The sequence below is a fragment of the Glycomyces sp. YM15 genome, assembly GCF_016918015.1.
In the GTDB taxonomy this organism is placed as follows: Bacteria; Actinomycetota; Actinomycetes; order Mycobacteriales; family Micromonosporaceae; genus Glycomyces.
The window spans coordinates 1-56,942 of sequence record NZ_JAERMK010000003.1; the positions used below are offsets into that span (position 1 = coordinate 1).

50 protein-coding genes, 2 pseudogenes and 1 riboswitch (1 of these 53 running past the window's edge) are annotated in these 56,942 nt (G+C 70.9%); of the genes and pseudogenes, 24 read left to right on the forward strand and 28 right to left on the reverse strand.

Translation table 11 applies throughout. The features are described 5' to 3' along the window. Positions 1 to 56: 56 nt before the first annotated feature. The 4 genes from JHY01_RS04325 to pdhA form a co-directional block, all read right to left on the reverse strand. Positions 57 to 1,523: a hypothetical protein gene (locus JHY01_RS04325; protein WP_205324380.1), complete on the reverse strand. Its 1,467-nt coding sequence runs from the start codon at positions 1,521 to 1,523 to the stop codon at positions 57 to 59. 433 nt (positions 1,524 to 1,956) lie between these two features. Further along, positions 1,957 to 3,315 (reverse strand): dihydrolipoamide acetyltransferase family protein, encoded by a 1,359-nt coding sequence (locus JHY01_RS27205; protein ID WP_205324381.1) that lies wholly within the window; start codon positions 3,313 to 3,315, stop codon positions 1,957 to 1,959. Between the two features lie 10 nt (positions 3,316 to 3,325). Beyond that, positions 3,326 to 4,291 carry an alpha-ketoacid dehydrogenase subunit beta gene (locus JHY01_RS04335; RefSeq protein ID WP_374199498.1) on the reverse strand — a complete coding sequence of 322 codons (966 nt, stop codon included), beginning with the start codon at positions 4,289 to 4,291 and terminating at the stop codon, positions 3,326 to 3,328. Positions 4,292 to 4,296: 5 nt separating this feature from the next. Then, complete coding sequence (gene pdhA / locus JHY01_RS04340; protein ID WP_205324383.1) at positions 4,297 to 5,451, reverse strand: pyruvate dehydrogenase (acetyl-transferring) E1 component subunit alpha; 1,155 nt, start codon at positions 5,449 to 5,451, stop codon at positions 4,297 to 4,299. A 193-nt stretch (positions 5,452 to 5,644) separates the two neighbouring features. Here pdhA and JHY01_RS04345 point away from each other — a divergent pair, with 193 nt between their 5' ends. Both JHY01_RS04345 and JHY01_RS04350 read left to right on the forward strand, forming a co-directional pair. Further along, complete coding sequence (locus tag JHY01_RS04345) at positions 5,645 to 6,250, forward strand: hypothetical protein (RefSeq protein WP_205324384.1); 606 nt, start codon at positions 5,645 to 5,647, stop codon at positions 6,248 to 6,250. A 150-nt stretch (positions 6,251 to 6,400) separates the two neighbouring features. Next, a complete protein-coding gene (locus JHY01_RS04350) occupies positions 6,401 to 7,246 on the forward strand; it encodes a hypothetical protein (RefSeq protein WP_205324385.1) in 846 nt (281 codons plus the stop codon). 175 nt (positions 7,247 to 7,421) lie between these two features. Here the strand turns inward: JHY01_RS04350 and ddaH are convergent. The 9 genes and pseudogenes from ddaH to JHY01_RS04395 form a co-directional block, all read right to left on the reverse strand. After that, positions 7,422 to 8,264 (reverse strand): annotated as a pseudogene (ddaH, locus tag JHY01_RS04355) (dimethylargininase); the annotation flags it as partial. A 322-nt stretch (positions 8,265 to 8,586) separates the two neighbouring features. Beyond that, positions 8,587 to 8,895, reverse strand: a complete 309-nt coding sequence (locus JHY01_RS28000; RefSeq protein ID WP_205324387.1) for an Rv3654c family TadE-like protein — start codon at positions 8,893 to 8,895, stop codon at positions 8,587 to 8,589. A 230-nt stretch (positions 8,896 to 9,125) separates the two neighbouring features. Then, positions 9,126 to 9,446: a TadE family type IV pilus minor pilin gene (locus JHY01_RS27605; protein WP_205324388.1), complete on the reverse strand. Its 321-nt coding sequence runs from the start codon at positions 9,444 to 9,446 to the stop codon at positions 9,126 to 9,128. Between the two features lie 185 nt (positions 9,447 to 9,631). Next, entirely contained in the window at positions 9,632 to 9,826 is a 195-nt protein-coding gene (locus tag JHY01_RS04370) for a DUF4244 domain-containing protein (protein WP_240192403.1), read from the reverse strand. Positions 9,827 to 10,359: 533 nt separating this feature from the next. Next, entirely contained in the window at positions 10,360 to 10,959 is a 600-nt protein-coding gene (locus JHY01_RS04375) for a type II secretion system F family protein (RefSeq protein ID WP_205324389.1), read from the reverse strand. Next, positions 10,959 to 11,639, reverse strand: a complete 681-nt coding sequence (locus JHY01_RS04380) for a type II secretion system F family protein (RefSeq protein ID WP_205324390.1) — start codon at positions 11,637 to 11,639, stop codon at positions 10,959 to 10,961. The genes JHY01_RS04375 and JHY01_RS04380 overlap by 1 nt, the downstream gene beginning before the upstream one ends. A gap of 199 nt (positions 11,640 to 11,838) precedes the next feature. Beyond that, positions 11,839 to 13,011: a TadA family conjugal transfer-associated ATPase gene (locus JHY01_RS04385; RefSeq protein WP_205324391.1), complete on the reverse strand. Its 1,173-nt coding sequence runs from the start codon at positions 13,009 to 13,011 to the stop codon at positions 11,839 to 11,841. Beyond that, positions 13,008 to 14,144: a septum site-determining protein Ssd gene (gene ssd / locus JHY01_RS04390; protein ID WP_205324392.1), complete on the reverse strand. Its 1,137-nt coding sequence runs from the start codon at positions 14,142 to 14,144 to the stop codon at positions 13,008 to 13,010. Before ssd ends, JHY01_RS04385 begins: the two co-directional genes overlap by 4 nt. A gap of 254 nt (positions 14,145 to 14,398) precedes the next feature. After that, a complete protein-coding gene (locus tag JHY01_RS04395; protein WP_205324393.1) occupies positions 14,399 to 15,295 on the reverse strand; it encodes an aldose 1-epimerase family protein in 897 nt (298 codons plus the stop codon). Between the two features lie 356 nt (positions 15,296 to 15,651). Here JHY01_RS04395 and JHY01_RS04400 point away from each other — a divergent pair, with 356 nt between their 5' ends. The 3 genes from JHY01_RS04400 to serC all read left to right on the forward strand — a co-directional run bounded on the left by JHY01_RS04400 (position 15,652) and on the right by serC (position 20,322). Further along, complete coding sequence (locus JHY01_RS04400; RefSeq protein WP_205324394.1) at positions 15,652 to 16,740, forward strand: citrate synthase 2; 1,089 nt, start codon at positions 15,652 to 15,654, stop codon at positions 16,738 to 16,740. Between the two features lie 141 nt (positions 16,741 to 16,881). Beyond that, positions 16,882 to 18,912, forward strand: coding sequence for a PIG-L family deacetylase (locus JHY01_RS04405; protein ID WP_205324395.1), 2,031 nt, complete (start codon positions 16,882 to 16,884; stop codon positions 18,910 to 18,912). 294 nt (positions 18,913 to 19,206) lie between these two features. Continuing rightward, complete coding sequence (gene serC / locus JHY01_RS04410; protein ID WP_205324396.1) at positions 19,207 to 20,322, forward strand: phosphoserine transaminase; 1,116 nt, start codon at positions 19,207 to 19,209, stop codon at positions 20,320 to 20,322. Positions 20,323 to 20,481: 159 nt separating this feature from the next. On the opposite strand, the gene JHY01_RS04415 is transcribed toward serC, so the two are convergent. Beyond that, positions 20,482 to 21,675 (reverse strand): sulfotransferase, encoded by a 1,194-nt coding sequence (locus tag JHY01_RS04415; RefSeq protein ID WP_205324397.1) that lies wholly within the window; start codon positions 21,673 to 21,675, stop codon positions 20,482 to 20,484. A gap of 81 nt (positions 21,676 to 21,756) precedes the next feature. Here JHY01_RS04415 and JHY01_RS04420 point away from each other — a divergent pair, with 81 nt between their 5' ends. The 5 genes and pseudogenes from JHY01_RS04420 to JHY01_RS26365 all read left to right on the forward strand — a co-directional run. Beyond that, positions 21,757 to 22,668 carry a fructosamine kinase family protein gene (locus JHY01_RS04420; protein WP_205324398.1) on the forward strand — a complete coding sequence of 304 codons (912 nt, stop codon included), beginning with the start codon at positions 21,757 to 21,759 and terminating at the stop codon, positions 22,666 to 22,668. A gap of 17 nt (positions 22,669 to 22,685) precedes the next feature. Beyond that, positions 22,686 to 23,726 carry a GTP 3',8-cyclase MoaA gene (moaA, locus tag JHY01_RS04425; RefSeq protein WP_205324399.1) on the forward strand — a complete coding sequence of 347 codons (1,041 nt, stop codon included), beginning with the start codon at positions 22,686 to 22,688 and terminating at the stop codon, positions 23,724 to 23,726. Next, positions 23,723 to 23,968, forward strand: coding sequence for a MoaD/ThiS family protein (locus JHY01_RS04430; RefSeq protein WP_240192404.1), 246 nt, complete (start codon positions 23,723 to 23,725; stop codon positions 23,966 to 23,968). The genes moaA and JHY01_RS04430 overlap by 4 nt, the downstream gene beginning before the upstream one ends. A gap of 304 nt (positions 23,969 to 24,272) precedes the next feature. Next, entirely contained in the window at positions 24,273 to 25,472 is a 1,200-nt protein-coding gene (locus tag JHY01_RS04435) for a UvrD-helicase domain-containing protein (protein WP_205324400.1), read from the forward strand. A gap of 360 nt (positions 25,473 to 25,832) precedes the next feature. Further along, a pseudogene (locus tag JHY01_RS26365) lies at positions 25,833 to 27,062 on the forward strand (MinD/ParA family protein); the annotation flags it as partial. Here JHY01_RS26365 and JHY01_RS04445 read toward each other — a convergent pair. Beyond that, a complete protein-coding gene (locus tag JHY01_RS04445) occupies positions 26,990 to 27,649 on the reverse strand; it encodes a TetR/AcrR family transcriptional regulator (protein ID WP_205324402.1) in 660 nt (219 codons plus the stop codon). The pseudogene JHY01_RS26365 and the gene JHY01_RS04445 sit on opposite strands and share 73 nt — an antisense overlap. 129 nt (positions 27,650 to 27,778) lie before the next feature. Beyond that, positions 27,779 to 27,942, forward strand: a riboswitch (cobalamin riboswitch). Between the two features lie 80 nt (positions 27,943 to 28,022). Here JHY01_RS04445 and JHY01_RS04450 point away from each other — a divergent pair. The 5 genes from JHY01_RS04450 (at position 28,023) to JHY01_RS04465 (ending at position 33,629) form a co-directional block, all read left to right on the forward strand. Continuing rightward, complete coding sequence (locus JHY01_RS04450) at positions 28,023 to 29,246, forward strand: hypothetical protein (RefSeq protein WP_205324403.1); 1,224 nt, start codon at positions 28,023 to 28,025, stop codon at positions 29,244 to 29,246. 202 nt (positions 29,247 to 29,448) lie between these two features. Then, positions 29,449 to 30,006, forward strand: coding sequence for a hypothetical protein (locus tag JHY01_RS26370; RefSeq protein ID WP_240192405.1), 558 nt, complete (start codon positions 29,449 to 29,451; stop codon positions 30,004 to 30,006). A gap of 20 nt (positions 30,007 to 30,026) precedes the next feature. After that, a complete protein-coding gene (locus JHY01_RS04455) occupies positions 30,027 to 31,115 on the forward strand; it encodes a CbiQ family ECF transporter T component (protein ID WP_307814229.1) in 1,089 nt (362 codons plus the stop codon). Continuing rightward, on the forward strand, positions 31,112 to 32,803 hold the full coding sequence (locus JHY01_RS04460; RefSeq protein WP_205324405.1) for an ABC transporter ATP-binding protein: 1,692 nt from the start codon (positions 31,112 to 31,114) through the stop codon (positions 32,801 to 32,803). The genes JHY01_RS04455 and JHY01_RS04460 overlap by 4 nt, the downstream gene beginning before the upstream one ends. Then, positions 32,787 to 33,629, forward strand: a complete 843-nt coding sequence (locus JHY01_RS04465) for an ECF transporter S component (RefSeq protein ID WP_205324406.1) — start codon at positions 32,787 to 32,789, stop codon at positions 33,627 to 33,629. Before JHY01_RS04460 ends, JHY01_RS04465 begins: the two co-directional genes overlap by 17 nt. 69 nt (positions 33,630 to 33,698) lie before the next feature. On the opposite strand, the gene JHY01_RS04470 is transcribed toward JHY01_RS04465, so the two are convergent. The 3 genes from JHY01_RS04470 to JHY01_RS04480 form a co-directional block, all read right to left on the reverse strand. Then, positions 33,699 to 34,487 (reverse strand): SAVMC3_10250 family protein, encoded by a 789-nt coding sequence (locus JHY01_RS04470; protein WP_205324407.1) that lies wholly within the window; start codon positions 34,485 to 34,487, stop codon positions 33,699 to 33,701. Between the two features lie 139 nt (positions 34,488 to 34,626). Then, entirely contained in the window at positions 34,627 to 34,962 is a 336-nt protein-coding gene (locus JHY01_RS04475; RefSeq protein WP_205324408.1) for a type II toxin-antitoxin system PemK/MazF family toxin, read from the reverse strand. Positions 34,963 to 34,969: 7 nt separating this feature from the next. Further along, on the reverse strand, positions 34,970 to 35,203 hold the full coding sequence (locus JHY01_RS04480; protein WP_205324409.1) for a hypothetical protein: 234 nt from the start codon (positions 35,201 to 35,203) through the stop codon (positions 34,970 to 34,972). Between the two features lie 603 nt (positions 35,204 to 35,806). Here JHY01_RS04480 and JHY01_RS04485 point away from each other — a divergent pair. Beyond that, entirely contained in the window at positions 35,807 to 37,060 is a 1,254-nt protein-coding gene (locus JHY01_RS04485; RefSeq protein ID WP_205324410.1) for a hypothetical protein, read from the forward strand. A gap of 39 nt (positions 37,061 to 37,099) precedes the next feature. On the opposite strand, the gene JHY01_RS04490 is transcribed toward JHY01_RS04485, so the two are convergent. Next, entirely contained in the window at positions 37,100 to 38,353 is a 1,254-nt protein-coding gene (locus tag JHY01_RS04490) for a hypothetical protein (protein WP_205324411.1), read from the reverse strand. A gap of 353 nt (positions 38,354 to 38,706) precedes the next feature. On the opposite strand from JHY01_RS04490, the gene JHY01_RS04495 reads away from it, so the two are divergent. Both JHY01_RS04495 and JHY01_RS04500 read left to right on the forward strand, forming a co-directional pair. Continuing rightward, a complete protein-coding gene (locus JHY01_RS04495) occupies positions 38,707 to 40,092 on the forward strand; it encodes a hypothetical protein (RefSeq protein WP_205324412.1) in 1,386 nt (461 codons plus the stop codon). Then, positions 40,089 to 40,472, forward strand: coding sequence for a hypothetical protein (locus JHY01_RS04500; RefSeq protein ID WP_205324413.1), 384 nt, complete (start codon positions 40,089 to 40,091; stop codon positions 40,470 to 40,472). The genes JHY01_RS04495 and JHY01_RS04500 overlap by 4 nt, the downstream gene beginning before the upstream one ends. A gap of 109 nt (positions 40,473 to 40,581) precedes the next feature. On the opposite strand, the gene JHY01_RS04505 is transcribed toward JHY01_RS04500, so the two are convergent. Then, positions 40,582 to 41,343 carry a hypothetical protein gene (locus JHY01_RS04505; RefSeq protein ID WP_205324414.1) on the reverse strand — a complete coding sequence of 254 codons (762 nt, stop codon included), beginning with the start codon at positions 41,341 to 41,343 and terminating at the stop codon, positions 40,582 to 40,584. 159 nt (positions 41,344 to 41,502) lie between these two features. Between JHY01_RS04505 and JHY01_RS04510 the strand changes: the two genes are divergently transcribed. Then, entirely contained in the window at positions 41,503 to 44,037 is a 2,535-nt protein-coding gene (locus tag JHY01_RS04510; RefSeq protein ID WP_205324415.1) for a tetratricopeptide repeat protein, read from the forward strand. Positions 44,038 to 44,255: 218 nt separating this feature from the next. Next, complete coding sequence (locus JHY01_RS04515; RefSeq protein ID WP_205324416.1) at positions 44,256 to 44,921, forward strand: DUF998 domain-containing protein; 666 nt, start codon at positions 44,256 to 44,258, stop codon at positions 44,919 to 44,921. Positions 44,922 to 44,993: 72 nt separating this feature from the next. On the opposite strand, the gene JHY01_RS04520 is transcribed toward JHY01_RS04515, so the two are convergent. Continuing rightward, positions 44,994 to 45,248, reverse strand: coding sequence for a hypothetical protein (locus JHY01_RS04520; RefSeq protein WP_205324417.1), 255 nt, complete (start codon positions 45,246 to 45,248; stop codon positions 44,994 to 44,996). Between the two features lie 220 nt (positions 45,249 to 45,468). Further along, the gene (locus JHY01_RS04525) at positions 45,469 to 46,113 is read right to left on the reverse strand and encodes a formylglycine-generating enzyme family protein (protein WP_205324418.1); all 645 of its coding nucleotides are present in this window, start codon (positions 46,111 to 46,113) and stop codon (positions 45,469 to 45,471) included. Between the two features lie 171 nt (positions 46,114 to 46,284). On the opposite strand from JHY01_RS04525, the gene JHY01_RS04530 reads away from it, so the two are divergent. Further along, entirely contained in the window at positions 46,285 to 46,632 is a 348-nt protein-coding gene (locus tag JHY01_RS04530; RefSeq protein ID WP_205324419.1) for a DoxX family protein, read from the forward strand. A 54-nt stretch (positions 46,633 to 46,686) separates the two neighbouring features. Here the strand turns inward: JHY01_RS04530 and JHY01_RS04535 are convergent, their stop codons facing one another. From JHY01_RS04535 to dnaE, 3 genes are all read right to left on the reverse strand, one after another. Then, positions 46,687 to 47,157, reverse strand: a complete 471-nt coding sequence (locus JHY01_RS04535; RefSeq protein WP_205324420.1) for a carboxymuconolactone decarboxylase family protein — start codon at positions 47,155 to 47,157, stop codon at positions 46,687 to 46,689. Positions 47,158 to 47,291: 134 nt separating this feature from the next. Next, entirely contained in the window at positions 47,292 to 47,672 is a 381-nt protein-coding gene (locus tag JHY01_RS04540) for a hypothetical protein (RefSeq protein ID WP_205324421.1), read from the reverse strand. Between the two features lie 138 nt (positions 47,673 to 47,810). Continuing rightward, entirely contained in the window at positions 47,811 to 51,353 is a 3,543-nt protein-coding gene (gene dnaE / locus JHY01_RS04545) for a DNA polymerase III subunit alpha (protein WP_205324422.1), read from the reverse strand. A 301-nt stretch (positions 51,354 to 51,654) separates the two neighbouring features. Here dnaE and JHY01_RS04550 point away from each other — a divergent pair, with 301 nt between their 5' ends. Together JHY01_RS04550 and JHY01_RS04555 are read left to right on the forward strand one after the other, a co-directional pair. Further along, positions 51,655 to 52,635 carry a DUF4192 domain-containing protein gene (locus JHY01_RS04550; RefSeq protein ID WP_205324423.1) on the forward strand — a complete coding sequence of 327 codons (981 nt, stop codon included), beginning with the start codon at positions 51,655 to 51,657 and terminating at the stop codon, positions 52,633 to 52,635. A 351-nt stretch (positions 52,636 to 52,986) separates the two neighbouring features. Beyond that, entirely contained in the window at positions 52,987 to 53,616 is a 630-nt protein-coding gene (locus JHY01_RS04555; protein ID WP_205324424.1) for a molybdenum cofactor guanylyltransferase, read from the forward strand. Between the two features lie 260 nt (positions 53,617 to 53,876). Here the strand turns inward: JHY01_RS04555 and JHY01_RS04560 are convergent, their stop codons facing one another. Both JHY01_RS04560 and JHY01_RS04565 read right to left on the reverse strand, forming a co-directional pair. After that, the gene (locus JHY01_RS04560; protein WP_205324425.1) at positions 53,877 to 54,803 is read right to left on the reverse strand and encodes a rhomboid family intramembrane serine protease; all 927 of its coding nucleotides are present in this window, start codon (positions 54,801 to 54,803) and stop codon (positions 53,877 to 53,879) included. Positions 54,804 to 54,813: 10 nt separating this feature from the next. Beyond that, the gene (locus JHY01_RS04565; RefSeq protein ID WP_205324426.1) at positions 54,814 to 55,326 is read right to left on the reverse strand and encodes a peptidylprolyl isomerase; all 513 of its coding nucleotides are present in this window, start codon (positions 55,324 to 55,326) and stop codon (positions 54,814 to 54,816) included. A gap of 116 nt (positions 55,327 to 55,442) precedes the next feature. On the opposite strand from JHY01_RS04565, the gene JHY01_RS04570 reads away from it, so the two are divergent. Continuing rightward, complete coding sequence (locus tag JHY01_RS04570) at positions 55,443 to 55,811, forward strand: hypothetical protein (protein ID WP_205324427.1); 369 nt, start codon at positions 55,443 to 55,445, stop codon at positions 55,809 to 55,811. A gap of 424 nt (positions 55,812 to 56,235) precedes the next feature. On the opposite strand, the gene JHY01_RS04575 is transcribed toward JHY01_RS04570, so the two are convergent. Next, on the reverse strand, positions 56,236 to 56,942 hold the 3' portion of the coding sequence (locus JHY01_RS04575; protein WP_205324428.1) for a PLP-dependent aminotransferase family protein. The gene runs 469 nt beyond the window's last position; 707 of the gene's 1,176 nt are visible here — the last part of the coding sequence; its start codon lies off the right edge, out of view; the stop codon is at positions 56,236 to 56,238.

The window sequence follows — 56,942 nt, forward strand, 5'->3', positions numbered from 1 at the left end:
CGGGGGGGGGGGGGGGGGGGGGCCCCCCCCCCCCCCCACCGCCACAGCACTTTCGTCTAGGAGGCTTCCTCGGTCGGCTCGCCGCCGCCTTCGCCGTCCTCAGTGGCGCCGAGGAGGGCCAGGCAGTAGACGTCCTCGCCGACGGTGAGGGTCTCGCGGCCCGCTTCGGCGCACTCCTGGCCGTCGCCGACCTTCTGCACGATCTCGTAGTCCTCGCCGGCCGCGGCGTCGGCGCAGTCGATCGCCTCGGCCTGGTCGCCGCTCGTGTGGCGGACGCAGCCGCCCTCCTCGAACTTCGGGGCGGCGAACAGCAGGAAGTACACGCCCACACCGGCCGCGGCGACGACCAGCACGCCGACGATCAGCAGGATCGGCAGCAGCAACTTCCGCGAGCCGCCGCCCTTGGCGGGCTGCGGCGCGGCCTGGTAGCCGGGCGGGACCGAGCCCGGCGGCATGCCGGGCTGGGAGTACTGGGGGCCCATCTGCGGCTGCGACTGCTGGTTCGGGTCGTAGCCCGGTGCCATCGCGGGCGGCTCGCTGTGCGGGTTGTGCGCCCCGATGATGAGCTTCTGGGTGTCGTCCGACTGGGTCGGCGGCTGCGGCGCGACCGGCGGCGGGGCCTGGTAGGCCGACTGCGGCTGCGCGTACGGGTTGGCCGGAGGCGGCGGAGGCGGCGGGACCGCGCCGGGCGCCTGGACCGGGCTCGGCATCGGTGCGGGCGCAGGGGCCTGGGCGTCCGGGTTGGCCAGCGGGTTCGGCGGCGGCGACGGCCACGCCGAGGCGGGCGACTGGGCCTGCTCGCCGTACGGCGCGGGGGCGTTGAAGCCCGAGACGCCTTGGGGCGGCAGCACCTGGGTGTGCTCTTCGTACGGGTCCGCCGGAGCGGGCGGCGCCGAGGGCGGCTGCGAGGGGCCGAGGCGCAGGATCTGCGTGCCGTCGTCGTCGAACTGCGGGGCCGACGGAGGCGCCTGCGCGGCAGGCGGTTCCGGGGCGGAGGGGGCGACCTGCTCGGGGCGGTCCGCGGCGGGGGCGGCCGGGATGTCGACGTTGATCGACGTGGCGGTCGGGATGGCCTGGGTGGCGCCCTCGTCCACCGACGGCGCCGGAGGTTCGGCCTGCGGCGCTTCAGGTTCCGGGGCGGCGTCCGCCATGGGGGCCGAGGGGACGTCGGCGGCGGGAGCGGCGGGGATCTCGGCGTCCGCGAGCGCAGACGTCGGCATGGCCTCGGTGACGCCTTCGTCGATCGAGGGCGCCGCCGGTTCGGCGGGGGCTTCGGGAGCAGCGGGTTCGGCCTGCGGTGCTTCGGGTTCCGGAGCGGCAGCGGCTGCTTCGGCCGGAGGAGCGGGCTCGGCCGCGCTCTCGTCGGCAGCGGGACTCGCGGTTGCGGCGCCCGCGCTCTCGGCGGAGGTCACCGGCTCGGGCCTCGGGGCCGCCTCGGCGGCGTCGGTCTCGACCCGCTGGGCTGCGTTCTGGTCTTCGCTGCCCTCGCCCTTTTCAGGCGGGTTGCCTTGCTCGGAGGTCACGGCTGCTCCTCAATGCTGCTTCCGGCCTGACGTCTTGGGGGCACGCCAGACGCGTCACACGGTACCGCAGCGGCGCTCGTGATCACTCGACAGGGTTACTGAGCGGGAGTGAGAGCGCGGAGTGGACGGTGCCTCGCGAAAGGACGGCCGCGACGGGCCGCTGCGATGGAGGGTACGAAAAAGGCCGGGTGCCGGCGGTTGCCCACCCCTCATGGCAATCGCGGCACCCGGCCGGTGTGAGAACCCCCTGGAGAGGGTCTCAATGGTGCGGGGAACTCGGCGCTGTCCGCCGCACCAATGGGAGGAGATAAAGTTCGCGGCCCCAGTTGCCTGAGACGGTCGGAAACTTCGAAGATATGTTTCCCCGTTGTTTCCGTGCCCCAATTACAACACCGAATACTGGGATCGGCCAACGATTCGTCGGTGCCCTTGATCACGTCCAGGCGAGCAGTGTTTCCCCAGGGTGCTGCAGGAACGAACCGACGTCGGCGAGGAACTGCGAGCCGAGTTCCCCGTCGATCAACCGGTGGTCGAAGGCCAGCCCGAGCGTGGTCACCTGACGGACGGCGATCTCGCCCTCGTGCACCCACGGCTGCGGCCGTACGGCGCCGAACACGAGGATCGCCGATTCCCCCGGAGGGAGGATCGGGGTGCCCGTGTCGATGCCGAAGACGCCGACGTTGGTGATCGAGATGGTCCCGCCGGACATGTCGGCGGGCGAGGTCTTCCCCTCGCGGGCGGTGCTCGCCAGCGAGGTGAGGGCGTCGGCGAGTTCGACCAGGCTCAGGTCCTGGGCGGCCTTGACGTTCGGGACGACCAGGCCGCGCGGGGTGGCGGCGGCGATGCCGAGGTTCACGTCGTGCTTGACGACGATCTCCTGGGCCGCTTCGTCCCACTGGGCGTTGATCATCGGGTGGCGGCGGGCGGCCAGCAGGACCGCCTTGGCCACGAACAGCAGCGGAGTGACCTTGACGTCGGCGAACTCCTTGCGGCCCTTGAACGCCTTGACCGTCTCCATCATGCCGGTGACGTCGCAGGTGAGGAACACCGTGGCGTGCGGCGCGGTGAACGCGGAGGCGACCATGTTCTGCGCGGTGAGCTTGCGGACGCCCTTGATCGGGAGGCGCTGGTCCTCCGCCGAAGCGGTGACCTTCGCCGGGGCCGCCGCGGCCGGGGCGGCCACGGCGGCTTCGACGTCGGCTCGGGAGACCGTGCCGTTCGGTCCGGTCGGGACGACCGAGGCGAGGTCGATGCCGAGATCCTTGGCGAGCTTGCGCACCGGGGGCTTGGCGAGCACCGGTCCCGACGGAGCGGGGGGAGCCGCGGGTGCCGGGGCGGGAGCCGCCGGGGTCGGCGGTGCGACCGGGGCGGGAGCGGCGACCGGGGCGGGAGCGGCGACCGGGGCGGGCGCCGGGGCGGGCGCCGGGGCGGGCGGAGCCTCGCCGGAGCGGCGTTTGCGGCGCTTCGAGCCGGCTTCGCGCGCGCCGTACCCCACGAGGTTCGGCGTGCGTTCGTCCTTCTTCTTCTCGGCCGGGGGCGCCTCGACGCCTTCGACCTCGAAGCTCGCCAGCGGCCGCCCGACGTCGATCGTCTCGCCCGCCTCGGCGTGGTGCTCGGCGAGCACCCCGTCGTAGGGGCTGGGCACCTCGACGAGCGCCTTGGCGGTCTCGACCTCCACGAACGGCTGGTTGAGCTTGACTTCGCCGCCCGGCTCCACGAGCCATGCGGCGACCTCGCCCTCGGTGAGTCCCTCACCGAGGTCGGGCAGGTTGAACGTGATCCTCTGACCCATGTCCCGCTCCTCAGTACTCGAGCGACCGGTCGACGGCGTCGAGCACCCGGTCCAGGTTCGGAAGGTACTCGTCTTCGAGGCGGCTCGCCGGATAAGGCACGTCGTAGCCGGTCACCCGCAGGACGGGCGACTCCAGGGAGTAGAAGCACTCCTCGGAGATCCGCGCGGCGACCTCGGCGCCGATGCCGACGCTGCCGGGCGCCTCGTGGACGACCACGGCGCGGCCGGTCTTGCGGACCGACGCGAACAGCGGCTCCCAGTCGATCGGCGAGAGCGAGCGCAGGTCGACGACCTCGAGGTCCAGACCCTCCTCGGCTGCCGCGGAGGCGGCGTTCGCGGCCACGTCCACGGTGGGGCCGTACGCGATCAGGGTCGCGGTGCGGCCCTCGCGGAGGGTGCGGGCGCGGTACAGGTCCAGCCCGGCCCGCTCGGTGTCGACCTCGCCCTTCGAGTGGTAGCGGCGCTTGGGCTCGAAGAAGATCACGGGATCGTCCCCGGCGGCGGCCTGCTGGATCATCCAGTAGGCGTCGGCGGGGTTCGAGCAGGTGACGACCTTGAGTCCGGCGGTGTGCGCGAAGTACGCCTCGGGGGACTCCGAGTGGTGCTCGATCGCGCCGATGCCGCCGCCGTAGGGGATGCGCACGACCACGGGCAGGCGCACGCGCCCGCCCGAGCGGTTCGGGATCTTCGCGAGCTGGGAGACCAGCTGGTCGAACGCGGGGTAGACGAAGCCGTCGAACTGGATCTCGCAGATCGGCCGGTAGCCGCGCAGGGCGAGGCCGATCGCGGTGCCGATGATGCCCGACTCGGCGAGCGGGGTGTCGATGATGCGGTCGGAACCGAAGTCCTTCTGCAGGCCGTCGGTGACGCGGAAGACGCCGCCGAGGCGGCCCACGTCCTCACCCATGACGAGCGACTTCGGCTGGTCCTCCAGGACGCGGCGCAGGCCTTCGTTCAAGGCCTTGATCATGGACATGGCGGTCATCGGGCGTCGCTCCCTTCCTCGAGGGAGGCCTGGAACTCGACGGCCTCCGCCCGCTGGGCCGCGATGCCGGGGGGCATCTCGGCGTACACGTTGTCGAACATCTCGGTGATCTCCGGGTCGGTGAGCGCCATGACGCGGGCGCGCAGCGCCCGGACCTGCTCGCCGGCCTCGGTGTCGACCTCGGCGAAATAGGACTCGTCGGCCAGGCCCTCGGCCGCCAGCCACTTGCGGTAGCGGACGATCGGGTCCTTCGCGCGCCAGAAGTCCAGCTCGGCCTCGTCGCGGTAGCGGGTGGCGTCGTCGGAGGTCGTGTGCGGCTGCATCCGGTACGTGTAGGCCTCGACGAGGCTGGGGCCCTCGCCGCGGCGGGCGCGGTCGAGCGCGGACTGCGTGACCGCGTAGGTCGCCAGGACGTCGTTGCCGTCGACGAGGACGCCGGGGACGCCGAAGCCCTCGGCGCGGCGGTACGGCGGCAGCCGGAACTGGCGGGCGTTCGTCTCCGAGATCGCGTACTGGTTGTTCTGGCAGAACAGCACCAGCGGGGAGTTGAACACCCCGGCCCAGATCAGCGCCTCGTTGAAGTCGCCCTCGCTGGTCGCGCCGTCGCCGTGGTAGACCACGACGGCCTCGCCGTCCTCGTTGCCCACCGCGCCGTCCATGGCCACGCCCATGGCGTAGCCCGCGGCGTGCAGGGTCTGGGAGGCGATCACGATCGCGTACATGTTGAAGCGGTCGGCGGCGACGTCGCGCCCGCCGAGGTCGGTCCCGCGGAAGAGCGCGAACGACGAGATGAGGTCGATGCCCCGGCACCACTGGACGCCGAGCTCCCGGTAGGCCGGGAAGACCGTGTCCTGGGGTTTGAGGGCCCGGCCGGAGCCGACCTGCGCGGCCTCCTGGCCGAGGAGGCTCGGCCACAGGCCGAGCTGGCCCTGGCGCTGCAGGGCCGTGCCCTGGGCGTCCAGTTCGCGGGTGATGACGAGGTCGCGGTAGAGGCCGCGGTACTCATCTTCGGTGAGGGAGATGTCGTAGTCGGGATGCTTGACGCGCTGACCCTCCGGAGTCAGCAGTTGCACGAACTCTGGTTCGTTCGCTGAGGCGGGTTTCGGACGGCTCTTGGCCGTCTTCTTGGCAGGACGCTGTGTGTCGCCCATGTATGCCTCCTCATATTCGTATTCCGGTGTATCCAAGCATCCCAAAGTCTTGGGTGGTGCGCGCCATAGCCGTCGCCCCATTACTATTCGGGATTAAAGACTGACACTCAGTAGTCGACTTCGGCTGGGCCATCGACATCATCGGTCCTGAACGGCCGTTTCGTCGCACGGGGGTGGCAGGAAGGGGGACGCGGTGAGCGGCAGAGGCAGCGACCAGGGGGGACGCTGGCCGGTGGGCATCTGGTTCGCCATGGTCGGCGTGAGCGCCGGAACCGTGGCGTCCTTCTCGCTGATCGGGTGGACCTTCGCGAGGAACCTCTACGGCGGCGACGACGGCACCGAACCCCTCCACTACGAGCCGCAGACCGTGGTCATCGAGGCCGAGAAGACCCCCGATCCCGCGGGCGTCGCGGGCGGCGACGAGGAGCCCGCGGACCCCGCCGGACCAGGCCCCGAACCGCAGATCGCCGTCAGCCCGGCCGAACCCCAGGCCGAACGCATCGTCGAAGCCGATGCGGCCGACGAGCCCCGACTCGAACCGGAGGACGAGCCCGTCCCCGAGCAGAGCGCGCCGCCGCGCCTGGTCCCGGTCGACGAGGACGACTGCGGCCGCGAAGAAGGCGCCGAGGCACCCGAGTGGTACGACGACTGGGACGTCGACTGGGACCACGTCCGCGGCGACGGCGACGACCGCGGCGGGCACGGCCGAGACGACCTCGAGCTGTACGAACTCGACCTGGACCTGGAGTTCGACCAGGACGGCATCGAACTCGACCTCGAACTCGAGCCCGAGGACTGAGCCCTCCGCGTGCCGAGCCCGACTCGCCCGAAGGAGTGACATGTGGGGAAGGCCACTCCGTAGCCGTAACTTGCATATGCGGATTGCCGTTACTCCTTCTGAGAGCGCGTCGCTGACGAACGCACACGGATTTCTGTGGGGTACAAGCACATGGACCTTTTCTCCCGCACGATGCTCGCCTGCTCGGCCGAGGCGGGCCTGACCACGACGGCCCTGACCCGGCACGTTCCCCTCCTGCGCCGCAACATCGGGCCCGGCGACCAGGTGTCCCTCCTGAGCCGCTGCGTCGGCTCCGACGGGCTCGGCAGCGGCGACCACGTCCTCATGCTCACCGGCGAGCGCCTGGTCGTCACCCGCCAGTCGCGGCTCCTCGGACGGGTCCGCCTCTGCCTCGACGCGCCCGTCGCCGCCATCGAGAACCTGCGCTGGTCCGCCGACCCGTCCGGGCCCGGCGTCGAACTCAACTTCACCGTCCTCGAAGGACCCGGCTCGACCGAGCCGCACCGCTGGCACTTCTGGCTGCCCGCGACCCACGCCAAGCGGGTCTGGCGGATCGACGCGCTATTGGCGCGCGCGTTCCGCCGCCCCAAGGCCGACTCCCGGCCCGCGAACGCCCGCACCGTGCAACCGTCGATATTCGCCGATCTCGACCTCGTCGACGACGCGGCGGCGCAAGAGCGAACCGAGGACACCGTCTCCCTCGTGCGGCCGGCGCTCGTACGGGCCGCACTGGCCGAGGTGATGCCGGTCGGTTCCGGCCACCCGGCGAGCCCGTTCCCGGCACCGAATCCGCGCCTCACCGCCACGACCCCCGGAACGGAGCTCGCGCTCCGGCAGTCGCAGCGCTCGTTCCTGCCGCCCGTGGTCGACTCCGACGACCGCCCCGCGCTTCCCGTGCGCGACACCGCGACCAACACGAACCGGCCGCGCCTCGCGCCGCCCCGGCCGGCAGGCTTCCAGCCGTCCGGCTTCAAGACCACCATGGCCGCCGTGTAGGGCGGAGCCCCTGCTGAGACCAGGGTGCGGGCAGTGCGGGCGATTCGCGAACGCCCCGGCAGGCGCGGTCCGCATCCTCGACCCGATCCCCCCGAAGTCCGAAGGGCCGGTGAACCAGCGCTGCTGGTTCACCGGCCCTTCGGTTGATCCGGGGGGCAGGCTCCCGGGGTGCCCCGCGCCGGTCGGGGGTGCAGCACTTGACGGATCCGCCGCCCTTCTTGAGCTCGGAGAGGTCGACCGGGACGGGCTCGTACCCGGCGTCGCGCAGCTTCTTGGCGAAACCGGCGGCTTCGGCGTTGATGACGACGTTGCGGCCGTCCGAGACGAAGTTCAATCCGAAGCCGGCGGCGTCCTCGGCGTCGGCGAGCACCGCGTCGGGGAAGAGCCGTTCGAGCAGCAGGCGGCTGCCCGGGGCGAAGGCCTCGGGGTAGTACGCGATGCGCTCGTCGTCGAGGGGCGCGAGCGCGGTGTCGAGGTGGTAGTAGCGGGGGTCGACCAGGCGCAGCGAGACGACGGGGCGGCCGAACACGTCGGCGGCCTCGGCGTGGGCGCGAGCGTCGGTGCGGAAGCCCCAGCCGGCGAGGATGAGCTCGCGGCCGGGCAGGTAGGTGAAGTCGCCTTCGCCTTCGTTGATGAACTCGGGTTCGGCGTATGCCCAGCCGGAAGTGCGGTACCACTTCTCGTGGGCGTCGGCCTCGGGGCGGCGTTCGGGGTAGCGGAAGCTCGCGCCGTAGGCGATGCCGTCGACGACGAAGGCGCCGTTGGCGGAGTAGACCATGTCGGGGAGGCCGGGTTCGGGCTCGAGGCGGACGACCTCGTGGCCGAGGGCGGTGTAGGCGTCGGCCAGGGCTTCCCACTGGGTGCAGGCGAGCGCGGCGTCGACGGGGGCGGTCGTGTCCATCCAAGGGTTGATGGCGTACTCGACGGCGTAGTAGGCGGGGCGGCACATGAGGTACGTGCGGCGGCCGGGCGACCGGGTCGCGGGCGCCGCGGCAGGTGAAGAACGGTGTTTCTCCATGGCGCGAGTTTAAACACCCCGAGCCCTCGGCGCACTGCCCGAGGGCGCAGGACACACCGGAGTGTGATCAACACGCCTCACCAGGCATGTCGCAGGCGGTGCGATGAATCTTCGGACCGCCGCCTTCGGGGCCCCTCCCCCCTCCCCGCCCACCCCGCCCCTCACCCGCCCGCCGCCTTCGCACATGCCGGTTTTCGGTCGATGCCGTTCGTTGTCCCCGGTGCCCGGCGGCCTGGCCTTGGCCGCCGGGACCGGTGGTACGTCATTGCGATCGAGCCGGACAAGCCGCGTCAGCGACGCGTCGCCCTCGTTCGCAGCGCTGCTATTCGACGGCTACCGGGCCCGCTCGGGACACCGCGCGTGCCGGGCCGAAGGCCGCTGAGAGGCCGTTCGGGGTCTCGTTCACGTGGACCGTCACTTCCAGTTCGCTCACCTCGCATTCTTGGAACTCCGCTTCGGACCGCTCGACCATCGCCTGGGCCGCCGCGCACGCCTCGCCCTCGCCGAACAGGACCCTCGCGGCGCCCGCCAGCGCGGCGGCGTCCGCGGCGCCCTGGGCTCGGTGGCGGGCGGCGCCGGCCTGGCCGACGGCGGTGAAGGCCACCGCCGCGGCCAGGAGCGCTGCCGCCACGCCGGTCGCCAGGATCGTCGCCGATCCCCGTTCGCCTTCGTTCGTCGCGATCGCCGCCGGTCTCGGGTCGCCGTCGGCTGTCCGGGCCGTCCCGGCTTGGCGTTCTATGCGGCTCGCGGCCCTCGGCCCGGCCGGCCCGGGTATCGGCCGGACCGTCCTCGCTCGGTGCTCCTCGCGACCCACGAATCTCGGCGCGACCGGCGCGGGTCTGGGGTTGCTTCGCTCCTTTCTCATTGGGGCAGGCCCGGTTCCATCGGTGCGGCGGCTTCGGCGGTGACGTCAATCGGCGGTGTCAGCGGTCCGAGCGGCCGGACGGGCGCCGTCACTACGGCCCGTGCCACGGTGTCGTCGGTGGCGACTGCGACCGAGGCGCCTTCCGGCAGGTATGCCGCCGCGACCGCTTGCGGGTCCTCGCCTCTGGCCGCCGCGATCGCCGCGCTGTTGGCCGCGTCGATCGCGCGGACCTTCATGCCCGCGGTCGACACCGCCCACAGGCCGAGTGCCAGCACCGCGATGACCGCGGGCATGACCGCCGCCAGTTCCGCGGTCACGAACCCGCTTTCGGCTCGACTGCGTTTGCGGCGTTCGCGGTTCGTCGGTGGTCTGGTGCGCGGTCCTTTCCTTCTCGGGCGGCGTTGCGGTGCTTGCTCCGAGTCGGGTCTCCGGCGTGCGATGCGGGCCGAGGGCGGCGGGTCTGGTCGGATCTGGTTCCTCGGCGCGGTGGGGAGGGCTGCGGTCATGAGAGGGCCCGTTCGATCAGGTCGGACAGGGCGCTTTGCACCGGGCCGGAGGTGAGCACCTTCAGCAGCACTCCGGCGAACGCGACGGCGGCGAGTGTGCCGACCGCGTATTCGGCGGTGCTCATGCCGCTCTCGCCGCGCATCCGGGAGGCGAACTGCTCGCCCCAGCTCGGTTTCACGGTGCCCCGCATGCGGCCTGGGCTCCATTCGTCTTCGGGCCTCGGATGCGGGCTCGGGCGGCGCTTCTCGGTCGGTGTTCGGTCTCCGGTGGGGGTCGAAGGGCCCGCGGTGATCGGTGTCCTGCTCCGGTTCGGGCCCGGTGACCAGTGCTTGGCGGTGCCCTTCGGTGCGGTGTCGGGCGGCGCGGAGGCGCTCGACGGTTCGGCGGTGCTCGTCGGCTCGAGCTCGCTCGCTGGCGCGTCGGGGCCGGTCCGGGTTGCGGAGGTCGGCTGGTCGGACCCGGGCTTCTCTCGCGTGCCCGGCTGGTCCTTGGTGCTTCCGGGTCGGTTCACGTCGCAGCTTCGGCCGCAGGCGAGTCGCGGGTGGGCGCTGCCGGGTCCGCAGACCGGTGCGGTGCGGCTTTCGGGTCGGCATGAGGCCTGGCAGGTGTCGGGTCGGGAAGGTGCTCGGCGTTGGCGTCGGTCGCGGCGGGTCGGTAGGGCCATGGTGGTGTGGGTGTTCGCGTGCATTGTGGTTTCCTCTCTTCGGTGGTGCGGCGGTGAGGTCAGCGTCCGGAGGCCAGGGTGTCGGTGACGATGCCGAGGACTACCGGGCCGATTCCGGCGATCACGAACGCGGGGAGGAAGCACAGGCACAGGGGCCCGACGAGGGCCACTGCGGCGCGTCCGGCGCGTGCTTCGGTTCGGGTGCGGAGTTCTGATCGGAGGGACGCCGCCAGTTGTTCGAGTCCGGCCGCGATCGCGGCGCCGGAGTCGCCGGACCGGTCGAGTTGGCGGGCGAGGCGGGCGGCTCCGGGCAGCCTGCCGAGTGCCGGTAGTGCCTCGGTGGCGGTGGCGCCCAGGTGGATCGCTCCGGCGAAGCGGTTGAGGCGGTCGCCGATCTCGGGGTCGTCGGCTTCGGCGACGGCGAACGCCGCCTGCGGGAACGGTGCTCCGGCGCGCATGCAGGCGGCGAGGAGGTCGAGCGTCCAGGGCCAGGAGGGCGCGAGCCGGTCCGCGGCGGTCCGCTCCGCCCGGTCCGGGTCGGTGCGGAGGAGGCGGGCGGTGAGCCACCAGGCGCCGAAGCCCGCGACGATGCCGGTGACGCCTCCGATGGCGACGGCGACGGCGACGCCCGCGGCGGGGCCGATGAGTTTGCGCAGCATCAGGAGCTCCTCGGGTTGACGGAGGCGATGAGCGCGCCGGTCCAGGCGAGGCCTGCGGCTTGGAGGCCCATGGCGGTCGCTGCCGCGCCGAGGCCGGCGGGGCTGGCGAAGAGGAAGGCGACGGCTTCGACGCCGAGCGCTGCTTCGCCGAGGGCGACTCCTGCGGCGGGCAGGGCGATGAGGAGGGCGGCGGTGGCTCGGATGGACGCGGTCTGGGCTGCTGCGCGGGCGGCGGCCTGGTCGTCGTCGTTGAGGTGGTCGGCGAGTCTGCGGCAGAGTTCCGCGGCGGGTGCGCCGAGTTCGGCGGCGATGCGGAGGGCGGCGCGGAGGCGGCGCGCGGTGACGGTGGATTCGGCCGGCCATTCCGGTTCGGCTGCGGCGATCGCGCGGGCCGGGTCGGTTCCGGCGGCGAGGTCGGCGGCCAGATAGGGGACGGTGTCGGCGGCGGCGCGGCGGGCTTCGCGTTCGCGCTTGCGGCGCAGGGCGAGATGCCAGGCGGTGGCTGCGGCGGCGGTGTAGATCGCCGCGACGGCTCCCGCGGCCGCCGCTGCGAGTGGACCGAGGCCGCCGTCGTGGCGGTATCCGGCGGACCAGGCGGCGAGGACCGCTGCGAGGAGCGCGGTGATCGACGCCGCGGTTTTCGGCCGGTGGGTGATGAGTGCGGTGGCGACGGCGGTCATGCGGTGTCTCCTTCCGGAGGTCGTGGTGTGGTGGTGGCGCTTCGGACGGTGCGGCGCTGGTGCGGTGGGCGAGCGGTGGCGGTCGGGCGGGCGGTCCTGGTCGATCTCGGGTCGGGGCCCGCTCCCGTGCGGCGCAGGCGAGGGGACCGGCTGCAGCGGTGACGCGCGGGCGGTTCGGCGGGTGCGGCGGCGACGGCGGTCATGCGTTCCGCTCCTTCAGGAGGCGTTCGAGGATGCCGGCCGCCGGTCCCGGTCCGTGGCGGGTCCAGGCCGTGGAGACCGTCAGCGGCTGCGTCCTCGCGTGGCCGGTCTCGATCAGGGCTATCTCGGCCACTTGGCGCCCGGTGCCGTTGCGTCGCAAGTGGATGATGACGCGGAGTGCGGCCACCAGTTGCGCGTGGAGTCCTTCTCGCGGCAGGCCGTGCGGGAGCGCGAGGGCTTCGAGCCTCGCGGGGGCGTCGGCTGCTGCGTTGCAGTGGAGGGTGCCCGCGCCGCCCTCGTGGCCGGTGTTGAGGGCGCCGAGGAGTTCGATCACCTCGGCGCCGCGGCATTCGCCCACGACGATCCGGTCCGGGCGCATCCGCAGGGACTGCCGGACGAGTGCGGCCAGGTCGACCTCGCCTGCGCCTTCGATGTTCGCCGGGCGCGATTCGAGGGTGAGCGTGTGCGGGTGGTCCGGGGCGAGTTCGGCGGCGTCTTCGACGATGACGATGCGTTCCTCCTCGGGTGCGTTCGACAGGAGGCTCGCGAGGAGCGTCGTCTTGCCGGTGCCAGTGCCGCCGGTGACGACGAAGGCCAGGCGGGCTTTCACGATGCGCAGCAGCAGGTCCGCCATGTCGGCGGTGAGCGTGTCCGCTTCCACGAGCTGGGTGAGCGTGAACGCTTTGGACCGGTGGGTGCGGAGGGACAGGTACGGGCCCGAGGTGGCGATCGGTGCGAGCACGGCGTGGAACCGGGTGCCGTCGGGCAGTCGCACGTCCGCATAGGGGCTGCCCGCGTCGAGGCGCCTTCCCGCCGCGGCGGCGAGGCGGCAGGCGAGGGCGCGGATCGCGTCGGGTCCGCCGAAGCGGACCGCGGCGGGTCGCAGCCCTTCGCCGCGGTCGGCCCAGACACCGCCGGTGCCGTTGACGACGACGTCGGTGACCTCCGGGTCGTCCAGCAGCGGTTGGAGCGGGCCGGCGCCGATGAGGTCGTCGCTCAGGGCGGCTGAAAGTTGCAGGAGCGAGGCCTGGTCGGGTGGTGCGGCGCCTGCCGCGCACAGGGCCCGGACGATGTCCGCCCTGGCTGACGCGTGTGCCCGGCCGCGGTTCGCGCCGGGCCTGGTCTGGGCGGCGAGCTGGCGTCGGACGCGGGTGAGGAGGTCGAGGTTCATCGCGTCGCTCCGGCCTGCCCGAGGAGGGCGAGTTCGCCTCGCGAGCGCGGTGTGCTGAGCGCCGTGGTGAGGTCGCGGATGCCGCGCCCGACTCTGCCGCGCGGGACGCGGCCTTGGCGCAGCAGCGCCGGGAGTCGCCGGTCGGTGGGGACGGCGCCCCACACGGGTGGTTCGCGCCGGTCGGCTTCGTGCGGGCCGTCCCAGGTGACGCCCGTCGGGTTCGGTTCGGCGTCGCCGCGGAGCACGACGCCGAGGTGGGCACTGTGGAGCCCGTATGCGGCGGTGACGCTGCGGGCGGCCTCCCAGGAGCGTGGGCCGGGCCCGAGGGCGACCGCGATCGAGCGGGCGGCGACGGCGGCCGCTGCGGCGGCGCGGGTGCGGGTGCGCGGCAGGTCGACGACGACGAGGTCGGCGGCGAGGCGCGCGGCCCGCAGGACCCGGTCGAAGGCGTCGGCGCTCACTTCGGCGGGGTTGCGGGGGTCGGGGCCGATGATGTGGAGGCCGCCGCGTTTGGGGAGTCCGCCGAGGAGCCGCTCGGGGTCGAGCGGGCCGGTGCCGATGGCGAGCGAGGGCCAGCGCCAGCCCGGTTGGGCGGCGAGTCCGGCGGCGGTGTCGATGCCGCCGCCGGTGTGGTCGAGGTCGATGAGGACGCTCTTGCGGCCGTCGCGGGCGGCGTCGGTGGCGGCGGCGCCGCCGTGTCCGGCGACGGTGGTGATGACGGGCGCGGGCTCGACGTCGAGGGCGGTGCGGATGAGCAGGTCGGTGAGGAAGTCGTCGGCGTCGGGGAGGGCGACGACACCGGTGGCCTGCATCTGGATGGCCATGGGCCACAGGAGGGAGGTGTCGTCGGTGTCGCCGCCGAGCCAGGACATGGTGGTGCAGAGGAGGAGTGGTTCGCGGGGCGGGAAGTCGCAGGCGATGCATTCGGGGGCGAGGTCGGGGCCGACGAGGACGAGTGGGGCGCGCTGCCAGTGGCTTTCGGCGTCGTGGGGGTGGTGGATGCGGCGGAGGGGGTGGCCGGCGGTGGCGGCGAGCGGGGCGATGGCTTCGACGAGGCGGTCGTCGGTGGTGACGAGGAGGGATTCGGCGGCGGGTGCGGCGGTGATCGTGGTGCGGTCGAGTGTCGCGGCCATGGCTACTCCTACGTTCAGTGATGTTCACGTGCCTTGGAGTAACCATGACCGGTGGCGGGGAAGGTCGGCAAGGACCAATGCTTCGACTGTGGATAACTTCCGGCTTTTCGGATGATTCGGACAGTCTTGGGGGGCAAGGCGATCGTCGTTCGCGTATCACCTGTGGACAACTCGGCGTGTCGTAGGCGACCGCGCCTCGTATACGACGAGGGACCGCCCCAATGGGACGGTCCCTCGTTCGGAGGTCGCTGCGCCTATTCGGGGCGGATGCCCCAGACGCCGAACCAGGCCTCGCTCGGGGAGAGCTCGACCAGGTCCTCGCCGGTGGCGAGGGCGTTCGGCGGGCAGGTGGTCGGCTCGATCGCGACGGAGCCGCGCTTGCGGCTCCCGTCGAGGCCGTCCGCGGTGTAGATGTGGACCCAGGGGAAGGACTCGTCCATCCACACCGTGACCGCCTGGCCCGAGACCGGGTCGGCCAGCCGCACTTCGGCCTTCCCGTCGGAACCGCGCTTGAGGTCGCCGTAGCAGTCGTCGATCACCAGGTCCTTGAGGACCGTCGGGTCGCCGAAGTCCGGCTCGCCCGCGCCGACCGGGATGCTCTGCTTGTCGAGCTTGAGCTTCTTGGAGGCCGGGACGTGCAGGGTGGCCTCGTCGATGCGCTCGAGCGAGCCGGGGATGAGATAGGAGTGCGTGCCGAAGCCGAACGGGGCGGTCTTGTGGCCGGGGTTGGAGACGGTGTGCGCGGCGCGCAGGCCACCGGGGCCGATCGACCAGCGGGTGCGCAGGTGCAGCGTCCAGGGGTATCCCAGGCGCGCGGGCAGGCGGCATTCGAGGGTGACCGAGGTCTCGGTGACGTCGACGGCAGTCCACTCGGCCCACGCCACGAACCCGTGCAGCGCGGTGTTCGTCTCGATCTCGTTGACCGGGAGCTGGTAGTCGGCGCCGTCGTAGCTGTACTTGCCGTCGCGCACGCGGTTGGGCCAAGGGGCCAGCATGTGGCCGGACCAACCGGGCGCGAGCTCCTCGTCTCCGTAGGACATGACGATCGGTCGGCCGCGGTAGGAGTACGAGCGCACTCCACCGCCGACAGCGACGATGGTGGCCTCGTGGTCGTTGTAGGCGATCACCCATTGCTCGCCGGACAGCGCCATAGGGGGTACCTCCGTGTCGTTATCGGTGGGCGGGATGTGCTTTGACGTTAGCTCATGCCCAATGACCTGCGGCACCCGTATCAATGTGGGCGAGATCGCAGGAAACCGTTGAAACCAACAAGACCCGTTATCGAAACCCTCCCATGGAAAACGTCAAACTCGGACAAACCACTAGCCTCACGATGGTTGTCTCATATTTTGCGCACGTTCTGTACCGCCGTTCAGGATCACCCTCGACCCGTGGCCACTTCCGTCGGCCACCGCATTGAGGCACCATTTCCAGATAACTACGAACCGTCGCCTCCCGGAAGCCCCCGGTCGGCAACCACAGGGACAACACACTCAGGAGTACAACGATGTCTGAGTTCAAGCCCGGCCTCGAGGGCGTCATCGCCTTCGAAACCGAGATCGCCGAGCCTGACAAAGAGGGTGGATCGCTCCGTTACCGCGGCGTCGATATCCAGGACCTGGTCGGCCAGAGCACCTACGGCGACGTATGGGGCCTCCTCGTCGACGGCAAGTTCGGCAACGGCCTGCCCGCCGCCGAACCCGTGCCCGTGCCCGTCTCCTCCGGCGACACCCGCGTCGACGCCCAAGCCGCGGTCGCCATGCTCGCCCCCTACTGGGGCCTTCAGCCGCTGCTCGACATCGACGACGAGACCGCCCGGGACGATCTCGCCCGCGTGTCGGTCACCACGCTGTCGTTCATCGCCCAGTCGGCCCGCGGCTCCGGCCGCCCCGCCGTGCCCCAGTCGGAGATCGACAAGGCCGGCACCATCACCGAGCGCTTCATGCGCCGCTGGCGCGGCGAGCCCGACCCCGCCCACGTCAAGGCCGTCGACACCTACCTGATGTCGGCCGCCGAGCACGGCATGAACGCCTCCACCTTCACCTCCCGCGTCGTCGCCTCCACCGGCGCCGACGCCGCCGCCGCCATCTCCTCCGGCATCGGCGCGCTCTCCGGCCCGCTCCACGGCGGCGCCCCCTCGCGCGTGCTCCACATGATCGAAGGGGTCGAGAAGTCCGGCGACGCCGACGGGTACGTCAAGAACCTCCTCGACTCCGGCGAGCGCCTCATGGGCTTCGGCCACCGCGTCTACCGCGCCGAGGACCCCCGCTCCCGCGTGCTCCGCGCCGCCGCCAAGGAACTCGGCGCCCCGCGCTACGAGGTCGCCGAGGCGCTCGAGTCGGCCGCGCTGGCCGAGCTCCGGGCCCGCAAGCCCGACCGCGTGCTCGCCACGAACGTCGAATTCTGGTCCGCCGTGCTCCTCGACTTCGCCGAGGTGCCCGCCGAGCTGTTCACCCCGATCTTCACCTGCGCCCGCGTGGCCGGCTGGAGCGCCCACATCCTCGAGCAGAAGAAGCTCGGCCGGATCGTGCGCCCGTCCGCGACCTACGTCGGGCCCGGCCCCCGCAAGCCCGAAGAGGTCGAGGGCTGGCAGTAGCCGAAGCGCCGCAGCGGCCCACGCCGCCCCGCAAGGGGTGACGCGGGCCGCTTTTCCATGCACGGAACGAGGATTCACCTTGCATGGGCGCGTGCGGGATACGATCGTTCGAACACCCGCACCATCCGAACGGGACGCGCCATGCCCTCCCCCCGGCCCCAGCCGCTGCGCCGCCGCGACCTCTTGGTCGGCGGCGTCGCCGGGCTGGCCGTCGCGGCCGCGGCCGCCGAGAGCGTCTGGTCGCTCCGTGAGGCCGCGCGCGAGGACGCGATCCCCGAGCCGGTGCGCGCCGGGCCGATCCACATGCAGATCGTGGCCCACCCCGACGACTGCCTCTACTTCATCAACCCGCGCATCGCCCGCGTCCTCGACGACGGCGCCGGGCTCTGCACCGTCGTCCTCACCGCCGGTGAAGCCTCCGGCGCCAACGCCTGGAGCCCCGCCGCTCCCGCCGACTTCGCCGGGTACGCCGCCGCGCGCGACAACGGGCTGCGTCGCGCCTACGCGCTCCTGGCCCTCGGCGACGCCAACGCGCCGTGGGACCGCTACCTCGCCCCGCTCGACTCCGGGCAGGACGTCGAACTCTGCGTCCTCCGGGACCAACCCCGAGTGCACGTCGTCTTCTGCTCACTGTGGACGAACCTCGGCCGCATCACCGGCGAGTTCACACGCCTCCTCGCCCTCTGGGAAGGCCGCCTCGACGATTCCCTGGTCCTCCCCCCGACCGACTCGCCGCTCACGGCCGAATCCACCGTCGACCGGGCGACCGTGCAGGCCACGCTCCTCGAACTGCTCGACCGCTACCGGCCCGCCGTCGTCAACACCCTCGACCCCGACCCCGACCCGGTGCACGGCGAACGACTCGGCGCCGAGCAGCCCGGCTTCTCCGACCACATCGACCACACCGCCGCCGCCCTCTTCGCCTGGGAGGCCGTGCGCACCTGGGGCGCGGCCCGCACCGTCGAGGCCTGGCGCGGCTACTACAACCGCCGCTGGCCCGGCAACCTCGGCGCGGCCGACCTCGAACCCAAGGGCCGGGCACTCGACGCCTACGCCTGGAACGACGGCGCCGACTGCGAACTCCCCAGCGGCTGCGGCGACCGCCTCATCGCAGGCCCCGGCGCGGGCATCACCTACGGCCACGCCACCCACCCGCGCTACACCGCGGCCGTGGCCGCCGCCGAAATCGACGGCCGCATCCGGCCGATCACCGTGCGCGACCACACGGTCCAAGTCCTCGGCGCCGACGGCTGGAAAGACCTCGGCGGACCCGAGACCCTCCCCTCGCTCGACCTGGCCGGGACCAAGCTGTACGCGATCAGCGCCGAGCACACCCACGATCCGGCCACCCACGTGCGCGACGTCCACTGCTACGACCTCGTCTCCGGCCAATGGCAGCTCCTCGGCAACCCCGCCGGAACCGGCGCGGACGCCCGCATCGTCGGACAGGTCGCCGCCGCGGATGACGGCCGCACGGCGCTCGCCTGCGTGCGCGACCCGGACGGCGGCCTCGCGGTGCGCGTGCGGCGCGAAGGCGGGGAATGGGCCGCATGGGCCCGGCTCGCAGGACCGGCCGTGCACGACGCCCCCGCCGCGCTCGCCATGGACGGCGCGTTCACCGTCATCGCCGCCACCCCCGACAACGTGGCCGTCTGGGAGGGCGACGGTAGCGACTGGACCTCCCGCATGCTCGACCTGCCAGGGCCGGACGAACTGCCGTTCCTGCCCGCCAGCGCCGTCACCGCCGCTCAAGCGCCCGACGGGCGGGCCGTGCTCGCCTCGCGCGTGGCCGGGAGCAGCGACGTGGCGCTCCACATCGGTCGGGGCGCGGACTGGACGGGGATGCGCGTGCCGCTCGAGGGCGGCGTGCTGGCGCCGGCGCTGGCGATCGGGCCGGAGGGCGCGCTGGCGGTGGTGTGCGACGACGGGACCGGGGCTCCGGCGGTGCTCGTGCTCGAACTGGCCGATCTGGAGGCGGCCGGTGCGGGGCGGTTCGGGCTGCTGTCGCGGCCTTGGACGCGGGGCGACATCACGGTGGTGAAGCGGCCGGCGGCGGCGTTCGGCTCCGATGGGGCCCTGCGGTTGTGGGCCGTGGCGGCGGACGGGGAGCTGTGGACGGCCGGGGCCGAGCCGGGCGGCGAGCCTCCCGTGGGCTGGTCGCACGCCGCCTGATCCGGGCCGATGTTCTTCGGGCCGGCGCTCGGCGGGTGTCTTGAAGGTGCGCGGCTGCCGCATGATGGCGAAGTCGCTCCAGGCGGGGACGCCGTGTCGGGCGCGGGTCCTTCGTCGCGAAGGCGATTTCGGGGAGGTTCACGGCGATGATGTCCGACCGGTGCCGGTCGGCGGGCGCCCGGGCCGCTCGTCCGGACTCGCGATCCCAGTTGGCGGCAGGGCCCGGCCCGGGCGGTCACGGGGCGGGAACGCGGGTTTACAGTGTGCCCAGGACCGACCAGAACGGAGCCGACAGTGACCGACCCGATCACCATCCCCGCAGAGCTGCTGCCCGCCGACGGGCGATTCGGCTCCGGCCCCTCCAAGGTGCCGTCCGAGGCGATGAGCGCGCTGTCCGGACTGGGCAGGTCCGTCATGGGCACCTCCCACCGCCAGAAGGCGGTCAAGGCCGAGGTCGGGCGCCTGCGGGCCGGTCTGGCCGAGTTCTTCTCGCTGCCCGACGGCTACGAGGTCGTCCTCGGCGTGGGCGGCGCGACCGCGTTCTGGGAGGTCGCCGTGTTCGGCCTCATCGAGGACCGTGCGCAGGCCGCCAGCTTCGGCGAGTTCGGTTCGAAGTTCGCCAAGGCCATCAAGATCGCCCCGCACCTGGGCGAGCCGACGATCGTGACCGCCGAGCCGGGCACGGCCGCGTATCCCTCCTTCGAGGACGGCGTCGACGCGTACGCCACCCCGCACAACGAGACCTCGACCGGTGTGGCCGTCGACGTCAAGCGCATCGCCCACGAGGGCGCGCTCATGCTCCACGACGCGACCTCGGCGGCGGCGGGCCTGCCGGTGGACCTCACCGAGACCGACTGCTACTACTTCGCGCCGCAGAAGGGCCTGGCCTCCGACGGCGGCCTGTGGATCGCGATCATGAGCCCGGCCGCGATCGAGCGCGCCGAGCGCATCGCCGCCTCCGGCCGCTACATTCCGGCGTTCCTGGACCTGAAGACCGCGATCGACAACTCGCGCAAGGACCAGACGTACAACACCCCGGCGGTGGCCACGGTGGTGCTCGCGGCCGAGCAGGTGGACACGCTCAACGCCGCGGGCGGCCTGGACGCGGCCGCGAAGCGCTGCGCCGAGTCCGCCGGGGCCCTGTACTCGTGGGCCGACGCCCGCGAGTTCGCGAACCCGTTCGTGACCGACCCCGCCCTGCGCTCGAACGTGGTCGCCACGATCGACTTCGAGGGCGTGGATGCGGCCGAGATCGCGAAGGTGCTGCGCGCCAACGGGATCGTTGACACCGAGCCGTACCGGAAGCTGGGCCGCAACCAGTTGCGGGTCGCGACCTACCCGGCCGTGGACCCCTCGGACGCGGCCAAGCTGACCGAGGCGATCGACTTCGTGGTCGAGAAGCTGGGCTAGCGGCCACCTCCTTATGCCATCGGCTTGATCGCGTTCGGCCGGCCGGGTGGAGCGGCACCCGCATGACGCTCCGCCCGACCGATTCCGAAGGTATCCGCCGCCACTGACAGAACAGGGCCGGTCCGAAGAGGACTGGCCCTGTGTCGTGCGTCTCAGAATCTAGAAGCCGAGGCGGCCGTAGTCGCCGAAGGCCTTCTCGACGTCGTCGAGTTCGATGCCGTAGCGCGACAGGTGGTATTCGTGGGCGCGGCGCATCCCGGGGCGGGCCAGGACCTGTTCGAGGTTGGCCTCCTCGGTGTCGGTCCATTCCATGCCGAGCTGCGCGAACAGCTTCGGCATGAGACCGTGCGGGTCGGCCGTGAACGAGTGGTACGGCACGTCCACGAAGCGCTCGCGCGAGGCCGCGGATCGCACCGCGCGGGCCTGCGCGACGCCCTTGCCGAAGATGTCGAGCCACTCGGGGCCGATCTTCGAGGGGTCGTAGGAGCGGTGGTGCAGCGCCCGCCCGGTCTCCACAAGGGAGCACCAGGAGCCCATGACGGTGGAGGGGTCGCGGTGCATCCACACGATCGTGGCGTCGTCGAAGACCTTGAGCAGCACGTCGAGGTTGAACAGGTGGAACGGCGACTTGAGGACCCAGCGCCTGCGCGGCTGGTTCCACTGCAGCACCTGCAGCACGCGCTTGAGGTGCCCGTAGTCCTCGGTGTAGTCGCGCTCGTCGGCCCAGCGGCGGTAGGCGGGCATCGTGGCGCGGGTGATGAACTGGTACCCGTGCGGCAGCGCGAACACGCACTCCTCGGGCTGCAGCGCGTTCATCGGGTGGATGAGGTCCCACACCGGGGAGGCCTTGCTCGCGAGCGAGGCCATCTGCTGGGCGTCCTTGATGAGCTTGTCGCGCAGCGTCGGGTCGATGTCGCCGCGGTGGGTGTTCATGAGCTCCCACATGAGCGGGGCCCGGTTGCCCTCGGGCTGGATGAGGATCTTGTGGGTGACGGTGGTGGCCGTGCGAGGAAGGCCGACCACCACGATGGGGCGCGCGATCGGCTCGTCGGCGATCTCGGGGTGCTCGGTGATGAGCCGCTCGACGCGCAGGTGGTTGGTCATGCGGCGGGTCATGTCGTCGATGAAGCCCTGCCAGCCGACCATCGAGAGCGAGTCCTGCTTGGCGACCTCGCGGAGCAGGAAGCGGTAGGAGTCGACGAACTCCTGGGCCACGGCAGAGTCGGCCTCGGCCCGGTGCTCGGCGCGGTGGATCATCCGGTCGAACACGCTGTCCACTCGGGAACGCTGGGCCCCGACCCGTGGTGCGCTGATGGTGTTGACGGCGGTGAGCCAGCGAGCGGTACGACGCATGCGTCCTCCAGTGCTAAGGGGTTCCAACACGAAGAGTTTTCCATGCTCGGTCATTCGTTCGCCTTCCGCTACATTGGATTCGTGGAAGAAGCCCCCGACCTCGAACGCCTGCGCCTGCTGCCCGAGCTCATCGAGCACCAGCGAGTGCGCACCACCCCGGTGAAGGCGAGCGACTTCGCGATGCCGCCGGCCACGCCGCAGCCGTACCGGGCGACCGCGCAGCGCCTCACGTTCGACGACGGCTCCCACCTGTTCGCCAAGCTCGCCGAGGGCACCTCGCCCGGATACCTTGCGGCGGAAGCGAACGGACTGCGGTGGTTGCGCGAGGCCACGCCCGCCGCCGTCCCGATCCTGTACGCCGACGACCGGCTCCTCGTCGAACCCTGGATCGAACCGGCCGCGCCGACCCGCGAGCACGCCGAGGAACTGGGCCGCGAGCTGGCGGCCATGCACGACGCGGGCGCGGAGCGGTTCGGCGCGCCCTGGCGCGGTTACATCGGCGAGACGTTCATGGACAATGACGCGGCCGGAGGCTCCTGGGCGGAGTGGTACGCCGCCAAGCGGATCGAGCCGTACCTGAAGCCCTCCCGCGACAACGGCGCCCTCGAAGCGGCCGACGTGACCGCCATCGAGACGCTGGCCGCGCGGCTCCCCGAGCTCGCCGGACCGCCCGAGCCGCCCGCGCGCACGCACGGCGACCTGTGGTGGGGCAACGTGCACTGGGGCGCCGAGCGGGCCTGGCTCATCGACCCGGCCGCGCACGGCGGCCACCGCGAGACCGACCTGGCAAACCTGCGCCTTTGGGGCGGCGTCCCGATGTTCGAGGCGGTCCTCGCCGGGTACACCGAGGTCCACACTCTGGAAGCGGGATGGGAGGAGCGGACGCCGCTTCACCACCTTTTCCCGCTCCTGGTCCATACGACCCTCTTCGGTCGCGCGTACCGCGACCAATTGATGGGAATCGTGTCTCACTTTACGAAACTGTCATATTGACGAACTAGGCTCGACGCATGGCTGCACCGACTCCGACCCAGGGCGCCGCGAGCGCGCCGTCCGCGGCTCTCGGCCTGCGCGACCGCCACGGGCGCACCGCCACCGACCTCCGCGTCTCCCTCACCGACCGGTGCAACCTGCGCTGCACGTACTGCATGCCCGAGGCCGGGCTCCCCTGGCTGCCGAAACCGGAGCTGCTCACCGACGAAGAGGTCTCACGCCTCGTCGGCATCGCCGTCCGCGACCTGGGTGTCACCGAAGTCCGCTTCACCGGCGGCGAGCCGCTGCTGCGCCCCGGTCTGGTCGGTATCGTCGCCGCCGCCGCGGCCCTGGAACCGCGCCCCGAGATCTCCTTGACCACCAACGCCATCGGCCTCGAACGCCTCGCCGGCCCTCTGGTCGACGCCGGGCTCGACCGCGTCAACGTCTCCCTCGACACCCTCGACCCCGGCACCTTCAAGGAGCTCGCCAAGCGCGACCGCCTCGCGGCCACCCTGCGCGGCATCGAGGGCGCGGCCGCGGCCGGGCTCGCGCCCGTGAAGCTCAACACCGTGCTCATGCGCGGCATCAACGACACCGAGGCCCCGGCGCTGCTGCGCTTCGCCATCGAGCACGGCTACCAGCTGCGGTTCATCGAGCAGATGCCGCTCGACGCCGCGGGCGTGTGGCGCCGCGACGAGATGGTGACCGCCGCCGAGATCCTCGAAGCCCTCAAAGCCGAGTTCGACCTGGTCCCCGACCCGGCGCACCGCGGCTCGGCCCCCGCCGAGACCTGGCTCGTGGACGGCGGTCCCGCGAAAGTGGGCGTCATCGGCTCGGTCACCCGCCCGTTCTGCGGCGACTGCGACCGCACCCGCCTCACCGCCGACGGGCAGGTTCGCAACTGCCTGTTCGCGCGCGGCGAGACCGACCTGCGCGAGCTCATGCGCACGGGCGCCTCGGACGAGACCATCGGCGCGCGCTGGCGCGAGGCGATGTGGGGCAAGCTTCCCGGGCACGGCATCGACGATCCCTCGTTCCTGCAGCCCGCGCGCCCGATGTCGGCGATCGGAGGGTGAGCGTGGTGACGGTGCGGTACTTCGCGGGCGCGAAGGCGGCCGCGGGGGTCGGCGAGGAGCAGGTGAGCGCCGCCGACGTCGCGGAGTTGAAGGCGGTGCTCGGGCGGCGGCACGGCCCGGTGCTCGACAAGGTGCTGGCGGCGTCCACGCTGCTGGTGGACGGCCTCGCGGCGAAGGACTCGGCGACCGTGCTCCCGGCAGGGGTGACGGTGGAGGTGCTGCCGCCGTTCGCGGGCGGGTGAGGTCGTGAAGCGGCGCGGGCTCGGCGCAGCGCGGCGGGCTCGAATCGCGGTCCCGCGGTGTCGCGGGCGACTCGGACGCGGCTTGGCCGCAGCCCGAAACGTGAAAGCGGATATTCCCGATCTGTCCTGGGTGATGCCCCCTGTCCGTGACCGTACGCCCGGGGTACGACACCGGGCGGGGTCGGCGCCGCCGGCGGTACCGCGGCGGCGGTCGGAACGCGAAGGATCTTCTTCGTCTGGGGTGCGACCCGCCCGGGCGGGAGCCGCTTCGGGTCACGCGCCGTCTGTCTGCGAGGATGCATAGGTGCGCCGTCCTGATGAACGCAAGCAACCGCAGGTGGCGTCCCCGCTGTTCGAGCTCTCCGCCGGCATGCGGACCACCGCCGAGCGGCGCCGCCGCTCGCACCGGTCCCACCACTCCAGGTACGCCCGCGAAGCCGTGCCCATGCCCGAACCGGCGTTGACGACCCAGACTCCGGACCCCTGGCTGGAGTCCGCGCCCCTGCTCACGGGCATGGACGAGGTCGGTGCGGGACTGCTCGACTCCCTGGACGCGATGCAGCGCGTCGCCGCCTCCGCCGGACGCGGCCCGCTGCTCATCAACGCCTCCCCCGGCACCGGCAAGACCCACCTGCTCGTGCGGCGCGTCGCCTATCTCGTGCAGGAGCTGGGCGTGCCCGCCCGCCAGTGCCTGGTCCTCGCCGCGTCCGCGCCCGGCGCCGCGCGCATCCGCCGCGAGCTGGGCGCGTTGATCGGCCGGGAGGCCGCCTCGATCACCGTCGCCGAGTTCGACGACTTCGCCGCCGCGAGCCCGCCCGAACTGGGCCACGTCTTCATCGACGACCTGCCGCGCATGCCGATGCGGCTGTTCCGCCAGGTCATCGAGCATCGCGGGCCCGAAGCGGACATCACCGCCACCGGCGACCCGGACTCGGCCCTGTGCACGGGCGAGCCCGCCGCGTTCGCGGCCTTCGGCGAGCGGTTCCCGCAGGCGCACGTGATGCGCCTGTCGCGCAACCACCGCAGCCCTGCCGCGGTGCTCGTCGCGGCATCGCAGGTGATCGAGCCGATCAGCCGCGTTCCGGGTCGGCTCGTGCAGCCCGAGCGTCCCGCGCTCGAGGGCTCGGGGATCGGCCGGTACTTCGCGGTGGACTCGGACGACGAGAAGCGCTTCGTCGAGGATCTCACCGATCGGCTCGCCGAGCTCGGGGTCGCAGCCGAGGAGCTCGCGGTGATCGGTCCTGACGGCATGTCCGTCGCCGAAGCGGCCGAAGGCGAGTTCCGGGTGGTGTGCCTCACCGGGATGACCGCGGAGGACTGGCCGAACTCGGCCGCGGCCCGCCGCGAGCTGTACGTCGCGCTCGGGCGCACACGGGACCTCGCCTACGTGAGCCACACCGGCGCGGGCTCGCCGCTGCTGGCCGATGTGGACCAAGGCCTGTTCAGTCCATTCGGGATGGTTCCTCAAGATCGTTCGGGCCCTGAGCAGCCGCGACTGCTGTAAGCGCCGCAGAGGGAGCCGAGCCGAGTTCCCACGCGATGACAGGCGTATGGGCCACAATAGTCGGGTAACCGCACTCTGACGCTGAGCGCATCCGCGCGCTGGGAGGCCCCGATGGAGCACACCGAAGAGGACACTGTGCCTCTGCACCGGCCGGATGCTCCAGGGTGGTCGCCGTTCGCGCCGCCAGGCGCGAACCATGAGCAGAGCGCGCCGCCAAGCGCGAACCATGAGCAGAGCGCGCCGCCAAGCGCGAACTATGAGTACAGCGTGCCGCCGGCCGCGAACCATGAGTACAGCGCGCCGCTGGAGGCGAACGAGCGGTTTCACGCGTCTTCGGAAGTGCAAGAGCAGCACAGCGCCCCTGAGGACGTCATGAACCAGCCGTACAGCGCCGTGGCCGAGTCGATCCGCAATCCGCGGCACGGCGACCATGTGCCGAGCGCCCCGCCGCCACCCGCGACCCCGATGCCCGGCCCGGCCTCCTCTTACGAGTCGCCGCCCGCCCAGTACGAGGTCCCGCGCGAGTCCCGGGGCGGGAACGGCTGGCCCGCCGCCCCGGGGACGGCCGCGCCGGATCACCAGGTCGGCGCGCCTCCCGCACTGCCCGCGCGCGTCCCGGTCCCGGTGTTCCCCGACCACGCGGGCGCGCTCGAGCGCCTCGGCGTGACCGCGGACGACTTCTCGTCCCGCAGGGTCGTGCCGCCGCGCCCGCCCGTGGCCGAGACCGGCCTGCGCGGTGCGCTGCACCGCTTCAGCCTCGGCATGGTCGCCCTGCCGCCCGGCCCGCGCGAGCGGTCCCGCCAGCGCGCGGTCGACACGGTGCGCCGCAACTTCGGGGGGCTGCGGCAGATCACGGTGGTCAACCCGAAGGGCGGCGCGGGCAAGACCGTCGCGGTCCTCATGCTGGCCATGACGTTCGGCCGCCACCGCGGCGGCTACGTGCTCGCCTGGGACAACAACGAGACGCAGGGGACGCTGGGGATGCGCGCCCAGCAGGACTTCCATGTGCGCACGGTGCGCGATCTGCTGCGCGACCTCGACCATTTCCGGGGCCCGACCGGGCGCATCGGGGATCTCTCGCAGTACGTGCGCGCGCAGGGCGGCGCGATGTTCGACGTGCTCGCCTCGGACGAGTCGGCGACGGCCGGGGAGATGCTGACTTCGCAGGCGTTCGGCGAGCTGCGCGAGGCGGTGTCGCGCTTCTACAAGCTCATCGTGGTAGACACCGGCAACAATGTGCGGGCGGCGAACTGGCAGTCGGCGATCGATGCGACCGATCAGCTGGTGGTGACGATGTCGGCTCGCAACGACTCGGCGGAGACGGCGGCGCGGATGCTCGACCATCTGGAGCAGACCGGGCGCCGGGACCTGGTGCGCGGGGCGGTGTCGGTGGTGTCGATGCCCGCCCACCGCAAGGATGTGGACCTGCCCGCGGTGCAGCGGCACTTCGCGGCCCGCACGAGGGCGGTCCTGCTGGCGCCGTATGAGAAGCTGCTCGACTCGGGGGAGCCGATCCGCTACGACTCGTTGAGCAAGGCGTCGTCTGCGGCCTGGCTGCGGATCTCGTCGGCGGTCGCCGAGGGCCTGTAGGCGGCGAGGAGTGCGACGAGTCCGGCCGCGGCGTCGGCGAGGCGGTGTTCGTCCTCGTCGGCGTGGCCGAGGACGAGCGCGCCTTGGATGAACACGAGGACGGTGCGGGCCAGCTGTTCGTGGTCGGTCTCGGCGTCCATCTCGCCGCGCTCGACCGCCCGTGCCAGGATCGCGGCGAGATCGCGTTCGAGTTCGGTCCAGGCCTCCTGGACGCGGCGCATGGTCGCGGGGTCGTCGGCGAGTTCGACCGCGGCGCGCACCACGAAGCCGCCTTCTTTGGAGTGGCGGGCGACCACGTCAAGGAGGTCGGCCACGGCGCGTGGGGCGTCGAGCCGCTCGCTTTCCTTGCGGTCGAGGGCGCGGTGGGTGATCGAGCGCAGTTCGGGTTCGGTGTCCTCTCGGTAGCGGCCCAGTGCCGTGATGTAGAGCTGGTGCTTGGAGCCGAATGCGGCGTAGAGCCCGGCGCGGTTCATGCCGGTCGCCGCGACGAGGTCCGACATGGAGGTGGCGGAGAATCCGCGTTCCAGGAAGACCCGTGTCGCAGCGCGCAGAACTCTGTCCAAATCGGCGTTCTTATTTCTGCTCACGTTGTGCACCGTATCGACACCCGGTGCTACGGGTCAATAACCGGAAGGCGGGAGTTCACTCGCGTGGTGCGAGTGAACGGCTGCACTGCGCGACCGGTCGGCTTGACACCCAGCGAATCCACCCGCGAGAATGACCCAAACTCAACAGGCGCCAGATGGGGGAAGTCCGGTGAGAGGCCGGCGCTGACCCGCAACGGTAGTCGCGGTCGTCCCAGAACGACAGCCGAGCACCCTTCAAGCCGCTCGGTCCACCCGCGTGAGCCCGAATACCCGTCTGCGCCAACAGTTCTGTCAACGCCTGTCGTGGTCTACAGGCGCTTGCGGCGCCGCCGCCTGCCCGAAGACCCCACTCGCTCTATGAAAGGTCAGGCAATTGCGTCACCTGCCCGGTCGACTGCTGGCCGCTGCCGCGGTCGTGCCCATCACCGTCTTCGCCTCCGCCGCCCCGGCTGAGGCCCAGGAACCCCCGTTCGCGCAGCCCGCCCAGGCCGCCGCGTCCTGGCTCGTCGGCCAGTCCGACGGCACTTCGTGGAACGGCGGGGACGTCTCGTCCTCGCTCGACGCCGTCATCGGACTGGAGGCCGCCGGCGTCGGCGGCGACCAGGTCCAGGCCACGCTCGAGTGGCTCAACAGCACCGAGATCCTCACCCCGTACGTGTACCCGACCGTCGAGGGCGCGGCCGAGCCCGTGTTGAACGCCGGTGCGGCCGGGAAGGTCATGTACGCCGTCGCGACCGCCGGCGGGGACCCGTCGAACTTCGGCGAGATCCGCCTCGCCTCCGAGGTCGCGGCCGCGCAGACCGCGACCGGGACGTACGGGGACGGCACCGCGCCGTCGACCGCGTGGGCCGTGCTCGGCCTCTCGCGCACCGACACCCCGGCCGGCGCGGAAGCCGCTGCCGGACTCGCCGCGGTCCAGTGCCCTGACGGCGGGTTCAACTACGCCGACGTCGACGGCGGCGACGACTGCGTCTCCGACCCCGACACGACCGGGCTGGTCGCCTCGGCGCTCGTGACGCTCGGCGAGCCGGGTTCGGCTCCGCTGGCGTCCGCCGTGGCGTGGCTCGAGGGCGCGCAGGCCGAGGACGGCGGCTTCGACGGCGGCTTCGGCGAGAACGCGAACTCGACCGCGATGGCCGCGCAGGCGTTCTTCGCGGCCGGGAACGAGGACGCCGCCCAGAGCGCCGTCGCGTTCCTCATCGCGCTGCAGTTCGACTGCACCGGCGACCAGCCGGGCGCGGTCATGTACACCGACCCGGAGGACCCCGAGTTCGGGGAGGCCTCGCGTCTGCTGGCGACCGCGCAGGCCATGGTGCCGCTCGCGGGCCAGGACCTCGCGAACCTGGACGCCTCGGGCCTCGAGGCCGCGGTGCCGGGCAACGGCTGCGAGAGCGCCGACGCCGGTGACGACGCCACGGGTGCCGCCGAGGAAGAGGACGAGGGTTCGGCCTCGTGGCTGCCTTGGGTGATCGGCGCCGCGGTCGTGGTGCTGGCCGCGCTGATCATCGGCTTCGCGCTCAAGGCCCGCCGCGGCGGTGCCGCTCCGGCCGAGGACGCGACGCCCGCGACTGCCGACGACGACACCGACAAGCAATAGTCGGCACGTGCCCCGAAGCGAACGAATCGCAGGCAGCGCCCGCCGGTCCGGCGGGCGCTGCCTGCGCGCTCATCCATCGAGCGGCGCCGCCGCGCCCCGAAGCGCCGTCGTGCTCGGCGGCGGTGTCGCACCTCGATGGGACCCTTGGTCTCGGGGGCGTCCCGATCGGACACACCCGACCCCGGGGAGCGGGTCCGTCGCGTTGGCGACCGCACTGCTCCTGGCGCTCCTCGCCGTCGTCCTGCCCGCCTCGCCCGCCGCGGCGCACGACGGGTGCCTGGAAGTGACCGTGGTGGTCGACTTCGGGGTGCTCGCCGCCGATCCCGCGACCGGGTGCGCGGTCGACCCGGCGAACGGCCTCGACGCGCTCGCGCAGGCCGGATTCTCGGTCACCGAGGTCGCCTCGATCCGGGGCATGGTCTGCCGGATCGACGAACTCCCCGAAAGCAGCTGCGGCGGGGCCCCGCCCGCGAAGGAGTACTGGTCGTACTGGCGCGCCGACGCCGAGAGCGACGAATGGTCGTACTCGCCCGTCGGCGGCGGCGACGCCCGCCCGGACACGGGCGACGTCGAGGGCTGGGCCTTCGGCGACGGCTCGACCCCGCCCGCCCTCACCCCTGCCAAGGCCGCGGCATCGACCGAGGGGCGCGGGCCCGGCGCGGACGAGGAGACCTCGTTCACCTGGGTCATCGCCGCGGCCGCACTCGTGGTCATCGCCGGGCTCGTCGTCTGGCGCCTGCGCCGCGACCGGCGGGCGTGAGCGGGAACCGCGAAACCGCCGTGAGTCTGAGAGCCGCCCGACACGTCGCCCATCCGGCGGCCTGGTGGGGCTGGGCGCTCCTGCTCGCCACCGCCGCCGGGCGCACCGCGAACCCGTGGCTGCTGCTGCTCATCGTCGCCGTCGCGGGCCTGGTCGTCACCTGGTGCCGCGGCGACGAACCGTGGTCCGGCGCGTACCGGGTCTTCCTGTTCATCGGGTTGAGCGCGATCGCGGTCCGCATGGCGTTCTACATGGTCTTCGGCGGGTCCGACGGCCCCACCGTCCTCTTCTCCCTCCCCTCTGCGACCCTCCCCGCTTGGGCGGCGGGCTTTCGGCTCGGCGGCGACGTGACCGCCGAGGGCGCGCTCGCGGCCGCTTACGACGGCCTGCGGCTCGCCACGCTCCTCGTCTGCGTCGGCGCCGCGAACGCGCTCGCGAGCCCTCGGCGGCTGCTGCGCTCGGTCCCGGCGGCGCTGTACGAGGTGAGCGTCGCGGTCGTCGTCGCGCTGTCGGTCGCACCGCAGCTCGTCGCGAGCGTCGGACGGGTGCGCCGCGCGAGAGCGTTGCGCGGCAACACGAGTCGCAGCCCCGCGAACCTCATGCGCACGGTGGTCTCGCCGGTGCTGCACGACGCGCTCGACCGATCGCTCGCGCTCGCGGCCGCGATGGCCTCGCGCGGGTACGGCCGCGCCGCGGGCATCCCCGCCCCGGCCCGCCGCGCCACTGGCGCATCGCTCCTCATCGGACTCCTCGGGCTCTGCGCGGGTGCTTACGCGCTCCTCAGCGCGGCGACGCCCGCCCCGCTCGCCTGGGCCGCCGTGGCCTGTGGCGCCGCCGTAGCGGTGTTCGGGATCGCGTTCGCCTCCAAGCGGGTCCCGCACACCCGCTACCGCCCCGACCGGTTCGGGGCACGCGACTGGGCGATCGTCGCCTCCGGCGCCGCGGCCGTCGCCGGGACCATCCTCAGTGGAGTATTCGAACCCGCGGCGCTGTGGCCCGCCACGAACCCGCTCTCGGTGCCGGAACTGCCGATGTGGGCCGCGGGCGGCATCCTCCTCGCCACCGCGCCCGCCCTGCTCGCGCCGTCTTCAAGAGGAGGAACACCATGAACCCCGACGGGATCGCCTTCGAACACGTCACCTTCGCCTACGCGGGCACGCCCGTCCTCGACGACGTCTCGTTCGACCTCCCCGAAGGCGAGTTCTGCCTGCTCGTGGGGCCCACCGGAGCCGGCAAGTCGACGCTGCTCAAAGCCGTCAACGGCCTCGTGCCGCACTTCACCGGCGGCACCATGGCCGGGCGGATCACCGTGGCCGGACGCGACGTCCACGGCTCCACCCCCGCCGACCTGGCCGACCTCGTCGGCTACGTCGGCCAGGATCCCTTGGCGGGCTTCGTGACCGACGAGGTGGAACGCGAGCTCGCGTACACCGCCGAGCAGCTCGGCGTCGACCCCGCCGCGATGCGCAAGCGGGTCACCGAGATCGTGGACCTCCTCGGTCTCGCCGACGTACGCGACCGCGACCTCGCCGCCCTCTCCTCCGGTCAGCGCCAACGGGTCGCGATCGGTGCGGCCCTCGTCGCCGGGCCCGCCGCGCTCGTCCTCGACGAGCCGACCTCCGCGCTCGACCCGACCGCCGCCGACGAGGTGCTCTCGACGCTGCACCGCCTCGTGCACGACCTCGGCGTCACGGTGCTCCTCGCCGAGCACCGCCTCGAACGCGTCGCCCAATACGCCGACTCAGCGCTGCTGCTCAACGGCGGGAAGGTGACCGCGGGCTCGGTCGGCCAGATCTTGGCCGCGTCCCCGATCGCCCCGCCGGTCGTGGAACTGGGCCGCCTGGCCGGGTGGCCCGGCCCGCCCGTCACGATCCGCGAGGCCAGGCGCCATGCCGCTCCGCTCCGCGAGGCCCTGGCAGGACGGCACCCCGCGCCACCGGCAGCGCCTTCCGCCCACGAGCCCTCCCGCCGCAAGAGCCCGCCGACCGAGTCCGGGCCGCCGCTGCTCGAAGCCCGCGCGGTCACCGTCGACTACCCGGGCGGCGTGCGGGCCGTCAACGGCGCCGACCTCACCGCCGCACGTTGCGAACGCATCGCCCTCATGGGCCGCAACGGCTCCGGCAAGTCGAGCCTCCTCTGGGCCTTGCAGGGCACCGGAAAGCGCTCGGGCGGCACGGTCACGATCGGCGGCGACGACCCCGCGACCCGCAAACCGGCCGAGCGCCGGACCCTCGCCGGTCTCGTCCCGGCCGAACCCGCCGACCTCCTCTACGCCGAGACCGTGGCGGCCGAATGCGAAGGCGCGGACCGCGACGGCCGCGTTCCGGCCGGCACCTGCGCGAAGATCCTCGACGACCTCGTCGAAGGCATCGACGGCGGCACCCACCCGCGCGATCTGTCGGAAGGCCAGCGGCTCGCGCTGGCCTTGGCCGTGACCCTCACGGCCGCACCGCCGCTGCTGCTCCTCGACGAGCCGACGAGAGGCCTGGACTACCCGGGCAAGGCGGCGCTCGCGTCCCGGCTCGGCAGACTCGCCGCGGCCGGGCACTGCGTGGTCGTCTCCACGCATGACGTGGAGTTCTGCGCCGAATTCGCCTCCCGGGTCGTGATCCTCTCCGACGGCGAGGTGGTCGCGGACGGCCCGGCCCGGCAGATCGTCGCGGCGTCCCCGATGTTCTCCCCGCAGGTCGCCAAGGTCCTCCCGGGCTGGCTGACCGTGGACGAAGTAGCGGAGGCTCTGGGCGGCAACGGCCTCGATGACGCCGAAGGCGGGACGGACGATGACGCACGAGCGTGAGCCGGGGCCCGAGACCGCGGCGCCTCCGCTGGGGCAGCGCCGGGCCGCGGCGCCGCGCCCGCCCGTCCGCTGGAAGGCGGCGCTGTCGCTCACGCTCGCGGCCGCGTTCGGCCTGGTCGCGATGTCATGGCCGCTGCTGGCGGCGCCGGGCGGGGCGCTCACCGAGACCACCTCGGGCCCTTGGCTGTTCGCGCTGCTGCTGCCGCTGGTCACCGCAGTGGTGCTGCTGCAGTTGACGGACGGCGGTCTCGACGCTCGCGCCGTGGCGATGCTCGGGGTGCTCTCGGCGGTGGTGGCGGCGGTGCGGCCGTTCGGGGCGGGCGCGGCCGGGGTGGAGACGGTGTTCTTCCTGCTCATCTTGGCGGGCAGGGTGTTCGGGCCGGGGTTCGGGTTCATACTGGGCTGCACGGGCCTGTTCGCGTCGGCGCTGCTCACGGGCGGGGTGGGACCGTGGCTGCCGTACCAGATGTTCGCGGCGGCGTTCGTCGCGCTAGGCGCAGGCCTCTTGCCGGGGACGCCGGACACGCGGGCCGGCCGCGCGACCGAACTGGCGATCCTGGCGGTCTATGCCGCCCTCTCGTCGATCCTGTATGGACTGCTGCTCAACTTGTCGTTCTGGCCCTTCGCCATCACGCACGGGAATCTCGCCTACGTGCCGGGCGGCGGTTTCAGCGAGAACCTCTCCCGCCTGCTCGCGTACTCCCTCGCCACCTCGCTGGGCTGGGACATCGGGCGCGCGATCACCACGGTCGCACTGGTGCTCCTGACAGGCCCGCTGCTGCTGCGCGTCATGCGCAGAGCCGCCCGCCGCGCGAACTGGATCTAAGGGCCGGCTTCAGGTTCTCGGGCGAGCCGCCCAAGTGGGTGCCCCAACCACTATGCGCTCTCCGTCGCATCAGGGGTCTGGATCATCCTGGGTCGCCAAGGCGACATACAGGGGGGTCGCCAGGATCGCTGGAGTCCATTTTGGTCCGCCAGGGTGCTCATCTCGACTCGTGTGGTCAGTGACGTTCCCTTGCACCAAGGGAACAGCGAGGAACTCCACCCACTGGAGCGGGCCGCTGAGCTTCACGACTGTTGCCCATTCCAAACCTACTTCGAGTGGATCGTGAGCGGCGGCGGCCGCTTCGCTGCCTTTGAAATCGGATGCACGAAGCCGACGCCAGAGTTTGCCCAGCGGGGGATTGGCGGAAATATGCTCGGCGATCACGGCCATGATGTTGGGTGTCGCTGACCAGGAGGTCAGACGCCGGTTCTCCGCTGCGGGCTCCTCCCCAAGGACGTGTCGGCGGGAGCCTGCCAGTACCACGGTGTGGTTTTTGAGGTCTCCGCGAAAGAACACTGTGTCGTGCCCATCCGTTGGACTGTCCGGATCAAGCCCATGACCGAACCAACCCCATCGCATCGGCATTGCACCGCGGAAGTAGTCGGTTCCAGGGTTGTAGACGGTGCCGACCTGGTGATGCAAGTCGATGTAGCGCTCGACCATCCGGAGTTTCGCCATCCGCGCGACTGCCGAGCGATTGCCCTGACGCAGGTTGAGGCTCGCGACTTTGAGGTTCACACCGACATCGATGCTGATCCGTCGTCGCTGTGCCGGATCGATCTGGTCGAAAAGCATGTCGAGTTTGGAGTCGGAAACGTAGAGGAAGTATCGCAGCGGGGGCTTCTTGCGTCGGAACACGTTTGCCTCAAATCAACCGATGGTCTCCACCATAACGGCCGACCAGGTTCGACCACACAGTAGAACCGGTATCGCTGCAGCGATATTGGGACCGGCCGAACGAGGGACGGGAAGGCGGCCGGCGGTTGCTGGACAGGCCCTAGTACGGGAGGTCGAAGAGGGTGACGAGGGCGCGGTTGAGGTGTTCCATGGTGTGGCCCGAGAGCGTGCACGCGCAGTCGGCGAGGCTGCCGACGGTGGCCTGGCCGAGTTCGGCGACGTGAACGAAGCCGCCCACCGGGTCTTGGTCGCCGCACGGCACCGAGGACGGGCCGGGTCTTCGGCCCAATGGGGCGACGAGCACCTTGCCGGTGTGGGTGGCGGCGTTGAACCGGTCGTCCGAGAGCACGACCACCCTTTTTCCCGTTGGGGTGTGCATGTAGACCTCGCCGCGTTTCAGCAGCCGCTGCTCTGACTTCGAACCTTCAAGTGACACAGATGCTCTACTCCTCGCCGTCCCCGGCCCACAGTTCGCTGGATTCGCGCTCGGTGGCTTCCAGCCAGTCCTGATTCTCGAGTGCGCCTTCCTCAACCCCTTCAAGCTCGGCGGCGAGCGCGGCGCGGCGCGCTGCACGGGCGATCCAGGTGGTCGGCTCCAGGCCTTCCGCGGCGGCGACGGTGGTGATGACCTGCCAGTCGTGGTCGTCGATGCGGATGGTGATCGCTCGTTTCGGCATGGCGGCGTGGCCCTTTCATGCGGCGAGGAGACGCGGCATCGTTCGGCGGTCCGACGATGCGCTGCGGGCTCATCGAGGATGGCATGAGGCGATCTCGGTTTCGAGGCTGACCACGGCGACATGAATGCTGTTATCTTTTCGTTATCTTGCACATGCATTTGCATGTGCTTCTCATGTATGGGAAGGAGCTTACCCTCCGACGCGTTCATGGTCAGTCCCACAGTGCGGTCTGTCGGGAACTTGACTCAGTGCGTTCGGTCTGCTGCCCTTGGCAGGTGACGACGCGGGCGAAGACGGAACGCCGGGCTCCGAGCGGCACTTCGGAAGGAGTCCGGGACTCCTTCGTCGAGTCGTTCTACTTTCGATCAGGACCGCGTCCGCGAACCGTGTTGTGCACCATCGTGTGCCAAGCTGAATTTCATGTACCCCCTCGGCTTCGAACCCGACCCAACGGCGGTGCCGCCTCGTCCCCCGATGCGGGCACGTCAGCGCCGGTGGGTGGGGCGCGACCAGATCGTCAGCGCCGTTCGCACCCGCACCGTCCCGCCGCGCTCGCAGAGGGCCGTCGTCGGGCTCGCCGTCGTCTACATTGCGGCCGGCATCGTGTACGGGACCGCGACACTCCCGAACCTGCCCGCGACCGTTGCGGCCTCAGGCATCGGACCCGGCTACATGACAACAGCGTTCGATGCCCTCGCGCAGGTGGCCGCATCATGGGCGGCAAGGTTCCAAACGCTCTCCTACGGCGGGCTGGGACGGGGCATGCTGCAAGCGGCGATGTACAGCATTCCGCTGCTGTGGCTCGCGGCGGCCGGATGGTCCATGCGAGCAAAGACATGGCGGCCCTTCACCGTTACCGTCATAGCAAGCCTCGCCGGTCTGGTCGGAGTCCCGATCGCCATGTGGCTGTATTGGATCCTCCGCTGGCTGTACGGCCTGGTCGGCATCGTCGGCGGCATCATCGGCAAAGTCCTGACCTGGGCTGTCACGATCGCGGTCGTTGCGGCGATCGTCGTTGCCATCGGTTTCGGAATCTATGTGGCGTTCGCGGCCATTCGCAACGCCCGTACGCGCAGCCGGACCAGGAGTTCGAGGTTCGCCTCCTACCCCGAGTACCGGTCGGCCGGGAGGTACCGCGTCTCGTCAGCCAAGAGTGGACGGCGCCGCCCGATCGCGGCAACCGCGACCGTGCTCGCCATCGCGGTTCTTGGAGCTCTCGCGGCAGTGGACCTGTTCGGGGGTGGCACTGTGATCGGTTCGCTCTGGGATGCGATCGCCACCGCATTCTTGTGGCTGCTGAACGGCATTGGTTCGGTCCTGTCATGGGTCGGGCGCCTGCTGACCATCGTCGCGGACTTCGTGATCGTCCACGTCGTCGTCCTGCTCGTCTGCAACCAGTTCGGCAGGCTCGTGTGCGTGCCGCTGCGATCGGCCACGCACGCCGCCATCGATGAGGGCAAGTGCGCTGACATTGCCGCCGGTGTCGGCATGGCTTGGTCACTGCTGCTGGCCGCGGCCGCGTTCGATCCGGTATTCGGCGAGTGGTTCACCGGAGTGTGGGACCAGATGCCACTTGTCGGGTTGGCGCCCGCACCGGTCGGGTTGTGGGAGGTAGTCCTGTCGGATGCCGCCGAGGGCGTGCTCCGTCCCGTGTTCACAGGGTTCGCGCCGTTCGTCGACTTGGCGATGATGCTCGCCGTGACCGGACTCGCCGTATTGAGCCCCATGTTGCGCCGTGGCGCCTGGAAGCCCTCGCGCCCAATGGACATCATCGTGCCTGCGGCCGCGGCAATGGCGACGGGCCTGGTCGCGCCGGTGATCGCGTTCGGGTTGTGGGTGGCCAACCGGGGCGACTAGAGCCGGCCCCGTCAGCCGTTCAAGCACTGAAGATCCGTGTCATCCGGTGAGATCGGTTGCGAGCCTTTCGAACTCGACTGCGATGTCGGCGTCGGACTGCGCGTAGGCGTCGGCGCACTGCCGCAGGCCTTCAGCATGGTGGCCGATGGAAGCACCGAGCAGGTCGGTGAGGTTCGACAGTTCCGAGCAGCCCTCGACGTAGGCCTCCGCGAAGAAGAGCCCCGGCAGTCCCCAGGTCATCGCTGCCGCACCCGCTTCGCCCGCGACGGCGGCGATCGCTTCCGCGTTGGGCGCCAAGTCGTCGAGCGCGCGAGCGGCCGCCTCCAGCTCACTCGGGTCGACCTGCCAGCGGGTGGCGTCGCCGACCGAGGTGGCGATGGTGCCCGTCTCACCGCCGAGCGCGTCGGAGACGTGCCCGTAGATGTCGGCCGCGGCGCCCTTCGCGGAGTCGATCGCGGCGGTGCCCGCGACCGTGAGGAGTTCCTTCCACAGCCGGTACTCCCCGGCGGCACGGTCCACGACCGGGTTGGCGCGCAGGAACTTGAGCAGCTTCATGAAGATCTGCGACGCGAACTGGAACTTCCCGGTGGCCTTGAGGAGCATCCGCGTCGCGGAGACCACGGCGTCCATGGCGAACGCGACGACCGAGGCGCCCCCGGTGGCGACGCTCGCCGCCAAGGCCACGACTCCGCGGGTGACCGCCCAGGAGACGAGCTCGGTCAAGACCGCCTTGATGACCTCATAGATGGTCTCGGCGAGCATCCGCGCCCAATCGAGGAGCGCGGCGACGTCCTTGGCGCGCTCGCCCATCGAAGCGGCGGTGGCGGCGAGCCCGCCGATGGCGTTCCCCGCCGCGGCGGCGGCTTCGCCGTCCCATGTGGTCACGTTGGCGTCGGCGGCGTTCGCGATCTCGCCATCGAGCGCGCCGAGCGCGGCTTCGACCTGGCCGAGGACGTCGATCTGCCGCTGCATCTCGGTGATGTCGCCCGAGACCATCATGAGCAATTCGTCGAAGGGCTGCACGAGGTCGAGGATGATGGTGAGCCCGGCGCCGACGAGGGTGCCGATCGGATCGGTGAGGACGCCCATGACGTCCTCACCGAGGCCTTTGATCTCGCCCGCGATGGTGAACCCGGTGCTCATGGCGCTGGCGCTGGTTGCCTGCTTCACCGCTTCGGTGGCGGCGGTGTAGCGGCTGACGAACGGCACATCAGTCCACTGTGTTCCAGACTCCCGCGCTTCGACCTCTTCGTAGCGGGTGATGTCGGAACCGTGGAGGTCGGTGTCGCTCAAGGCAAGTCCTATCGGATGAGTGAGGTGATCACTCGAACCGTATGGGCCGTTGGGCGATTTGCGCGGGAACGACACCTTTAGCGAGGCGTGTCTTCGTACCGTCTAGACGTTTTCGTACGTGACGGCGTGTCGTGCTTGACCGGATCTGCGCCGTGTGTCAATCTCGGAAAACGTGCAGTGCACGTGATCCGAGTGCAACTGAATATGACCGGTGGGCCGCCTTCGAACCGCAAAATCCTCGGCGGCCCACCTTCCAAACCAAGGAAGGCGAGCCTCCCATGGCACAGTCCACCCTACGCGAAAACAGGCGTAGCGCAACTCATCAACCCGCCACCACGGTGAACCAGGCACGCATGCGCGTGCTCGTTCAGCAGGCGTTCTACCAGCATGAAAGCCTCGGGCCCGGCGCTCCCCTGGCCGAGATCACCGGACAGGGTGAAGGCGACGGCTACTACGACTGGGCCGGCCGGCGCCTGTTCCTCGCCGACGGCGAACCCGACCCGATGTGCCCCGGTGCCTACCGCTACCAGCACAACCCGGCGGCCTGCGACCCCGAAGCGCCCGATTCCGACCCGCGCAGCCCCCGATACGAGCCGATGCACCTGCGCCACAGGCCAGGCGACACGTGGATCATCGACACCAACCGTCCGCACGACCCGTTCGACCCCGGCCCGTTCGGGTCCCCAGGCTGGTACAAGGACGAACGCACCGGCCGCCACCGCCGCGACGAAACCCCCGACCCGCTCCCGGCCGAAGGCTGGGTGCCGCCCGCGAACGCCTGGTTCCCCGGCACGGCCGACTGGCCCGAACCCCAAGCGGTGCCACCGAACCACCACGCGTCGACCGATCGTCCCGACCGAGGCGGATCGGACCGTCCCACAGGGACCGGCGCGCGCTCCAGCGACCGGGGCGGCGCCGACCGCCCGCCGCCATGGGGCTCACGCGGCCGCCCGGTCTCGTCCGATCCCGACGAACCGCCGCACCGGCACTGGGGCGACCGCGCCGGTCGGGATGCCCCGGCGCCAGACACGGACCGCCCCCTCAGCCGCCCCTGGGATCGCACCGAGCCCAACGGCGAGAACCCAACCAACGAACCCGACTCCGGCGAGTTCCGGTTCTCCAAACTCCGCGAAGACGCCTTCGACCGCTTCATGGCCAACTCCGCGCAGCTCAGGGCCGCACACTTCGCGCCTGAAAGGCCCTACCTCCGCGAGAGGGCCGCCTGGGTCCTGCGCTGGCTCGTGTGGATCCTCGCCTGCGGCCTCGCGCCCATGCCCGCACCACTCGCCATCCGCCAGCTCCAACCCGAACCGACTGCATCCCAATCGATCCCAGCCCAGCGCGCTGCGGAGTCCAGATCAGCATCGACCCTAGCCACGGCTCCGGCTCCGGCTCCGGAACGAGCCGACAACGCTGACCACATCCCTGCCGCAACCGGCTTCGCGCCGGGCGCGGCGATCGCCGCCGCGATCAACGGCGCCCGCGCCGCCCGCAGCGTCATCGCCAGCCGTGAGTCCCGTAGCAGCGCAGACCTGGCGACCGCAGTCCGACACAGCGCCAACCGAACCGACGCCACCAGCGCCGGCGGACCTGCTCACGACCGAGCCACCCACTGGCGCACCCGACCACGCCAAAGCCGACCTCGACCGACTCCACGTACCGCACCCGGTTCGTACATGACCGCCTGGGAGCAGGCCTTCGACACCAGCCACACGCTCATCAGCGGCGCCGCCGCATGATCCCCGACCGCTATACGACCCGCCGCATCCGAGCCCGCTACATCAATGCCCTCAAGGCGATCCCGCTCCCCGTCCGCTACACCGACCCGCCCGACCAGGCGCTCCCGATCGACCTCGCCGGACTCCCCATCCTCGCCACCCACACCATCGACGATCGAGCGGTCCGCTACTCACTCGTAGTCGGCCAAGCCCGCTTCCGCCTGACCTTCAAGGAGATCCACCCGGCCCTCATCGGCCACATGATCAACCTCCACACACCCGACCCACGACTCGTCATCGCCGAACCACTTCACACCGAATGGGCCCTGGCCAACGAACCAGCCCTTACCGAACACGCCGCCGAGATCTGGGAGGACAACACCAGAACCTGCAACCGCTGACCGAATCGGCCCGCACTACACGCAGGAAAGGCGCGGGCGGCGATCGCCGCCCGCGCAGAGCGGCGAACCGTGCCGGGGGAGTGAAGGCACGGCCCGCCGCTCAGTCGTGTTACCTGGTGGCGAGCGATTCGGCCGCCAGGTGCCTCTCGACCTCGACGACTTCAGTGCCGTCCTCCGCGACCACCGTCGTCCCCGCATCGCCGCCGACGCCCGGGCCGGTGCTGGGCGGAGCGCCGATGACCACGGTCACCGGATTGCCGTCCGCGTCCACGACCGGTTCGCCCGAGCCGTCCACGACACCGACGGTGTCACCGGACTCGGGAACCTCGGTCGGGGTCTCCATCGCGCTGAGGGAGTGGTCGGGCAGGTAGTGCGCGCCCGACCAGACCGCGCCGCCGTACCAGGCGTTGTTCCAGACGTAGCCGACGCCATTCGTGGCGTAGTAGCCCGGTCCGCAGATCGGCTGGCCGATCATCCGGGCCTGGATGGCCAGGTCCGTCGAGGTGGTGTCGTTGTAGACCCAGTTCGTCTCGTCGCACAGGTACCAGTAGGTGCCGAGCCATACGTACGTCTGGATCTTGGCGCTGATGTAGCCGCGCGGGCGTTCGAGCCCCCAGGCGCACGGGTAGCTTCCCGAGGGCGTCGAGAGGACGGTCGAGGCGTCGATGTCGACGCGCGCGTACCCGTTGCCGTCGCCGTGCGAGATTTCGGAGCGATCGAAGACGCAGAGGTCGTTGCTGCGGAAGGTGAAAGCCTCCTCGTACACGTAGTGGGCGGCCGCTGGCGACGCGCCGAACAGGACCAAGGCCAAGGTGCCCGCGGCCGTCGCTATCAGCGACCGCACGAGCGAGGTGCTAACCCGATTGCTCATCGGTCTTCCTTTCTCCAGGGAGATCCGTCGTTCTGGAGCCCCGATCCTCCTGGAACGGGCACTCCGGATGCGGCTTCCCGAACGAAACCGAACGGCTCGGCCGTCCGAAGCGCAACGCAGGCCGCAGCCGCAGTTGCCCTCGAGCGCTATCATCCAGTCGTGCAACGGTCAACGGCCGAGGCCGCAAACGCGCCCGCGGCGCACTGGGATGCGGATGCCCGCGCGATCCAGACGCTCGACGACCTGGCGGCGTTCCTGCGCCGACTTCGAGCGGCCTCCGGCAACACCTCGTTCCGCCGCATCCATCTCGGCATCCGCGCATTCCGTCGGGTGCGCTCCATTCCCGACGGCGTGCCGTCGCTCGCGACCATCCACGGCCACTTCCAGAACGGCCGGGTCCGCATGAACGCCGACACGGTCCTCGACATCGCCCGCGCCCTCGGCCTCGACACCGCGGGGCTCCGCTCGCTCGCGCAGGCCTGCCACCGCGTGCTCGAACGCGCCAACCGCTCCCTCATCGTCGCGACCCGCGCCACGGTCCCCGACCCGACCGCGACCTTCACCGGACGCCGAGCCGACCGCGACCGCATCGCCGCGCACGTCGAGTCGGCCCGCCGCGCCGGCGAAGTCGCCGTCGTCGTCATCGAGGGCATGGCCGGGATCGGCAAGTCCGAACTCGCCTTCCGGGCCGCCCGCGACCTCACCGACGCCGGTCTCGTGAGGGACGTGCGTCTCTTCGCCGATCTGCGCGGCTTCGACCCGCTCGAACCGCCCGCCGCCCCCGACGCCGTCGTCCGCGGCTTCCTCGCCCATCTCGGCACACCGGGTCGCCGCATCGACGCCCTCAGCCCCACCGCGCGAGTATCGCTCCTGCACCGCGAACTCGCGTCGCGGCAGGCACTCCTCGTCCTGGACAACGCCGCCGACGCGGCGCAGCTCGAACACCTCCTGCCACGCGGCACCGACTGCGCGGTCCTCGTAACCAGCCGCCGCCGCCTCACCGGCATGGACGCGGCCCTCCGCATCCCGCTCGGCACCTTCACCGTCGACGAAGCCCTCGAGATGCTGCGTCGACACGACCCCTCCGGCCGACTCGACGCCGCTCCCGGCGACGCCACGGCTCTGGTCGAACTGTGCCGGCGTCTGCCGCTGGAACTGGCCGCGGCCGGACGCCAGTTGGAGAGCAAGCCCGACTGGCAGATCGGCGATCACGTCGAACGACTGCGCCGCATCCCCGCCCACGAGCACAGTGGACCAGCACTCGCCTTGTCGTACAACGGTCTCCCCGATCCCCACCGGCGCCTGTTCCGGCTCCTGGCGCTCCACCCGGGGCGGCGATTCACCGCCGATGCCGCCGCCGCCATGGCGGACGGCGCGGTGGCCGAGGCAGCGACGATGCTCACCCGGCTCTACGACGAGAGCCTGCTGCTTCGACGCGCCGAAGACGCCTACGAATTCCACGACTCGGCGCGCGCCTTCGCCATGGACCGCGGCCATCGCGAAGACCCCGCCAGCGCGCAGCATGCCGCGGTGGCGAAGCTGCTGCGCCATTACCGACACCGCCTCGAATCCTCCGGCGACGCCAACACCGACTGGATCGGCGCCGATCGCGCGACGCTCCTCGCCTGCATGCACGTCACCGACCACGACGCGGACGCCGCCGCTCTCGCGACGCCCCTCAACCGTGCGCTGCGGCTGCTCGGACACTATGACGCGGCGCGGATCTGCAACCGGCAGCTGCTTCGGATCGCCCACCGCACCGGCGAGCTCTCGAGGGAGGCCGACGCGCGTTCGGGGCTCGCGGAGATCGACCGTCTGACGGGCAGGTTCCGAGCCGCGGCAGAAGGATTCGATCAGGTGATGCGGCTTCGCCGACAGCTGGGCGACCGCACCGGTGAGGCCGACGCACTGCGGGGTCTCGCCCAGACCGCGTCCAATGATGACTATCCCCTCGCGGGTGACCGGTACAACGCCGCGCTGGCCATCCACCGGCAACTCGGTAACCCCGTCGGCGAGGCCGAAGCGTTGTGGGGACTCGCCGAGATCGCCATGTCGGTAGGCGACCTCGACACGGCCGCCGCCCACGCCGCGCAGGTCGCCTCGATATGCGCGAGCATCGGCAACCGCGTCGGTGAAGCCTACGGCCTGCGAGCCCTCGGCGACATCGCCGCCCAGCGAGGCGAACTCGACGCGGCGGTGAGCCGGTACCGACAGTCACTGCGCTTGTGCCGACAGGTCGGCAACCGTCGAGGCGCGGCCTACGCCCTGCGGGGACTGGCCGACACCGCCCTACGCGGCGGCGACATCGACCACGCCGAACGGCTCTACCTGCGCGCGCTCACGAGCTGCCGCCGCATCGGCGACATCTCGGGGGAGGCCGACGCCCGGCTCGGCCTCGCCGAGACCGCCTTGGCCCGTGGCGCGCTCGCCGCTGCCGCGGCCGAGTTCACTCCCGCGCTGGCGATCTACCGGGAAACCGCGGACCGCGTGGGCGAGGCGCACTGCCTTTCTGGACTGGGCCACGTGGCGTGGCGCGCACAGCGTCGCGCGCCCGCCCGCCGCCACTGGCTCCAGGCCCTGCGACTGGCCGAACGCAACAGCCTGCCGCTGGCGAGTGATCTGCGGGAGGCGCTCGCCTGCGCCGGAACCGCCGATGCCGCGTCTCGTTCCGGAACGCGACGGTTGAACAGCTGAGGCTCCCTGTGTGTGGCGATCGGGCCAAGGTCGGGCGTGTGGTCAGACGATCCGCTCGGGGACGGCGGCCGAGGTGCGGGAGATCCGATGCGGGTCTCGGGGTGCCGTGGCGGGCGAGGATCGCGGTCCGGGTGTGTGGCGCTCGCCGCCGATGAATCCACCGCCTCGGCGTCGTCTATACGGGCAGAACCCAACCACCACCCCAAGGAGCCCTCGGCATGAGTACTGTCCCTGCAACCTCTTCCGTCTCTCGTGCAACGCGGTCCGCCGCCACCCGCCGCCTGCTCGCTTGCGGTGTGCTCGCCGGGCCGCTGTTCGTCGCCACCACGATCGCGCAGGCGGCGACCCGCGACGGTTTCGACCCGGTCGTGCACCCGCTGAGCATGTTGAGCCTGAGCGACCTCGGCTGGATCCAGATCGCGAACTTCATCGTCTGCGGGCTCCTGGCCCTCGTCGGCGCGGTGGGTCTGCGCCGAGGTCTCGACAGCGGACCGGGCGCCAAGTGGGGCCCGAGACTGTTCGGGCTGTACGGGATCGCGCTGGTGTGGGGCGGCGTCTTCGTCGCCGACCCGGCCTTCGGCTACCCGGTGGGGACGCCGGACGGCGCACCGGCCGAGCAGAGCTGGCACAGCATCCTGCACGCGTTCGCGGCTCCGGTGGCCGGGATCGCGCTGCTGGCGGCTTCGTTCGTGTTCGCGCGCCGGTTCGGGCGTGAAGGACAGGGCCTGTGGCGCGCGGCGTGCTTCGGTGTGCCCGTGCTGGACGTGGCGCTCACCGCGACCGCGCTCGCTGTGGGCGACTACCGGTTGATGTTCGCCGGCGGCGCGCTCACCTGGCTTTGGGCCGCTGCGGTTTCGCTGCAGGTGCTCCGCTCGAACCGCTAGCGCACAAGGGCACTGGGGGTGAGCCGCCGACGCGGCTCGCCCCCTTCGCCATTCCGCCGGATGTTCGCGTCGTCAGTCGAGGGTGGCGACCAGGCCGCTGAGGCCGGCGGCGATCTCCTTCGGTCCAGGTGCGTTGTCGGGGTAGGACATCCATTGCATGACGATGCCGCTGACGAGGGCGAGCTGGACGGCGCCGACGGTGCGGATCGTCCCGGCGTCGATGGTCTCTTCGATCTCGCCGGTGGCGAGGGCGGCCATCGCGGAGGTCGCGCCGGGCTGACCCTGGGCGTAGACCTCGGCGAGTTCGGGGATGCGCTGGGCCTGCATGAACAGTCGTCGCAGTGCAGACCGATGCCGACTGGGCCGCGAACCTCTCGGACACCGTCGCCGCCCTCCCGGAACGCGTGCCGACCTACGCCTTCGAAGTGTCGGTCTCCGGCACGCCTTACTTCAAGGAGTTCGAGGGGCCGTCGTGGGAGATGGACGCGTGCCACATGGTCGACGTCGCGTTCCTCTTCGACACTACGATCTTCAACGACCGCAGCAGTCAGGAGACATTGCGGGCCAAGCGGAAGCCGAGGTCTTCGATGCGGAGGGTCGGCATGGTGCGGCGGCGCACGCCCGCGCGGCAGGACCAGTGCTCGTCGAACCAGCCGCCGCCCTTGATCACGCGGTAATCTCCGTAGACCTCGGCGTCATAGAGGTCGAAGCACCATTCCCAGGCGTTGCCGATCATGTCGTACAGACCCCAGGCGTTCGGCGCCTTCTCGCCGCCACGGTGCAGCCGCTCCCCGGAATTGTCTCGGTACCAGGCGATCTCATCGAGCTCGCCGTAGCGGGGGCCGGTCGTTCCGGCCCGGCAGGCGTACTCCCATTCGGCTTCGGTGGGGAGCCGGTAGCCGTCGGCCGTGCGGTCCCAGGTGACCGCTTCGCCGTCTTCCCCGGTGCGCTCGTAGGCGGGCCGCAGGTTCGCCTGCGCAGAGATCCGGTTGCAGTGTTCGACGGCCTCGAACCAGGAGACGTGCGTCGCGGGCAGCAGGTCGTCGTCGACGACGCCCATACCGTGGCCTTCGCCGATCTCGCGGCGCGTGACCTGGAAGGGCGACAACAGGAACGGCGCGACCTCGACCGTCCAGCTCCGCTCGGTGCGCCGGTCGGTGATCGTCACGGCCCCGGCCTCGATCCTCTGCATCGCCGAATCCTAGGCCGCCGCCGCCCTGTTCCGGCCGGGCGTTCGCAATGCACCGTCCCGGCGATGCCGCTCGTATGATCCAGGCCACGATTCGGATTCCGCTGTCACGTTCGCGGCCGCCCGGGTTTCAACCGGAGGTAAGCGTCCCCGCGAACGAACCGGAGCATTCCCATGACCACCGCCTACGTCATCGTCACCATCGCCGCCGCGCTCTGGGTCGGCTTCTCGGCCTACTCGATCTTCGCCAAGGCCTCCTATGTCGTCGACCCGCTGCGCCACTATGGTGTCCCGGAGTCGTGGTGGGTCTGGCTCGGCCTCGCCAAGGCCGCCGGTGCACTCGGCCTCCTCCTCGGCCTGTTCGTTCCGTTCATCGGCATCGCCGCCGGCATCGGCCTGGTCCTGTACTTCCTCGGCGCCCTCGTCACCGTGCTGCGCGCCCGCTCCTACGCGACGATCGTGGCCCCGCTGATGTACCTGGCCCCGGCCTCCGCCGCGCTCGTCCTCGGCATCCTGGTTTGAACCGCGACAACGCGACAGGGCCCGCGCTCGGCGCGGGCCCTGCTGCGTGCCGGTCTACTTCTGCCACTGCTCGGCGAACGAGACCCCCACCTTCGGGTTGCCGATCAGCGCGAGCGGCATGAAGAACCCGATCTGGCCGAGGACCCCGATGAGCACGACGATCTCCTTGTCGCCGAGGTGCTCCCGGGCCGCCTCGACGAGTTCGTCGGTGACGCGCTCACCGGTCGGGTTCGGCGTGTGCACGGCCTCGGCCAGCGCGAGCGCGGCCCGCTCGGCGTCGGTGAAGTACGGCGAGGTGCGCCAGGTGGCGACGGCGCCGAGCCGCTCGGGGGTGTCTTCGCTGACCTGCAGTTGACGGGCGGTGAAGTAGGAGCTCCCGAGGAGCTGGCCGACGCGGAGGAGGACGATGCCGACGAGGCTGTCGGGCAGCACGCCTTCGGCGTTGACCTTGTTGACGACCGCGCCGATCTCGTTCAGGACCGGCAGGTGCTGGGCGGGGTTCTCGATGCGGGGGTAGGTGCTCATTGCGGTGTTCCCTTCAGGTTGCCGTTACACCGCATTGACGGATCAGGGCCGGAGCGTGTGACCGCCGGAGACCGTGAACGAGACGAGTCATGCGTCACAGACCGCGAGTTCGCCGACGATCTCGTCGCGCCCGCTCAGCCCCTCATGGCCAGCAGCCGGCGCCAGCGCGGGAGTTCCGCGAGGGTGCTGGCGATCGTCAAGGCGCTCAAGGCGGCCGCGCCCCACCAGGGCCAGGCGATCCAGGCGGCGGTGACGCCGCCGGCCATGGTCGCGGCGAGGATCGCGATGGTGACCCAGCCCGGGACGGGGATGAGGGCCTGGGGCTTGTCGCCGGGGGTGGCGTACACGGCGGGGACGGCGACGGAGGCGAGGACCACGCTGATGGCGAGCGGCAGGGAGATCTGGGCGAAGGCCATGCCGATGGCGGCCCAGGCGCCGATTTCAGTGGCGAAGCGCAGCAGCGCCGCCCGCCGCCGGGTCGGCGAGGCCGCGCCCATGTCGTGCACAGGGGTCATGCGGTCATCTTGGCGCAGTGCGAGGCGTGGAGATCGATCGGTCGGCCGGTTCGGCGCCCTCGCCATGGTCGCCGACGGCAATGCGGCCCGGCCGCTTTCCCAGCGGCCGGGCCGATCACACGCATCTGCCTGGCGCGGTCACCCGACCAGGGCGCCGACGCCGAGGATCGCCTTGAGGTCGGCCGAGAGCTCGACCGAGGGCCGCACCCGCCACTGGTCGCCGAGGGCGAGCAGTGTCGTCTTCGGGCCGTTCGCCAACTGGACGCGCACCTGGGCTTCGCCGCGGTGGGTCTTGAAGGTGTCGGAAAGCTTCTCGATGAGGTCGGGATTCACCGCGGCCGCCCTGAGCGCCAACGTGATCGGCGCCGAGTTCGCCTCGGGGCCGGTGGAGGTGTCGAGCACGGCGAGGTCCTGGGCGATGAGCTGCGCGGTGCCGTCGCGGCGGTCGAGCTTGCCCTTGACGCAGCACACCAGGTCGTCCGCGAGGGAGTCCGACACCAGCTCGTAGGTGTTGGGGAAGAACCTGACCTCGATCGAGCCCGCCAGGTCCTCCAATGTGGCCGATGCCCACAGCTTGCCCTGCTTGGTGACGCGCTTGGCGACGTTCTGGAGGATGCCGGCGACGCGCACGTTCGCGCCGTCGGCGATCTCCTCGCCGTGGAGCGCCGCGATCGGACGGTCCGCATTGGACGACAGCAGCCGCTCGAAGCCGTTCAACGGGTGGTCGGAGACGTACAGGCCGAGCATCTCGCGTTCGAAGGCGAGCTTGTCGCGGCGGTCCCACTCGTCGTCGCTGATCGTGAGGTCGACGCCGAGGGTCTCGGTCGTGTCCTCCATCATGCCGCCGAACAGGTCGAACTGGCCGCGGGCCTCCTCCTTCTTGATGGAGACCATCGCGTCGATCGCCTTCTCGTGCACCTCGGCGAGGCCGCGGCGGGCGTGCCCGAGCGAGTCGAACGCGCCCGCTTTGATGAGCGACTCGACGGTGCGCTTGTTGCAGACCGGGGCGGGCACCTTCTGCAGGAAGTCCTTGAAGTCGGCGTAGGCGCCCTTCTCCTCGCGGGCCTCGATGATCCCGGCGACGACGTTCGCGCCGACGTTGCGGACCGCGCCCATGCCGTAGCGGATGTCCTCGCCGACCGGGTGGAAGACGTGGCGGGACTCGTTGACGTCCGGCGGCATGACGGTGATGCCCATCTTCCGGCACTCCGAAAGGTACACGGCCGCTTTGTCCTTCGAGTCGCCCACCGAGGTGAGCAGGCCCGCCATGTACTCGGCGGGGAAGTTCGCCTTCAGGTACGCCGTCCAGTAGGAGACGAGCCCGTACCCGGCGGCGTGCGACTTGTTGAACGCGTACCCGGCGAAGGGCAGCATGATGTCCCAGAGGGTCTTGATCGCCTCTTTGCCGAAGTTGTTGGCGATCATGCCGGACTCGAAGTCGGCGTACATCTTCTCCAGGACGTCGACTTTCTTCTTGCCCATGGCTTTGCGGAGCGTGTCCGCCTGGCCCATCGTGAAGCCCGCGACCTTCTGCGCGATCTTCATGATCTGCTCCTGGTAGACGATCAGGCCGTACGTCTCGGCGAGGATCTCCTCCAGCGGCTCGGCCAGTTCAGGGTGGATCGGGGTGATCTGCTGGCGGCCGTTCTTGCGGTCGGCGTAGTTGTTGTGCGAGTTCGCCTCCATCGGACCCGGGCGGTACAGCGCCAGAACGGCGACGATGTCGTTGAACTCGGTGGGGCGCATGCGTTTCAGCAGTTCGCGCATGGCGGTGCCGTCGAGCTGGAACACGCCGAGGGTGTCGCCGCGCGCCAGCAGCTCATACGCCTTCGGGTCGTTCGTGGGCAGCGTGTCGAGGTCGATCTCGATGCCCTTGTTGGCCTTGATGGCCTCCACGGCGTCACCGATGACGGTGAGGTTCCGCAGGCCCAGGAAGTCCATCTTCAGCAGGCCGATGTCCTCACAGGACGGATAGTCCCAGCCGGTGATGATCGAACCGTCCGGCCTGGCCCACATCGGGATGCAGTCGATGAGCGGCTGCGAGGAGAGGATCACCGCGCAGGCGTGGACGCCGGCGTTGCGGATCAGGCCCTCGAGGCCGAGCGCGGTGTCGAAGATCTGGCGGACGTCGCCGTCGTTCTCGATGAGGGTCCGGACCTCGCCGGCCTCCTTGTAGCGCGGGTGGTCGGGGTCGACGATCCCTGCGAGCGGGATGTCGGTCGCGGCGACGGGGGGCGGGAGGGCCTTCGTGATGCGCTCGGCGATGGAGAAACCGGGCTGGCCGTGGTGGACGCGGGCGGCGTCCTTGATCGCGGCCTTGGTCTTGATCGTGCCGAAGGTGATGACCTGGGCGACGAACTCCTTGCCGTACTTCTCGGTGGCGTAGGTGATCATCTCGCCGCGGCGGCGGTCGTCGAAGTCGATGTCGATGTCGGGCATCGAGACACGTTCGGGGTTGAGGAACCGCTCGAACAGGAGACCGTGCTCGATCGGGTCGATGTTGGTGATCTTCATGGCGTACGCGACCAGCGAACCGGCGGCCGAGCCGCGGCCCGGGCCGACGTAGATGCCGATGGAGCGGGCGTGGCTGATGAGGTCGGCGACGACCAGGAAGTACGAGGGGTACCCGGCGTTGATGATGACGTTGAGCTCGAGGTCGGCGCGCTCGAGGTAGTCGGCGGGGACCTCCTGTCCCGGGAAGCGCTCCTTGAGGCCCTCCGCGACGAGCTGGCGCAGCCAGGAACCCTGGTCGTGGCCTTCGGGAACGTCGATGACGGGCATCCGGTCCTGGACGGCGAAGATCTCGTCGTACGACTCGACCATCTCGGCGACGAGCAGCGTGTTCGCGCAGCCCTCCTGCCACATCTCGTCGGAGCGGACGCCGTACATCTGCTCGGCGGAGCGCAGGAAGTAGCCCTGGCCGTCGAACTTGAAGCGCTTCGGGTCGTCCAATGTGGTGCCGGACTGGACGCACAGGAGCGCGGCGTGCGTGTCCTTCTGGGCCTCGGTCACGAAGTGGGAGTCGTTGGTGACGAGCGGCGGGATGCCCATCTTCTTGCCCAGCTCGTACAGCTCGTTCTTGACGCGCTGCTCGATGTCGTTGCCATGGTCCATGATCTCGAGGAAGTAGTTCTCGGCCCCGAAGATGTCCCGGTAGTCGGACGCGGCCTGGTAGGCCTCGTCCATCTGGCCCAGGCGCAAACGCGTCTGGACCTCGCCGGACGGACAGCCGGTGGTGGCGACGATCCCCTGCGAGTGCTGGGCGACCAGCTCGCGGTCCATGCGCGGCTTGTAGTAGTAGCCCTCGAACGAGGCCAGACTGGACATGCGGAAGAGGTTCCGAACTCCCGCAGAGTCCTTGGCGACCATGGTCATGTGCGTGTAGGAGCCGGCGCCGGAGAGGTCGTCGCCGCGCTGGGAGGGCTCGCCCCACCAGACGGGTTTCTTGTGGAAGCGGTCGTGGGGCGCGAGATAGGCCTCGATGCCGAGGATCGGCTTCACGCCGGTCTTCTTCGCCTGCTGATAGAAGGCGTAGCCGCCGTACATGTTGCCGTGGTCGGTCATCGCGATCGCGGGCTGGCCCAGCCGCTCCGCCTCAGCGAACAGGGGTTTGAGTTTCGCAGCCCCGTCGAGCATCGAGTATTCGGTGTGCACGTGCAGATGGACGTACTGGTTCGACACGCTTGGCTCCCGCTTTGACCTGTGGTTTCGTCCGCTGCGGGCCCCTGCGCGGCGCTGTGGCGGCACGGGCGCGGGCGGCCCGGTTCAGACCTTCCACCCTATCGCCCCGCGCGGAGCGGCCGCGCGGACTCCAAGCCGCCATGCCCTCCCTCTCAGCCCTCCGGAAGCGCTCCGGAGAGCCGCCCGACACGCGCTATCACACCGTGTAAACAGGACCAAACTATCCACAGGCCCGATTCGGTTATCCACAGGGCAAAAATTCGTTCTTGCCACTACCGGGCATGTCACGGACAGTTGATACATGCACACCACACAAGCGAGAATCCGGCTCAACGGCCCCACGGACCTACTGACCACCATCCCGCTCCTGCTCGGGTTCCACCCGGAGCACAGCCTCGTGGTCGTAGGCCTGCTCAACGGCGAACTCCAATGCACCTTCCGGGTCGACCTGCCGGGTTCGGCCGACCATCTGGAGCACCTGCCGGACCTCACGGCGCAGCTGAGCCGCAACGAATGCGACGGCTGCGTGGTCATCGTCTACGGGGAGGCCGAGCTCGCCCAGGCGGTGACCGAACGCGTGTCCTCCCGGTACCGCGCCGCCGGGGTGGCGCCGCTCGACCTGCTGCGCGTCGCGGGGGGCCGCTGGTTCAGCCTCACCTGCGACAAGCCCTGCTGCCCGGACGAAGGCCTCGCCATCCCGGAGACCTCCGCGGCCTCCTGCGAGGTGGCGGTCGCGGGCGGCTACGCCGAGACCGACCGGGACGCGATCGCCGCCCGGCTCGCCCCGGCTCCGCCGGGCCGGCGAGCGGCGGTGTCACGAGCCGTCGACGCGGTACTCACCGCCGACGCCGAACTCGACTGGGCGGCGCAACGCGACCTCGACCTCCAGGCGATCGACCACTGGATGAACGCAAAGGCGCTCCCCCATCCAGAGGCCATCGCCGCAGTGGGTCTCGCCCTCGGCGACCTGGACATCCGCGATTACGCACTGCGGCGCATCAACTCAGGCCGGTTCGAAGGCAATCGGCTCGATTTGTGGATCTGGGTGACCCGACATCTGGAGGACGACCTGGTCGCCCCGGCCGCGACGGTCGCGGGATTCGCCGCCTACCGCTTCGGGAACGGCGTACTGGCGTTGGAGGCCTTTGCGCTCGCATTGCAGTCGAGTCCGCACTATCGGCTCGCACAGATGCTCATGGCCGCCTTGCAGGCGGGCATCCCGCCCGGCGCGCTGTCGAGGATCGGCCGTGGCGACCGAGAAGAAGCCGAGGTCAACGACTGAATGCCGCGGAACCAGCCCACTCGCGGGAAGCAGCACCGACAGGCCGCCGGACCGCCGGATCCCCGGACTGCGAGGCCACCAGGCCCGCGGACCACCAGACAGCCGGCCGGACGAAGCACCGAAGGACTGCAGGGCCGCCGACCAGGCTCTCCCGCCCACGAATCCACCCATCGATCCCCGAACCTCGCACCCGACGCCCACCCGCCGACGAACGCCCACCCGAACCAACGGTCCCACCGAAGCCCAACAGAGATAAGGAGAACCCATGGCCGACACCTTCCGGACCAAACCTGACATGAGCGACCGTGCAGCGGCACCCCGCCGCACCGCAGTGATCGCTACGCTGGGGACATGGTTGAGCACCTGGGCGGCTTCGCCGCGATCATCCTCATCGGCGGCAAGGCAAGGCGCTTCGCCGGCTGCGCGAAGAGCGAACTGGTCGTCGGCGGTTCCACGATCCTGGAACGGATGCTCGCGGCCACCGAGGGCGCGGTATCGCGGGTCGTGGTGGGCACGCGGCCCTCCGAAGCCGCGCCCCTCCCGCAGGGGGTGCTCCAGGTCCTGGAGGATCCACCGGGCTCCGGCCCGGCCCGGTCGGTGCAGGCTGGTCTGGCAGCGGTGCCGGACGAGTGCGACCAGGTGGCGATCCTCGGCGGCGACCTGCCTTTCCTGACCACCGAAGCCTTGCGCCTGCTCCATCAGCACGCGAGCGGGGCCGACTCGGACCGGTCAACCCCGAAGCGCGGGGCGGTGTTCTGCGACAACGCGGGACGAAGGCAGTGGCTGTGCGGCCTGTGGCCCACCGATCTGGTCCGCAACAACGCGACCGAGATCGAACCGGGCGCCCCGGCGAGGATCTTGTTCAGCGGCATCGAAGTCGAGACCGTCACCTGGGAGGACCCGAGTCCGCCCCCGTGGTTCGACTGCGACACACCGGACGACCTCGCCCAGGCCCGAACCTGGGCCGCCGACCTGAAGTAGGTCGGCGAGCGGAACAGCACCTCCCACCGCACCCGGCAGCGGCAGCGGCAGCGGCCTGAACGTACCCAAAGGCGCGGACCGACGGCACCAGCGCCCGGACGGTCAACGACGACCGTCGGCCAGTCGCTCCAAGGCGACGGCCCTCAATCCCTTGCACGGCAACTACAGCAGGGCGGGTGGGCGAGGGGGGTGGGGCGGGGGGGAGGGGCCCCAAGGAAGCGAATGCGAAACCGGACCGCCGCAGACTGACGGTCCGGAACTCAGACGATGTCGTACTGGTTGTCGAGCAGGCCCGTCTGGAAGAACGTGATCACCGCGAGCAGCACCAGCAGCACCGCGAAGCCGACCCAGTGCAGGGACCGCCGCTCGCGCGGCGTGAACGTCAGGATCGCGCCGCAGGCCAGGCCGCCTATCAGGCCGCCCACGTGGCCCGCGAAGCTGAAGCCCATGATGAGCGTCAGGACCAGGTTGAGTCCGAGCAGTACATAAAGCCCCTGATTGTCGCGCTTGAGCTTGCGGTTGATGAGGATCATCAGGCCGAACAGCCCGTACACGGCGCCGGAGGCGCCCGCCGTCGAAGTGTCGAACGAGAACAGGTAGACCGCGACCGATCCGGCCAGGCCGGAGAGCATGTAGGCCGTCAGGAACCGCGCGGGCCCCAGGTCCCGTTCCAGGATCCGTCCGAGCAGCCACAGCACCACCATGTTGAACAGCAGGTGGATGACGCCGAAGTGCAGGAACATCGCAGTGATCATGCGGTAGTAGCCCCCGGCGGCCACGACCGGAGCGGTGACCTCGAGACCGAAGACGTCGACCGTGACCGAGGTCTGGAAGCCGGGCAGGAAGCCGATCTCGGCGCCGATCCAGTGGAGCGGCGTCATCATCGAGCCGGTCGCCGCGGCGAGGCTGCCCGCCGAGATTGCCGCGAGGAGGAACACGGCGACGTTGAGGCCGATGAGCACCTTGGTCACGGTGCCCGCCGCGCCCGCGCGGGCACCGCCGCCGAACGATGAACGCGTCTGGCGCATCGTTCGGCGGCCGGCGGCCACGCAGTCGGGGCATTGGAAACCGACGGGAGCGTCGATGCGGCAGTCGGCGCAGATCGGCTTGTCGCAGCGAACGCACCGCAGGTAGGTCTGGCGGTTCCGGTGGCGATAGCAGGTGGGGGCCGTCTGCTCTTCGCTCATCGAGGCGTCGTTACTTCTCAATGACGACGGACTCGATGACCACGTCGTTGACCGGGCGGTCCATCGGGCCGGTCGCGACCTTGCCGATCCGGTCCACGACGGCCTTGGAGTCCGCGTCGACGACCTTGCCGAAGATGGTGTGGCGGAAGTTCAGGTGCGGGGTCGGGCCCAGCGTGATGAAGAACTGGGAGCCGTTGGTGCCGGGTCCGGCGTTCGCCATCGCGAGCAGGTAAGGCTCGCCGAAGTGGAGGTCGGGGTGGAACTCGTCGGCGAACTGGTAGCCGGGTCCGCCGCGGCCGGTGCCCGTCGGGTCGCCGCCCTGGATCATGAAACCGTCGATGATCCGGTGGAAGATGACACCGTCGTAGTACGGGCCCGAACCGGGCTGGCCGGTCGTCGGGTCCTTGTACTCCTTGGTGCCTTCGGCGAGCCCCACGAAGTTCGCCACGGTTTTGGGCGCGTGATTGTCGAGCAGCTCGATCTGGATGTCGCCGGCATTGGTCTTCAGCGTCGCCTTCGTCATGGCGTCTATGGTGCCAGACCGCCGAGGTTCGTCCAACTTTCTCCCCCGTTTCCCTCGACGGGTGTCACATGCCGGTGCACGATGAGACCAACAGGCACTTAGAGGAGGCATTCACGATGGGCTTCAGCCGACACGCCACGACTCCGTCCAAGGAGGCCGTGGACCATTTCACGCAGGGTGTGACCTCGCTGAAGGAAGCGGGGTTCGCTGCGGCCAGGGGTACGAAGGACGCGACCGTTCCGAAGGTCAACGTCGTCCTGACGAAGGTCGGGCTCAGGAAGCCGCCGGCCCGGAAGTGGCCATGGGTCGTGGGGGCGATCGGCGCGGGTCTCGCGCTCAGTGGTGCCGCCGCCTACCTGTGGTACCGGCAGCGGAGCGAGTCGATCGGGGAGGCGCTCCTCGCGGACGAGCTCCTGGACGACACCGAGCTCGAGAATCGGGACCGGAAGCTCACCGAGGAGCTGGTCGACAGCGTCACGCGCTGACGGCCGCGCTCCACTCAGGGCGTGCGAAACCGCGGCGAGACCGAACGGCCGAACCGCGGATGACTGAATATCGGAGTGACCGGCCGGCGACGACACCGGCCGGAGCCCTACGCCGGCGCGGGGCGGGACCCGCGACGGCATGGGCATCGGGGATTCGCGGCGACGCGGGTCCCCGAAATCGTGTGAAGAGAACGCCGGACCGGTGCCTCGCCTCGGGGGGAGTGGGCGAGGCACCGGTCCGGCGTCAATGGGGGCGGGATAACGGCCGCTCCGCGGCGAACCGCGGTCACGCACCGATCTTCGCTCCCCGTATCCGTTCTGGGAAGGGCGCCGCGGTGGCGGTTATACGCCATGGCGCATAACCGCCATCCAATGTCGACGTTGCGTCCGCGATCGCTCACGGAACGTGCGACTCAGGAGACCCCTAGAGGCCCTTCGAGACTTCGACGGCCCTGGCGAGGCGGCGCACGCCCTCGTCGATCCGGTCGGCCTTGACCGCCGAGTACGCCAGGCGGAGGCAGGTCTCGCCGCCCTCGAGCACGAAGTCGGTGCCCTTGACGACCTGGACGCCCTCGTCGGCGGCGGCCGCCGCGACCTTCGCGCAGTCGACGCCCTCGCCGAGGTCGACCCACAGGAAGTAGCCGCCGTCGGGGACGATGAACTCCGCGGTCGGCAGGTGCGCCCGCAGGGAGGCGGAGAGCTGGTCGACGCGCTCCTCGAGGGCGGCTTTGACCGTCGCGATCGAGCGGTCCAGCGCCCCGGAGGCCGCGAACTGGTAGATGGTGGCCTGCGCGAACATGTTCGGCGCGATGTAGGTGTTGGTGGCGGCGGCGGCGATCTTCGCGATGATGTCGGCCGGGCCGACCAGGTAGCCGGTGCGCAGGCCCGGGCAGACGGTCTTGGAGAACGAGCACGCGTACACGACGCGGCCGGTCTCGTCCTGCTCGAGCATGGTCGGGTACTGCTCGCCGCGGAAGCGGATGTCGTAGTACGGGTCGTCCTCGAAGATCGTGAACTCGTACTCGTTCGCGAGCTGGAGCAGCCGCGTGCGCTTCTCACCTGAGAGCGTCACGCCCGCCGGGTTCTGGAAGTTCGGGATGATGTGCGCGAGGGTCGGCCGCACGCCGCCCT

What these genes read in the sequence shown, in the direction of transcription:
- JHY01_RS27205 (WP_205324381.1), bottom strand. Translation starts at nt 3,315, where the DNA reads ATGGGTCAGAGGATCACGTTCAACCTGCCCGACCTCGGTGAGGGACTC.
- JHY01_RS04335 (WP_374199498.1), bottom strand. Translation starts at nt 4,291, where the DNA reads ATGTCCATGATCAAGGCCTTGAACGAAGGCCTGCGCCGCGTCCTGGAG.
- pdhA (WP_205324383.1), bottom strand. Translation starts at nt 5,451, where the DNA reads ATGGGCGACACACAGCGTCCTGCCAAGAAGACGGCCAAGAGCCGTCCG.
- JHY01_RS04350 (WP_205324385.1), top strand. Translation starts at nt 6,401, where the DNA reads ATGGACCTTTTCTCCCGCACGATGCTCGCCTGCTCGGCCGAGGCGGGC.
- JHY01_RS04370 (WP_240192403.1), bottom strand. Translation starts at nt 9,826, where the DNA reads ATGCGGGGCACCGTGAAACCGAGCTGGGGCGAGCAGTTCGCCTCCCGG.
- JHY01_RS04375 (WP_205324389.1), bottom strand. Translation starts at nt 10,959, where the DNA reads ATGCTGCGCAAACTCATCGGCCCCGCCGCGGGCGTCGCCGTCGCCGTC.
- JHY01_RS04380 (WP_205324390.1), bottom strand. Translation starts at nt 11,639, where the DNA reads ATGACCGCCGTCGCCACCGCACTCATCACCCACCGGCCGAAAACCGCG.
- JHY01_RS04385 (WP_205324391.1), bottom strand. Translation starts at nt 13,011, where the DNA reads ATGAACCTCGACCTCCTCACCCGCGTCCGACGCCAGCTCGCCGCCCAG.
- ssd (WP_205324392.1), bottom strand. Translation starts at nt 14,144, where the DNA reads ATGGCCGCGACACTCGACCGCACCACGATCACCGCCGCACCCGCCGCC.
- JHY01_RS04395 (WP_205324393.1), bottom strand. Translation starts at nt 15,295, where the DNA reads ATGGCGCTGTCCGGCGAGCAATGGGTGATCGCCTACAACGACCACGAG.
- JHY01_RS04400 (WP_205324394.1), top strand. Translation starts at nt 15,652, where the DNA reads ATGTCTGAGTTCAAGCCCGGCCTCGAGGGCGTCATCGCCTTCGAAACC.
- JHY01_RS04405 (WP_205324395.1), top strand. Translation starts at nt 16,882, where the DNA reads ATGCCCTCCCCCCGGCCCCAGCCGCTGCGCCGCCGCGACCTCTTGGTC.
- JHY01_RS04415 (WP_205324397.1), bottom strand. Translation starts at nt 21,675, where the DNA reads ATGCGTCGTACCGCTCGCTGGCTCACCGCCGTCAACACCATCAGCGCA.
- moaA (WP_205324399.1), top strand. Translation starts at nt 22,686, where the DNA reads ATGGCTGCACCGACTCCGACCCAGGGCGCCGCGAGCGCGCCGTCCGCG.
- JHY01_RS04460 (WP_205324405.1), top strand. Translation starts at nt 31,112, where the DNA reads ATGAACCCCGACGGGATCGCCTTCGAACACGTCACCTTCGCCTACGCG.
- JHY01_RS04465 (WP_205324406.1), top strand. Translation starts at nt 32,787, where the DNA reads ATGACGCACGAGCGTGAGCCGGGGCCCGAGACCGCGGCGCCTCCGCTG.
- JHY01_RS04480 (WP_205324409.1), bottom strand. Translation starts at nt 35,203, where the DNA reads ATGCCGAAACGAGCGATCACCATCCGCATCGACGACCACGACTGGCAG.
- JHY01_RS04495 (WP_205324412.1), top strand. Translation starts at nt 38,707, where the DNA reads ATGCGCGTGCTCGTTCAGCAGGCGTTCTACCAGCATGAAAGCCTCGGG.
- JHY01_RS04500 (WP_205324413.1), top strand. Translation starts at nt 40,089, where the DNA reads ATGATCCCCGACCGCTATACGACCCGCCGCATCCGAGCCCGCTACATC.
- JHY01_RS04505 (WP_205324414.1), bottom strand. Translation starts at nt 41,343, where the DNA reads ATGAGCAATCGGGTTAGCACCTCGCTCGTGCGGTCGCTGATAGCGACG.
- JHY01_RS04515 (WP_205324416.1), top strand. Translation starts at nt 44,256, where the DNA reads ATGAGTACTGTCCCTGCAACCTCTTCCGTCTCTCGTGCAACGCGGTCC.
- JHY01_RS04520 (WP_205324417.1), bottom strand. Translation starts at nt 45,248, where the DNA reads ATGCAGGCCCAGCGCATCCCCGAACTCGCCGAGGTCTACGCCCAGGGT.
- JHY01_RS04525 (WP_205324418.1), bottom strand. Translation starts at nt 46,113, where the DNA reads ATGCAGAGGATCGAGGCCGGGGCCGTGACGATCACCGACCGGCGCACC.
- JHY01_RS04530 (WP_205324419.1), top strand. Translation starts at nt 46,285, where the DNA reads ATGACCACCGCCTACGTCATCGTCACCATCGCCGCCGCGCTCTGGGTC.
- JHY01_RS04535 (WP_205324420.1), bottom strand. Translation starts at nt 47,157, where the DNA reads ATGAGCACCTACCCCCGCATCGAGAACCCCGCCCAGCACCTGCCGGTC.
- JHY01_RS04540 (WP_205324421.1), bottom strand. Translation starts at nt 47,672, where the DNA reads ATGACCCCTGTGCACGACATGGGCGCGGCCTCGCCGACCCGGCGGCGG.
- JHY01_RS04550 (WP_205324423.1), top strand. Translation starts at nt 51,655, where the DNA reads ATGCACACCACACAAGCGAGAATCCGGCTCAACGGCCCCACGGACCTA.
- JHY01_RS04555 (WP_205324424.1), top strand. Translation starts at nt 52,987, where the DNA reads ATGGTTGAGCACCTGGGCGGCTTCGCCGCGATCATCCTCATCGGCGGC.
- JHY01_RS04560 (WP_205324425.1), bottom strand. Translation starts at nt 54,803, where the DNA reads ATGAGCGAAGAGCAGACGGCCCCCACCTGCTATCGCCACCGGAACCGC.
- JHY01_RS04565 (WP_205324426.1), bottom strand. Translation starts at nt 55,326, where the DNA reads ATGACGAAGGCGACGCTGAAGACCAATGCCGGCGACATCCAGATCGAG.
- JHY01_RS04570 (WP_205324427.1), top strand. Translation starts at nt 55,443, where the DNA reads ATGGGCTTCAGCCGACACGCCACGACTCCGTCCAAGGAGGCCGTGGAC.